This window comes from Mycoplasma elephantis ATCC 51980 (assembly GCF_000687815.1).
GTDB lineage: Bacteria > Bacillota_I > Bacilli_A > Mycoplasmatales > Metamycoplasmataceae > Mycoplasma_H > Mycoplasma_H elephantis.
Map to the genome: position 1 here is coordinate 1 of NZ_JHXU01000005.1, position 57,671 is coordinate 57,671.

Consider the following 57,671-nt stretch of genomic DNA (forward strand, 5'->3'; position numbering starts at 1 on the left):
ATAACTTATTACCTAGCGAAAGAAATATCGCTATGGTCTTTCAATCGTATGCTTTGTATCCACACATGAACGTTTATAACAATATTGCTTTTGGTTTAAAAATAGCTAAAGAACGTAAAGATGTTATTGATAGACGTGTTAAAGATGTAGCTAAAATTTTAAAAATTGAAAACTATTTATATCGTAAACCTCGAGATTTATCTGGGAGGCAAAGACAACGTGTTGCAATAGGTCGTGCTATCGCAAGAAAACCACAAGTATTTTTAATGGATGAACCATTATCAAACCTTGATGCCAAACTTCGTGAAAGTATGCGTCGTGAAATTGTTCATATTCATCGTATGCTAGGAGCTACAAGTATATATGTTACACACGACCAACTTGAAGCAATGACTATGGGGGATCAAATCGTTGTATTTAATGACGGAAATATTCAACAAAACGGAACAGGAAGAGAGTTATACTTTAAGCCAGCTAATGTTTTTGTTGCAAAATTTATCGGTTCCCCAACAATGAACACTTTTGATGCAACATGTCAAGATAGCGTAATTAAAAGTGAGTTTGGTGATATAAATATAAGACTTTCTGAAGAACTAGCAAATAATCTTAAAAATAAGAAGCTTATCGTTGGTTTTAGGAGTGAAGATATTTATATTAAATCATCAAAAACAAACAAATCAACTCCTGGCGCAATTAAAAACATAGAATTAATAGGTAAGGAACAACTTGTTACTGTTAAACTAATGAAAGATGATATTGAATTCATAGTTACTGCAAGCAATTCGGAAACATATTCATTATATTCAAAAGTTAATATAGAATTTAATGAAGAAAGAATTCATATCTTTGATTTTGAAACTGGCAAAAGGATAAATTAATGTTTCAATTATCAGAAAAGTTATCAAAATCAAAAGATAATTATTTAGTTAGAAAAATCCTACTTTTAATTTCTATTATATTAATTTGTATTACAATTGCATCATTGATTTGCTATTTATTCCACTTCTACAATAGAATTGATCAAGAGATAACATTTTTAAAAGATGTTGATCCAGCAAAAATTCATTCAACTAAAGAAAAAATAGAAAGTGATGCACTAATTAACTCTCATTCATATCAATTAAGAAATTTTTTACCATATCTGATTTTATTAAATTTAAGTATCCTTGCAATTGGTCTCTTGTTAAGTATATTTGCTATAACTGTTTTATTTCTAAATAAAAATAATGCTGAAAAATTTTTTATTTATTTAATTTTTATTCAATTATTCTCTTTCTGTATTTTCTTCCTCTCTATCTCAGTTTCAGAATATCAACTAAAAAAAGTGTTTGATTTTGGATATTTAAATGGAAATGAATTTGCTAAATATAAATATCTTCCAAAAATGAACATTTGATATGTATATGTTTCTTTATTTATAGCATTATCAAATATGATAATATTAATAATCGCTAAAACAAAATATGGATATTTAAAAAATGATAAATTACTTCAAAAAAAATTAATTGATACAACAAAATGAGAACAACAAATTATAAAATAAAACATAAAAACTCTGTACATCAGAGTTTTTTTGATATGTCAAGATTTTATTGTTGATTAATACAAATAAAATCTAAAAGAATAAAATAAATATATGAAATTACAAAAACAACTTACCTTTTTAGAAAAAATTAAAAGTAATCATTATCTTAAAAAATTTATTAAAAAACACCCAAATCAAAATTACGTTTCATGAGATGATGCAAAGTATATTATTAAAAATCCACACCTTACATATAAAGACCTTTACAAGAGCGAAAATCGTGTTGATAATTTAAAGATTGAATTATCAAGTAATGTTATGTATCAAGTTCTTGTTTATAATTTTGTTGACGGAAACAAAGACGGTATTGGAGATTTTTATGGACTAATCAATAAAATTGATTATTTTGTTAATTTGGGCATAGATCAAATTTGATTAAGTCCCATCCATCCTTCTTCTGGATATCACGGTTATTCAGTAATTGATTATTGTGATGTTGCGCCGCAATTAGGGGGCATGAAAGCTTTTAAAGAATTTTTAAAATTAGCTCATAAAAAAGGTATAAAAATATACCTTGATTTAGTGTTTAATCATACTTCTTATGAACATCCTTGATTTCAAGAAGCTTTGAAAGGAAATAAGAAATATGAAAATTTTTATAATTTTCACCCTAAGTCCGATGATAAAGATGCAAGAATCGACTTACAAAAAATTAGAAGTATTTATAAAAATATTGATCAAAGCTTTAAAGCAACTAACAAAAAATTTTTAGCAAGATTCTGAGCTGGTATGCCAGATCTAAATTTAAACAATAAAGAAGTAATTGAAGAACTTTGTTCAATTCAAAAATTTTGAACAAAAATCGGTGTTGACGGTTTTCGTTATGACGCTTTTAGTGAATATTTTTCTTCAGAAAGTGAAGAAAAAAATAATTTTACGGAATCGAAAATATTTAACGAATTGCGTATAGCATCAAATGAAATTACTAAAGAAAGCAATCAAAATGATGTTTTTATGATTGGTGAATGGTTAACAGAAGGGTTAAAGGCTTTTGAATATTTTGAGTATAATGGGCAAAAAGCATTAGATACAATTTATGATGGATGAAAACACTTTCGTGATAATGATGATGTAAGGTTATCTTACAATGAGTTAATAAGTATTATTGAAAGATATGAAAATACTAAATTTAAAAATGAATGAGTACCTTTTTTAGATAATCATGATACAACAAGATGACTTGATTATTATCGTTTAAATGTTAAAAAAATTAAAAACTACTCAAAAATAACAACAGATGAAATGGATGCAATCCGTTGCGCCCTTTTTTATTTGTTGTCATTACCGGCAAAACCAATTATATATTATGGTGATGAGCTATCTTATGCGGGAACAAGAGATTATGGAGACCCAGGTTTAAGGGAACCATTAAAATGATCTAATAAAAATGAAATTGCTGCCATTTTTGAAACAAAAGCTGATGCTGTGCAATCGCATTTATTTTTAAATGTTTCAAATTCTTTACTTTATGTTGAAGACATTATTAAAGATGATAAATCGATTTATAAGATGGTTGCACTTATAAATAGCCTAAGAAAAAAATACCCTTTTTTGAGTTCTACTAATTCAAAAACTCTTTATGACCCTTGATTAGTCGTTGATTCGGAAGAATATTCTAACATTATAGTTCGTAAAGATATAAATAATGAGAATGAAATGTTTGTTTTTGTTATTTTTACACATAAAACACAACTTAAACCAATACAAAAAATAAGCAGAAATTTTCACTTTAAAACAATTTATGAATATAATGTAAAAAATGAGCCATGAGGAATTGTGCCATTAGGATATGGTTGCGGTCTTTATAAAATAACAAGAAAATAACAAAATGTTTATTGTATATAATATATATTAATATGATTAATTCACAGGACAAAAAGAAAACACAGGTTATTATTGATTATTTAATTGATTTAATTAAAACACAAAAGGTACCAACTAATAAAATTTTACCTAGTGAGCATGCATTAATGATTCGTTTTAATTGTTCTAGAAGTATAGTTATTAAAGCATATCAAAAACTTGAAACTCTTGGGGCCATTTATTCCATCTCAAAAAGAGGACATTTTGTTGCTGAAAATTTTCATAATTTAATAAAACCAATTAGCTATTTAATAGGAGCAACTTCACAAGAGGGTGTTGAAATTAAAGATAAAAATTTACCCCAATGAATGAATGAAAAACGAATCCTTTTTGTTTATGGGCATCGTTCATTTGATAAAACATATTTTAAAGATAATGAAATTATTGCTAAGTCAAATATTTATTTAAGTTGTAAAAAAGTGGATAAAAATGAAATTATTGATTTTAATAAGTCTCTTACAGACTTATTAACTGAACGAGATGGGCTTAATAATATGGTTTACTCTCTTTCGTATGAAGAAGTTGATTGTTTATTTGATCAAAAAAATATTGTTGTTGTGACATTTTTTGGTTATGATGACGATAGCATTTGTATAGCTGGAAAATATTATATAAATCCTAAATACTTTAAGTTTTACCATCAAGAATTTTCATCAAGAACGTAAATTTTTTAACAAAAGATAAACACTTTTCTTTTGATATATCAAGATTATTGTTAATTTTTGTGAATATATTTAAATAAAATATAGAATGTAATTGTTATGAAATTAAGTGAACAAAATGACGATTTTTTTACTATTTTTGATGAAAAATACTCATATAAAAAAGGCGATTTAGGCGTTTTATTTGTCGATAATGACATTATTATAAAATTGTGACAACCACTAGCTAAAAATGTTGAATTGTTACTTTTTAATGATACTTGTGACAAACATGAATTTTTAAAAATAAGTATGAAAAAAGATGAAAATGTTTGGGTTGCAATTATAAATAATAAATATGAAGGTAAATTTTATCAATTCCTTATTACGCAAGATGATAACAAAAAAACTTTTGCGCTCGATCCATACGCCTATTCGCTTGGCGCTTTTGATTGAGAAGGTAAAGAAAATAAAGTTCCAAAAGGAGCTCTTGTTGATATAAAGAATAATAAGAAATGCGGAGAACTAACATATAAACTTAAAAATGACTTAAATGTTTCTTGTGATCCTTTTATATATGAGTTAAATATAAGGGATTATACAAGTTTAATTCAAGATAAACAAAGCGAAAGAACTGGTACATTTTTATCGGCGCTTAAATACAATATTTTTGATCATTTAAAATCTCTTTCAGTTTCACATGTTCAATTACTTCCCGTACATAACACTTATGCTATAAATGAAATGGATACAAGAATTTTAAACAAAGGTGATGGAAGCGGATGGACTACAAACTATAATTGAGGTTATGACACTATGCACTATTTTAGTGTTAATGGATATTACTCAAGTGACCCTTTTGATCCTTATAAAAGAATTTCTGAGTTTAAAATGTTTGTTAATGAAGCACATAAAAATAACATAGGTGTTATTTTAGATGTTGTTTATAACCATATGATGACCAATACTCTTTTAGATAATATTTTACCCGGTTATTATTACAGAGATAAATCAAAAATAAGACCTGTTGCTTATCCTCCGTTAGCAACACAAAGATATATGGTACGGAAATTAATTTATGAATCATTAAAACATTTTGTTGAGTATTATGGAGTTGATGGATTTAGATTTGATTTGTCTAGTTTTATTGATAAAGAAACATTTGATTATTGTGTTAAAAAATTAAGAGAAATTAAACCTAATTTAATTGTTCATGGTGAAGCATGACAATTTACAGACTTAGAATATAAAGATTCTTATGTTAAAGGTATTACAGATAATAAAATTCATTTTGGCTATTTTAATGATTCGTTAAGATCAATTATGACAAAAGATGAGCATGGCCAAGGACAAGGAATTGTTGATGTTCCAAACAAGGAGAAAATAGCCCAATATAGATCATGTGTTGTGGGAGGTTTAAATAACTATAACTGAAATAATAATATAGTTTATTCTAAACGTGAATATGATTTATTTACAAAATATCCCGGCAATAATTTGTCGTATGTTGCTTGTCATGATGGAGGAACATTATGAGATCGTCTATGTGTAGATGAGTCAAATAAAAAAGCTAAAATAGAAACAATTATTAATAAATATAGAATGGCATTAATGGCTCAAATTACTACACAAGGTAGACAACTTATTTTAGCGGGGACAGAATTAGCACATTCTAAGCCAGCTGATAAAACAGGTCAAGATTATAATAAATGTTTAAAATCAAAAACAAGTGATTTTTTCAATTTACAACCAGATGAAAATAAATATCATTTTAATTCATACAAATCTACAGATTATACAAATGGTATAAAATGAGAAAATTTAAATAACAAATTAATAAAAAAACATGTTTACGAATTTGTTCAAGATTTAATTAAATTTAGACAAAATACTCAATATTTCAGGTTAAATACAAGTGATGAAATTAATAAATATATAAGATTTGATGAAGAAAATAATAAAGAAAACATTGTTGATTATAGCATAAAAGTCGATGACAAAAAAGCTTTAAGAGTTATTCATAATTTTGATAAAAAAGACATTAAAATTATTGATTTTAACAAGTATAATGTGCTTTTTTGTTCAAGAATAGATAATAAAAAAAGTGATGCTATACAAGCGCAGACATCATATATATTATCAGAAAAATAGGAGATTATATGAATACAATAAAATTAGAAGACAAAGTAATTTACCAAATATTTCCTCGTTCATTTTATGATTCAAATAATGATGGTGATGGGGACCTTCTTGGAATTGTTGATAAGCTAGATTATCTACAAAATTTAGGTATTAATGCCATTTGATTATGCCCAATTTACGAAACAAACTTTGTTGATGCGGGTTATGATGTTTTAGATTATAAAAGCGTATGAAAACAATTTGGTACAATTGAAGATTTTAAAAAATTAACCAATGAAGCTCGTAAAAGAAACATTGATATTATTATGGATATTGTTTTAAATCATGTTTCAAATGAACATGAATGATTTAAGAAAGCATGTGAATCAGAAAAAAATACTGAACACAATTATTTTATTTGAAGACAAGAATTGGATGAAAATGAAAAACAAGCCACATCAATTTTTGGTGGTAGTGCATGAGAGTTTGTGCCTAGTGTAAATAAATATTATTTTCATTTATTCGCCAAAGAACAAGTAGATTTGAATTGAAATCATGAAGATACTATAAAAGCTATGTGTGATGTTATCGATTTTTGATATAACTTAGGAGTGCGCGGATTTCGTCTTGATGCCATTAAACATGTTTCCAAAAATTTTAAAGAAACAGTTAAAAATCCATGTTTTGCCTGATGTGAGGGCGCAGACAAAATGCTTTTAAAATTTAATAAATTAGCATTTAGTAATAAACCAGATGCTTATACACTTGGTGAGGCAAGTGGTATTAATTTAGAAGAGCTTTTAAAATATGGAACAGGAAATAAAAAGTTAGCAAATAATTATTATAATTTTGCATGATGATGAATCGGATGAGGAAAACAAACTGGTAGAAACGGATATGACTCAAATTGAGATTATAAAGAATTCGTATATCAACAAGAGCCATTTCAGCATTCAAAAAAAGTCCTCCCAAGCATGATCACTAATTTTTTATCAAATCACGATACATCTCGTAGTATTTCTCGCTGAGGAGATGAAAATATTTTTCATAAAGAAAGTGCTAAAACACATGCTTTAATGTTATTTGTTCTTAAAGGTATACCATGCATTTATTATGGTGAAGAAATAGGACTTTTAAATAATCAATTTAATAATAGAAATGAATTTCGTGATTGTGATATACATAATGGTTTTAAAGAATTAGTTGATGATAAAAAAGTATATAGTGAAGATGAATTTATTAAATACTGCAACATTAATAGTCGTGACTCAGGTAGGGCATTAATGACATGAGATAATACAATAAATTTTGGATTTAATAAAGGAGCTAAAACATGAATTAAAGTTAATTCAAGAAATCATGAAATAAATGTTGTTAACAATTTAAAAAATGAAAATAGTATTTTTAATTTTTATAAACAATTAATTAGTTATAGAAAAGATAAATATCATGATGTTTTAATTTATGGTGATAGTAAAATAAGTTTACAAGAAACTGGTGTTATAGAAATTGAAAGAAAATATAAAAACCAAAAACTAGTAGCTTACCTCAATGTGACAAAAAATGAAAAAAAAGTTAATATAAAAAAGGGGACACAAATTATCTCTAGTTATATAGATAATAAAAATGCGGAAAATATTTTAAGACCATATGAGTCAATTCTAATTAAATTATAAAAGGAGATGTGCATGGAATATATAAAGTATGACACGGTTAATGAAAAAATATCACAAGTTAAATTTGATAAAAATTTAACAGCTAAAACAGAAAGTATTTTTTCATTAGGTAATGGATATTTAGGTATTCGTAGTGTGGATGAAGAAGTTCAAGAATACAATAAAGAAGATTTTTTTGTTAATGGTATCTTTAATAAAACATCAAAGCATGAAGTTCCGGAATTAGCTAATCTTGCCGATTTAATCCAAACACCTATTATCTTTAATGGAAAAGTTTTTGAAGTATATGAAGATGATGAATACATCAAAACATTAGATATTAAAAATGGCTTGTTAGAACGTAAAATAATTGCAAAAAGACCATATGGAACATTTGAATTAAAATTTGAACGTTTTGTTTCTCAAGATATTATCCATATATATGCTCAAAAAATTTCAATTAAAGTATTAGAAGCAAAAGAAGAAATACCATTTATTATAAGACCAGGAATAAACGGTCAAGTAACAAATAATGGCGCACAACATTTCGAAGAAGGATTAAAACAAAGAATGACTAACGAGTCGCTTCGTATGGAACAAAGAACAACTCTATCAAATCGATTTGTTGTTCACCATCTTTATACCCGTTTTTTTAAAAATAATGAGTTAATAAAAGGTGGTCATGATAACTACCAAATTAGAACAGAACGCCGAAAAGTATTTTTTAACATTCAAGAAACAATAAAGCAGGGTGATGAAATTGTTTTAGAAAAACTTATGTCAGTTAATACTAATATTGATGCGGAAAATACAATTTTACCAGAACATGAAGTTGCTGTTAATGCATCACAAAATTTATCTAATCTTCTTAGAAATAATTATGACACATTAAGAACCAACTCAATTAATGCAATGCAAAAGGTTTGACAAAACTTTTTTGTTCAAATTGATGGAGACGAAGATAGTAAATATGATTCGCTTGCATTAAAATTTGCAATTTTTCATCTTAATAATTTTGTACCTAAAAATTCTACAAATCGTAATGTTGGAGCTAAAGGGTTATCTGGAGAAGGATACCAAGGACATACGTATTGAGATACTGAGTTGTTTTTAAATCCTAATTATTTATTTACTGATCCTCATGTAGTTGAACGTCTTTTGACATACCGCTATAAAGGAATAAAGGGAGCTCGTGATAAAGCTTATGAAAAAAAGTTAAGAAACGAAGAAAGTTTTCTTTTAGGAGCTCAATATCCATGAGAAATGGCTTGGCCTACTGATGGTGAAGTTTGTCCTTATTGGGGTCAAACAGATGTTAAGTCAGGAAAACAAATCCCTATTGCTAGTCGTAGACAAGAAATCCACGTATCTGCTGATATTGCGTATGCTGTATATCAATATTATTGTTTTACAAAAAATGAAGAATTCATGAAAAAAATGGGTTATGAAATGATTTTTGACACAGCGTTTTTTTACACAAATCGTGCAGAGCCCGAAATAAATGGTTCATTTTCAATTAAAGATGTTATGGGGCCTAATGAATATAAAGGAAACATTGATAATAATGCTTTTATTAATCAAATGGCTTTATATAATATTAATTTAGCTCTTTCATTTTATGAAAAACTATCGCAAAACGATCCGGGTTTATTAGAAAAAATCCTTAACAAAATACCTTATACTATTGATTTTACAAAAATGTATAAAGTTGCAGAAGCGCTTAAGGTTCAAAAACCAAATAATGATTTAATTATTCCTGAAAATGATTCATTTCTATCACTTCCTCTTTTAGATGTTCGTCCATTTCAAATGTTGGGGGATGCAGGTAAAAAACTTTTTAACACTCATGAAGGACACAAAAGACTTTCTGGACAAATTGTTAAACAAGCAGATGTTGTTCTTTTAACATATTTATTCCCAAAACTATACTCTAAAGAAGTAAGAAATAAAAACTTTAATTATTACGAAGCTATTACTACATATGATTCATCACTTTCGGCTGCCACATACTGTATAGAAGCGGTAAGATTAAATAAAATGGAACAAGCATATAAATTATTTAAATATGGTATAAATATTGATTTTGGTCCTTGAATGCATACTTCTGATGCAGGTATTCATGCTGGATCAATAGCGGCTATTTGACAAATGGTTGTGTTTGGTTTTGGTGGTTTAGGTTGATATGATGATAAACTTCATATTAATCCAAGACTACCTAAACATTGAGATCATTTAAGTTATAAAGTAATATATCAAGGTGTTGGTTTATTAGTTGATATCAAAAAAGATAATTTTAGTATATTAACATTAAACCCTGAAGAAAAACTTAATGTTTTTATTGATGATAATGAAGTAGAAATAAATCATAAAGTCAAAATATTTGAGGTTAAAAATGATTAAAGGCATTTTATTTGATTTGGATGGAGTTATTACAGACACTGCGCAATTACACTATTTGGCTTGGAAACAAATTGTAAAAGAATTCGGAATAGAATATAGTGAAGAAGAAAATGACAAATTAAGGGGTTTACCTAGAAAAGATACTTTATTGGCTATTTTTAAGTTAAAAAATTTTAGAAATGATTTAAGTGATAATGAATTAAATGATTTATGCACAAAGAAAAATAATCTTTATTTAGAATATTTGAATAAATATGTAAATAAAGACTATCTATTACCAGGAATTGAACAATTTTTAAAAGATATAAAAAAAGATAAAATTAAAACAGCAATTGCTTCATCAAGTTATAATGCTCCACTAATTTTAGAAAAATTAGGTGTTAAAGATTATTTTGATGTAATTGTTGATCCAGCTAGAGTTAAAAGGGGTAAGCCCGCGCCTGATATATTTATAATTGCTAAAGATGATTTAAATTTAAATAATGAGCAATGTGTTGGCATTGAAGATGCTGTAGCTGGCATTAATGCGCTTAATGATGCTAATATTAAATCAATAGCAATCACTAATAATAATGATAAATTGTTTAAGGATGCATCTCTTCTTTTGAAGTCAACTAATGAACTTAATTGAAAAACTATTAAAAGTTTTTTTAATAAAAATAAATAAACCATCATGGTTTATTTATTTTATATTTTGCCCCCATTGGATATTTTTTATTTGTTAGAATTTATATAGATTTTTAAATGAGTTCTAATTCTATAAAAAAGAAGCAACTCTCCATATTAACTTTTTTAGAATTAAAACATATGAATTTGAAGAAATATCTACTTCTTTAAGCATATATTTATCAGTAACTTTTTAGCGATTAGAGCATTAGAACTAGTTGTGATAAATAATGCTTTTTCTGTATAAAATTTATTTCTTTTATTATTTTATAAACCTTTTGATAAGCGAAAAGAGAACTAACTAAAATTATTTTTAATTTTTATTAATAGATGTATCCCTATATTGGTTAATAATTTATTATCTTCTTGATTGAAATTTTAACCATCATTATTTGTGTCACCCCCTCATAATTTATCTGTTTTATAAACTAATTTACTAAGGACGCAAACTTGTTAGTATATATTTATTTTTTCAATGTTTTTGACTAAAATTCATTGAAAAATCTTATTTTTTGCATAATTTTTTTAATTCATTTTTACTTAAATTTTTTGTTTTCTCATCAATAATATTATTTTAATTTTTTTGCATGATAAGGTATTAAAAGGTACATTTAAAATTAAAATTAGCTACATACTTAATACCAACACTTTCCATTTTTATCTAATTTATCAAATTCTCACTTAAATAACTAAGTGTATCACTTTTATTTATTTTCAAAAGTTTTCACCACTAGCATTACTAACAGTAAATATTGCTAAGGTAGTGATAAGAATGTTGATCTACTTAAAATTAAAATTTGTTTTTTCATTTTACTTTTATGCGAAAAAAAGCATCAAGTAATTATGTTTTTTATGATTATTCAAAACATAATTTATAGAAAAAGTAATATGTTTATGTTTCATATATAATAAAAAGATATATTAATTAAGGAGAAAAAATGGCTACACCACATATATCTTGTGAACCGGGCGATATTGCAAAAATTGTTTTAATGCCGGGGGATCCTCTTCGTGCTCAATTAATGGCAAAAAAATATTTAAAAGATGTGAAGTTAGTTTCAAGCGTGAGAAACATTTATTTTTATACTGGTTTTTATAATGGTAAAAAAATTACAATTGGCGCAAGTGGGATGGGTCCTACATCTATAGGAATTTATGCATATGAATTATTTAATGTTTATAATGTTGACACTATAGTTAGATTAGGTTCTGCTGGTTCATATAAAGAAAATTTAAAAATAAAAACACCAGTTCTTGTAACAAAAGCTGTTGCCGATGGTTATGGTTTTGTTAAGCTAATGACTGGTAAGGAAGAAATAGAAAATGAACCATCAAAAGATATAGTTCAATTATTAAATAATTCAGCAAAGGATATGAATATTAATTTATCAAAAGTTTGTGTTCATACTACAGATGTTTTTTATTCGATTAGACCACTTGATGAAACAATTAGAATTACAAAAAGTGATTGTGTAGATAATGAATGTTTTGCACTTTTTGCAACAGCGAAAAGATCAAATAAGAAAGCTGGAGCAATTCTTTCTATTTCTGAGAATTTAATAACTCATGAATCTATGACGAGTGATGAAAGACTAAATGAATTTTCTACAATGTTTGAAATAGCTCTTAATGCATTTTGTAAATAAAAAAAACACTAATTAAGTGTTTTTTTATAACAATAATTCATTTTCATCAAATTTTAAAATACCACACATACTTTTTAGAGGTTTTAGTAAATTATCAAAGTCATCAATCATTTTTTGCATCTCAGTTTCTGCTAAATTAATTTTTTCTTTTAATTCATTGTATTTAGGGATAATGTGATTAACAACTAAATCGTTAACTTTATCTCTATCATCTTTGTTTTTTAATATCATAAATTTATTATCTGATTTGTCTCAACCTTTATAATAATCAACCAATTTATTTAAATAATTATTAAATAAGTCTTTATTTTCAATTATTGATGTTCTAATGATATTTAATATTGCATGACTATGATTATGTTGTGATGATATGCCAGAGTGATTGTTTTCATGTTCATGTTCGTGTTCATGATTATGTTCATGTTCTAAAATTTTAAAATGGTCATAATCTTCACTTCTATTGTATAAATACTCTTTTAAAAATGAATAAGCATCTTTTATTTTTGTCTGTAAATCCTTATCTATAACTTCTTCATTTTCTCCAAGTTGTTTAAAATAATTAGCAAGATCATTTAATTTATTGTTAGAGTTTAAATTTTCATTCAGTAATGTTGAAATTTTTTCATTAATTTGACTTTTTGCATCATTTATTACTGTTTCAGAGTTTTCTAACGCCTCCATTCCTTGGCTGTGAGTTTTTTCAGTTGGAAATCAAAAAGCAAATAATTTGTATTCATCAGAGTTTTTATCAATATTTGTTTCAAATTCTCAATTTTTTGTTTGTAAATTTTCTATTTTTTTAAAAATATCACTACTAAAGCTTGCAACTTCATTTATAAATTTGCTTATGTCTTTTTTCTCATTTAAGAACATTTCGCCAAAATTGTTGCCATTATTATTTGCGAATTGTGGAAAGTGAGTTTGTTTATAATTTTTGATGTTTGTTTCTAATTCATTGTAATGTTTTTTTAAGTTGGTAGTTTTTTCAGAAATTTTTTTAGTATTTTGCACATTTCCGCATGAAACCGTAACCATTACTGGAATTACACTTAAAGATAAGATGAATGTTTTTTTTAACATAAAATGTTTTTTTCCTTTCTAAAAACATAATAAAATCACCATATAGAAAAACCCCAATTTTCTATGCAGTTAAGTTTAACAAAATACAACATTTTGGTTATTATGTTTTTTAATATATGAAATAATGTTAAAAAATTTTTTAATTTTAACGTTATTATATATTTTTTGTTTGTATATAAATAGATTCTATTTATATTGATTAATTATCGGCAGCATAAAAATCATATAAATAATCAAAGTAATTATACTAAATTTTCAAAAAATCTAAATCATATTTACTGAACCATGAACATGAAAACATAATATTAATATAGTAAATAAAATACCAACAAATAGCAATAAAATTGTTGTTAATCATGTTCTTTTTCCCATTTTATGGTGATAAAATTCAGGTAAAAATTCAATAAGAGCAGTAAATAACATTATGCTTCCCACTATTGCCATTATGAATGCTTGTAAAAAATTGTTTTTCATTATAAATGACCCACAATAAATCCCAATAAAGACAAATGGAATTAGTAAAGCTATTGCACAAATTGAGTTTAAAACAGCAAAAAATGGTTTTATTTTCATTTCTCTTTGTCTATAGAAAAATACAATTTCTTCAGGAACTGTATGTAATACAAATGATATAAAAAAAGCAATAGAAATAGTAGAATTTGGGTCCCCCATTATTAATCTATATAAACTTAGACCAATTAATAATCCTTCAGGTACTCTATGACCCAATAATAAAACTAGGGCAGTTCATTTATTTTTTATATTTTTATTATTATTTTGTAAATCCACAATGTCATTTTTATTAAAAATAACATCGTCATGTATGTGGGTGTGTTCTTCTTCACCGTTATGATGACCATGTTCATGAACATGGATAAATACTGAATTTTTTATATCCGATTTTCTTTTAATAATTCATCAAATTAACATTTTAATCATAAAAGCAATTGATATACCAAGTGTTGCACCACCAAAAACTATAAGAATATTTCCTAAATAAATTTGATTTTGACTAGAAGCTGCATTATAACCCCTACTTGTTATTTCTATTGCTTCTCTAAGATATCCAAAACTACCCAATATAACAAACATTCCGGTAACAAATGCGTAAATATAAATTGATAGTTGTTTTTTTGGTTTTTTAATAAAGAGAGGCACGAGTATAGAAATAACAATAGGTATACTAATCAAAAACAATGAGATAATTAAACCAAAAATAAAAAATACAATATTCTGGTTTTTAATATTTTCTTGTAATAGGTTATATAACGAATTCATTATTCAACCCCCATTTCTATACTACCTTTATAAAAATAAAGAGGTTCATTTTCATCATTATCAATTATTCTTGAAGATATCATAAAATTAAAGCTTAATTTATTATCTTTAAAAGTAATGAATTCATCATCATTATTTTTAATTACAAAAAATTGAAATGACGTTAAAAATCTATGTTCAGAAAAAATATCATTTGTGGTTTCTTCATGAACGTGATTATAACTACCACCTAAATCCCATCCTTGATGTGGCCTAGTTGCGGTTAAGCTTATATTTAAATATTTTTTTACAAAATTAATAAATTTATTATTGAATTCATTATTATCTTTTATTTTTAGTAAAACATTAATGTTTTCTGTAATAAATTTTTTAATACCAGCCTTGGTTTTGGGTTTTTTATAATTTCAATTAATACTTATTTGTTTTATATTTTTTGATGATACATTTTCAATGTTTTTTTTGTATTTTGGAATCATTTCTTTAATTTCATCAAATGTCCAATCCTTTTGTGGAATTTCGCCAGCTAAAAGTGAACATGATGGAATAAATGGGACAAGCGCAATAGAGTTGAAACAAAAATACTTTAAAAATCTAAGACTCACTTATTCCTTTCATTTGAAATATTTTATTACATTTTCTGGTGTTAAATCTTTATTTTTTTCCTCATCAATTAAATACGATATTGAATTAATGGGATTAACTTGTTCAAGACGTTGCGTATTATCGCATCCTTTGAAACAATTTCATTCAATCACTTTTTCTTGATTTTCTTTAGAAAGCATTGATTTCCCCTCTTTATCTAAAAAATCTATTTTTAATTCTATTGTTCCCGGTTTATCTTTTGAAACTTGTATAAAATCGAATTTTATATCATTTAATAAATCATTTTTATTGTTAGATTTACCTATTAAATACTTAAATATATCTAATCCTAAATATGATTCAAGAATATCTAGTGGTTTTTTGTTTTCATATATTTTGTAAGCTTCATAATCTTTAATTTTTTTCCCGTCAAAAACATCAATATTATCTTTAAATTTAAATACCTGTATTGACATAAGGGGGAGTAGTAAGTTTTCAAAAAATTTATTTGGATCAATATAATTCTTTATTGGTAAATCTGATTCTCAAGAATTATTTTTAGCAAATTTTGCATTTCAATCATATTTTTTTGTTGTTTTTTTAAAATCTAGATCAAGAGTTGTTTTATATCCATTAAAGTCATGATAATGATTATTTATATCAATTGAATATCATTTATAATTACTTTTTTTACCATCAATTGTTGTTACTTGAATGGTTAATTTAATTAATTTTAATGAATTATTTAGATATCTATTATCAATTTTTTTATCAATAATTTTATATTCTTTGTCAATATGTTTTCTAAATTCGGGGACTGGAATATAAAAATTATTTTCTTTATTTTTTAAAAACCATAAAAAACTTTTTGCTGTTGTTCATTCATAGTTATTTCCCGGGCTAACAAAACTTTCATAATAATTATTTTTTTTAAATAAATTGTCTTTAAGTCTTAAAAATGACACATCAGGGTAAAAATTTGTGTTAACATATTCGTTAAAAAGTATTTCATCATCATCAATATTTAAGGTAGAAAAATAATTATTTAGGCTATTGTAATTTTTAAAAATATTTTCATAATTTTTTATATTATATGGAGTATTTTCAAGTAAATAATTACCATCAATACCCCCTAAAATAAATTGCTTTTCTCTGTTTGTTTTGCTAATTAATGAATTTCCCATTTGATCAATAAAGTCAATTGAAATAACTGGAGCATTTTTGTAATTATTTGGATCAATAGATTCGATAAAATTTATGGGGGTTATTTTAATTTTGCTAATTTTGGGTAAATCCCCAAAATCATAGTCATTTATATAAAAAAGCGCCAAATCTTCTCAATATGATATTTGTTCTTTATTTTTTATTCAAGCCTTAGCTCTGATTCATTTTGTTGGAATAAAATATGGTAATGTTTGGTTTCATTTATCGTGTAATCCAATTCTACAAATTTCACTAATAATAGAATTTATTTTCGGATAACATAGGTCGTTATGAAATTTTTCATCATTTTTTTCGAAACAATCTATTTTTTCATCAAATAAAAAATCATATTCAAAATTTTTTGTTTTTCCAGTCTTTGATATTTCAATGAATCTATTGTTATCATCATCTGAATACAAGTTCAATTTATATGGTTCACGAGTCTTATAATCATATATATTATTTTTTACCTTAATAGTATTATTGCCCAGAAAAGTAAAATCATTTTTACTAATGTTAACAAAAAGATTAGTATATTTATTTAATATTTTAAGTTGTTCTTTTGTGTAAATTTTTTTGTAATCATAACTGTAGTTTTGTAGTAATGGTAAATTATTTTGTTCAAAGTTAAAAGTTTTACTATTGCATGCAATAGTAAAAATATGCATAAAGAAAAATAGTAAAATAGTAAAAATCTTTCTTTTCCTCATAATCTTCCTATCTACTTAATATTTTAATATCTTCAAAATAAACAAGATCATCTTCTCTTGTTGGTTTTGAAAAATGCGATTGTATTAATTCATAATTTAATAACAAGTTTAGATTAATATAACGATCAATTCTATATGGTGCAGCATATGAATTTTTTATATCATTGATCAATAGAATTATATGAAAATAAGAATTATCATAATGGTATTTTGACACAAGAGTCTCGATTAAATAGTTAATATTTTTATTTTGGTTTTTCTTTGAAATGGTTTGAAGTATTTCATCTAGTGTTTTAGATTTTAATTCATTTATATCGTCATTATTAAAATTTAATTTTTCAAAAAAATAATTTTTAAATTGGTTCAATTTTTCTAAGCAATTTATGTCTGAATTATAATGAATTAGATTTAATATTAAATTATTTTGTTTTGATAAAAGTAATGAAGTTAAAAAAGAGTTTGTATCAGTATCTTCAAAATTTATAATTTTATAACCCATTTTTTGAATATTTTTAATGTTTTTATCAACTTTAATGTTTATTTTTAGTCTTTTGTCGATTGATTTAAATATTTCATCTAGTGTATCTATAATTTTTTTATCTAAATAATCAAGAAAAGGAATATCAAATTCTATTATTTCCTTATTATTTAAATTATTATCTTCGTAAAATTTATCCAATATTTTTTTAATGCTATTTCTGATTTCATCAAAATAACAGGATTTAAATTGTTTGGTTATATCTTTTATGTTTTCGATTGAATAATAATGCTTAAAATTCTCATCTACAAAGTAATCTTTTGTTACCAATTTGCTTGAAGTATTGTTATATAAAAATAATTTATCTTTTATTACATGAGGAAATGCGGATTTTATATTTGTATAATTTGAGTTTTTATTATTTGATATCTTAGCATACGGGTTGATAAAATTATCATAATATTGAGTTTTATTGTATGTGTATGATAAAGTATATTTATTAATAATTTGTGAAATATTATTTCTAAAAATAAAACCTAAACCGTTATAAAAGTTATTATAATCAATTTTTTTTAAATATTCTTTACCATACATCAAAATTGCGTAATTTTTACTAAATGTAGTATTTTCAAAATTTGGACAATCATCATAAAATAATGGAGGAGATTCATTTTTTGTGTTGTTAATAATGTTTAATTTATAAACACCATTATCGTATAAACTAAGAATATTTGCTTGTTGCGAATCATTAAAAATACTTATGTTTTGAGAAGAAATAAGACCTTGATTAAATGAATTTAAAAGATGGTTCCTATATGAATTTATATCTACACTACCGGCAGCGTTATATTTAATAATTACTTTTTTTATTTGAGTATATTTATTAATAGATATGTAGATCATTTTCTCTAAATCACATTTATTTAACACATATGAACCAGCATATAAAAATTTTGAAATATCAGTGTTTTCCTTTATTTTCTCTTGAAAAATGAATGAAAATGCCTTATTTTTTATTATCTCATTTATAAATAATTCAGTTCTTAATTTTTTATTGTCAATATCAAAATTAATAGTATTATTTTTAAAATTTTCTTCTTTTAAAATTGTGTTAGTAAACCCTAATGCATTTAAATAATTTTTTTCCTGATCTTTAATGCATTTTTTTAATGAATACAACAAATTATGCGCATCAATTTTGTGTTGCGTTTTTTCGCCTAAATAGTTATAAAAAAATAAATTATCTTTCAACACAAATGTTATTTTTTTTGCTATTTTTAATTTGTTTATAAAATTATCTGAGTTAATAGATTTATTGTTTTGGGATTTTTGTTTGTATACAGGATTTAAGAAACCGGCTCCATAGTCTTCTTTTATATTGTTTAGCATTTTGCCATCTGAATCATCATCATCGAAAATAAATTTGTTTTTATCATCAAAAATAATAATTTGTTTTGCTAATCCAAATGATAAGCGCTTTTTAGATGTTTCTTTAAAATAACTATTTAGTGAATCATATACTGATTCTCCCTCATACTTTCATCTTATTAAATAATTTCCAGTTAGGGAATCATGAATTGTTTTTCTTTCACTAAATTCTTGACCATATAATGGTATTTTGTTAAAATAAGGATTACTTTCATTTTTTTCAATTATATAAACATCATTTGACACAAAAGTAGAAGATGAACATGATGTTATGAATGGGGTGATAGTCAGCGGCGTAGATAATGTTATAAATATTTTTAATTTATTCATAAATACCTCTTTTAGGCTCGTATATTTTATTTAATTCTACAGAAATAAATTTAAAACTAAAAGTAAGTGAGGTAGTGATTATTGATGTTGTTATTAAATAATAAGGATTTTTATCAAATAATTGAATACCTTCTTTTATAATTAAGCCAAATGTTAAATTATTTGAATTATCAATTGAGAAAATTGAAATAGCGCTATATGAAACAAGTATTAAAGAAAAGTGTTCAATAATTTGTATTAACTGCGAATTAATAACTGGCATTAATAATGTTTTTCATAGTAAATTATATTTACTAAAACCAATAGCTATATCAGCCATAACATATTCTTCATTTAAAACAGATAATGTTTTATTATATGCGTTACAAAATAATATTAAACTACTAATAATTGTGAAAATTAGTATCGCATTTATAAAAGAATTTTTAAAAATCAAGAATAAAATAACTGAAAGAATTAAGTAAGGCACAATTGTAAATGTGGTAAAAAGATTATTAATAAATTTGCTTAATCTTTTTCTTATATAAAGAGCAATTATTAAAGCGCTGAAAGTTGAAAGTATAAGTGCAAATGTTATTGAAATTAAAGCAATTAATAAAATATTTAATTGTGAATGTATAATTCTTGAAAAAATATCGATACCATATGAATTTGTGCCAAGAATATGAACCAAATTTTTATCATCAATTATTTTGTATGCATTATAAGATACGTTATAAAGATTACTGCCAATTATTTTATTTATAAATACACTATCATTGTATTGATTTGCTAGTTTTTTAAAAAGCTCAAGTTTTGGTCCTGGTAAAATTTGTTCATTCTTAAATGGTGTTATTTCACTAGGTAATTCCTTATTCAGAAAAAGAGCATTATTTATTGGTTTATTAGGTTCTTCATTATAAAAAATGTAAGAAAGTATTAGGAAAATAAAGACAATTAAAAAAATAGTTAATGAAACAATTAATGTTTTATTTTTTAATATTCTTAAAAAATATCTTTTTTTCTGACTAATAGGAATTACTAATTCGTTATAAATATTTTTTTTAGTAACAAATTTTAGTAGTTCTATCTCCTTATCTTTTTTCATAAAACCTTTCAATTTATTATATTGTTTTTAAAATTTTGTGGCATAGCTAGAAAAACAATAAAGTCACAAATGCCCTTAATTAAAGAAATAAATACTATATTTAATAGAATTGAATATATTAGTAAATTGAAATAATTGGGATTATCTAAATATTGAAATAAAAATGATTGCCCAGAAATATAAAAAAAACGCTCAACAATCATTGTGTAACTAATTAAGTAAATATATATGAAAATTACTTTCTCAAGATAAGCAATAATTCAATTTTTTAAAACAATTTTATTAAAAAGTTTAAATTTATTAAAGCCATTAGCTTTTAACATAAGATAATAATCGCTTTGAATTATATTATTTAGTATTTGATAATTAATACTGATGCAAATAGGTAAAATAGTAATGACTAATATTATTATAGGAAATATTAATGAAATAAATGCATTGAATAAACTCCCATAATAAGGTTGAATATAAGTTGTTGGCAAATTAATGTTTGAAGCAGTTATTATGCCAAGTGGGCATAAAATAAAGATTGGTAATGAACCAAAAATGAATGCGAAAAATTTAAAAAATGAAGAGCTAATATTTTTTTTATTTATGCATAATGAATAACTAATAAAAAATGAAATAAAAAAACTAATAAAAAATGAAATATTTATTAAAAAAAAAGAAAATTTAAAATACGAAAAATATATTTTTTCAACAGAAATACTTGTATTTATATTGATGTCACCATAATTTAGTCTAAATAAATTAATGATATATTGAAGTGAATTTGCTACATTAATATTTTTTAATACAAATCCACTTAAAAGTAAATGTAAGCAAAAAATAGCAATTAAAATTATTGCTAAGTACATTAAAATTTGCTTTATTAAATAACTAAAATATGAACTAATGTTGGCAAGCATTATATCCAATCTACATTTCTATTATATCAAATATATGTAAACACTCTTTAATAACCATTTATTAAAAAATTTAAGCCAATTAATGCGGAATCATCATCTAATTCTTCAATTTTAAAGGTTACGTTTTTAAGCATAAACTCACCTAAATATAATTTTGTTTTTTCAATAGCTTTATTAATAAATCATTTGTTTTTTCTAGAGATTGAACCACCAAAAACAAATAGGTTTGGATTAATTAAAACAATACTAGAACATATAGCTTTCGATAACGCCTCTATGGCATCGTCTATAATTTGTTTTATTTCTAAATTTGTGTCATATTTTTTGAATATATCTTGTGGTTCCAAGTTTATATTAAGTTCTTGGCATCTCTTTTTGATGCCGTTGCCAGAACATACCTTGTACATTTCTTGTTTATTATAAACACTAGATCAAGGAGAATTGTATACTATTTGAGCTTTATTGTTTGCGCCATAAAATATTTTATTATTAATTATTAAACCTGCTCCAAAACCTGTGCTAATAGTAAAAAATTGGGTTATATCATTTTTATTTTGTTTAAAATAAAAATGATTTGCTATAGCCATTGCACTACTATCTCTTGCGCACAATACTTTTTTTATTTTTGAATTATTTAAAATGTAATTTTTTAATGAAACATTTTGTCATTTTGGTAAATTGGTAGATTTTAAAATTATTCCATTTTCATAATCCGCAATACCAGGAAAACACATAGCAATTTTACTTATTTTATTTTTTTCGCAAAAGGAAATAATTAGATATTTTTCTTTTAATTTAATTTGATTATCTTGAAACATTGCGATACGTAAATTTGTCCCCCCAATATCTATGCATGCACATTTCATTATTTTATTTCCTTTACAAATTTAATTTTTCTATCTCTCTTTATAACTTTCAAAAGTTCAATATAATCTGGTTGTATATTTGCAATTAAATTTATTTTAGGGTCGGCGCAAAAGTCATCATTTGTTATTTGAATTTCTCCAGTATACCTTCCATAATTTATATTATCAATAGTAATAGATCCTAATTTTCTTTCTTTATTATTGTTAAAAGGAGCTACATCTTTTCCTTTTCTTGAAAAAACCCTACTTTCAGCAATTCTAAATAGATTTTTGGGCGAATCATGTCTAATTGTGAACGTTTTATTAATTATCTCTTCATCCTTTATGTTAATTAAAGGCAAGATTATAACCTTATTTTCATCATATTCGTTAATAAGTTCTACTTGGGTCTTGCTTATTATTCCATCACCAACAAAAATATTAGTAATTCCACATAATTCATTTAATAAAACATATGAAACATAAGGCTTTAAATATCTTTGATTTTCAAGTGTTGGCAAACCTTGAAAAATAGGTCCTCTTTTTTCTAAGTCTGTGCTTATAAATGTAAGTATATCTACATTATATTTTCTTAAATTATTATTAATTTCATTAAAAAACTCAATATCTAAACCAGTTTCTGGTCTTGGATAATAATTATGCATTGCAATTATTTTAATATTATTTCTTTTATAAATTTCTAAATCATTAATAGTTATTCCAGTAGCATTAACACAAAGAGGAACTAACTTAGAAATTTCAATTAATTGTTTTATATCAAAGCCATAATCTACTCTAAATCAATCTACAAGCTTATTCTTGCTCAAGTATTCAAAAAAATCGTTTCCAAAAAACTCTAAATTCTTAATTGAAACATCACTTATTATTTTGTAACCTTTTTGCTTTATTTTTTTGCATAAATTAAATATATCATTTCTAGTTATTTTCCCCATTTCTTCTTCTATATGAAAAGAAGTAAAAATTTTAATATTTTTACCTTTTACATTTGGTAAATTATCATAATACCTATCAATATTGCTTAAAAAAATTGAGTAATTTATTGGCATAAAATCCTTTTGTCGTTTTAATAATTATATTATTTATAATTAAAAATCTATGTTTTTTATATTTTAAGAATTTTTTTCAATATATATATATATATAATTATTTAGTATTTATAAAAAAAGAAGGTGGGGTATAAATGAATACAAATTATAAGTCATCAAAAGATATATCGTTAGCGGCTATTATTATAAGTTTTTTAGGGATTTTATTACCTATATTATTTTCTATAATTTTGGTATATTTTATCCAGATTGTAAAATCATCACCGACGAATACACAAGATGAAAAAGAATTAACTGTTATTTTAGGGGCGGCACTTCTTATTTTTTATCAATTATTCTTTGGTTTAGGGGTTGCTGGTTTTGTTCTTTATATAATGACATTAGTAAATTCTTTCGCAGAACTCAAGGAAAAACGAACCGGTTCTATTTTAATGTTGGTAGGATTTTTTGTTCCTATCGTTGGTTGGATTGGGCTATTTAAAGTATATTTTGCATATAAAAAGAAATGTGATAATAAAAATGAATAATTAAAAACACAAATGCTAATTTGTGTTTTTAATTATTTGTAGTAGCATTATAAATATATGTAAAACTACGTTTATTCATTAACAAAATCGGGTATTAAATTAACAAAATTTAAATCTTTTATAATTTGATATTTGTTAAAGAATTTTTCAATATTTTTTCTATTTGTTTTGTATAAATTTGTATTCATATTAGCGTCTTTTTCAGTAAATGAACTTACTGAAAAAGTTTTTGGAATTGGAAAATTTTCCGGCTTTACAACTTTAAGAATCGAATTGGTGTTGAAGTTGGATTCTTGGTAAACAAACATCATTGTTGTTTGTAAAACAGTTGAAAGTGGTATAACACCAAAAATTTCAAAATCATTAAATAAATCATCTTTGTTTTTAAATAATAAATTCTCTTCATTTGGATTATTTTTAAATCTTATTAATTCATTTGACATAATATTTTCTCATGAAAGTTTTGAATTAATTATATTTAAATTTTCTTCTTTTATAACATTGTCAGAAACAAGTTTTACATATTCTATATTGTATTCTTCATCAAATCTTGGATGCATTTTAAAAACAATATTATATTTTTGTGGGTCATATTTTTTTATAAAAGATTTAAAAATAGAACGAATTTCTTCAAAATAATTGGCATTTTTAATAATCTGGTGTGTTTTTTACCGTCGGGATAATTATCATTTTTCATTTCTCTAAAAAATGAATCCCCCCATAAAAATTGCGGTTTTTTTATTTGGATCAAAATTACTTGATTTTTTACTAAAAAGTTCAACACCATCTTGATATTTAATGCATTCCTCAATAATTGGTTTTGCTTCATTATTTCATGTTCCATATTTTCCTAAAAATACTGGTTGAAACGAATTATAAGGAGGTTTTAAATTATTTAATTTAAAATGTTGATTATCCAAATAACTAACATCATAATTTATCAATGATATAAATGGAGTATTATTAACCATTTTATCCATATATATTCATTGTGATGGACATTCATTTTTAAATTTTGTTAAGTTGATGCCGTAATTATTTCTATTTCTTTTATATTCTTCATATTTGTTTGTAATTTCAAAGTTGCTTTTTATTTTATTTAAATCGTTTTTGAATTTATCAAATGCTTCAGTAAATAATGAAGATTGCGCAGTACCATCAGAAATAATAATTATTTTTCTAGCATTTAACAAAATATCATAAAAAATATCGGCATGTTGTGGCTCTAATAAAAATTTATATCATTCCAAAAATGTTAATGAAAAATCTACTTTATCAGGATTATTCTTCATAAAATTGGCTATTTTTTTATACTGTTCATATTTTGGGATACTATCTTCTTTAACGATATATATTTGATTTTTACTAGTTGAAGATAATACATTATCAAAATTTATAAACTTATAATATTTTGCAAGAGCTTTTTGATTATAACCTTTAATATTTTCATATTTATTGGGTTGATCTATGAAATTATTTGCTCAAAACATTATTTGTTTATTTTTATTGTTGCTTTCTTTATCCAAATAAATAATAGAATTAATTTGATGGCTTATTGGATACCCGCCATGTTGCATAAAGTGGATTGTATAATTGGCATTGTCCGCTGATTCCTTATAAAGTTTTTTAATATTGGAATTTTTTCATTCATAAACATTATTATTGTTTTGTTTGAACGCCCCCCTCTGTTCACAACTTAATGTAAAAACACAAGATAGTGAAGCGATAATTGTCCCAATAATATAAAATTTTAATTTTCTTTTCATTTTTTCCTTTCTAAACTTTAAAATCTATTCATAAATATGTTTAAAAATTATGAATTAAATTTTTTTGTCCTTTCCTTTTTGGTGTTAACAAATTTCATATTAATATTTTTTTGTGCATAAAATGAAATTGGAATATTGAGAAAAATAAAAATAGGGTAAAAAAATAATGATTTTATTTTATTTCAAAAGCTTATTTGTTTCATTTTTTTAGATTGTCTTATTATTACAGCTAGCCCCATAAAAAAACTAGTTAGGTAATAAAATAAAAACATACTAAATATGGATAAAAACCCTAAAAGGTAATAAGTATTGTGCAAATTAAAACCAAAATAAATTAAACCATTAGTTATGGAAGAGGCTATATTTATTATTAAAAGTAAAATAAATCAAAAAGAAGCCGGGAAAAGCATTGCGATAAAATCTAAGTAATTTAATTTCTTTTGTGGCCATTCAATCTTGAAAAATAGATTTTTAAAAATTGATCATTTAATAGATTTATTTAATTTGTAATTACCAACAGTTCATCTTGTTCTTTGTTTTCATGATATATTTCAATTAGTTGGTTGTAAATCATAAAAATGTGCTTCATCAACATATATGCCTTTATAATTATTTAATAATGCATAATACGAAAACTCTGTATCGTGAACCATTGATGTATATTTTCCTCAATAATTATTTTTTTCAAGCAATGATCATCTAACCATAAAACCTGTACCGCCAACCATATGTGGGTTTTTGAAAAAACTTCTAGCAGTTGCTATTTGAGAAACAAGTCTATAAAATTCAATTGAATAACTTGATGAGATTCAATTATCTTCAAAATTTTGCGTATCTCTAAAAGATGTAAAATAATCATATTTTTTAGGGTGATTAAATGCATCATTCATTTTACTTAGTCAATTTTTATCTACTATATTATCAGCATCAAATCAAGAAAAAGAATCAAAAATGTTGCCAAATTCTTCTTTTATTTTTAAAAGTGTTTCATGGACAGCAAAGTTTGGTCCGATAAGTTCTTTATTAAACCTTTCGTAAACCTTATCTGCCCCCCCTGTCTAGCCACTTCAGCGGTATTATCTGTGCAGTTATCAGCAACAACAAAAACCTTAAATTTATCTTTAGGATAATTCATAGATTTTAATGAGGTAATTAAGTCAGAAATGATATGAGCTTCATTATGTGCGGGTATTATAATACAATGATTATTGTATTTATTAGTATGTTCGAACTTTTTATTTTTAATAAAAAGCGGTAAAAATGTATAAACAATTTGTAAAAAGAAAATCAAGAAAAACAAAATACATATACCTAAAGATATTCAATTAATAATATTGCTTGATAAAATCAAATTTTCTAACATTTCTTCCTTAATAATATTTTTTTAGCTATTTCTAAACTATTTTTTATTGCTTGATCCATATTTATGTATTTATATTCAGCAAGTCTCCCTAAATTATATAGGTTTTTTATATTATTACAATGACCTATATAATTTTTATAGGAATTTCTGGCGGCTTCATTTGGGATAGGGTAATATCTTTCGGTAAAATCAATACTATTTTGATTATATTCACCAGGATATTCTTTTGAAATAATTGTGGAATAGTCATTTGTTTTAATTTCTTTATAAAAATTCTTGTATTCTGTAATTCTCGTCATATTTGGATGTTCCGGATAATTTACGACTGCGGTTTTTTGAAAGTGATTAACTTTTAAAGATTCAAATTTTATATTTAATGATCTATATGGTAATTGACCAAATTTATTGTTAAATAATTCATCTAATGGAGCACAATTAATTACGGGAACATTAATTTCCTCATTATTAATAAAAATTTTATTATTTTTAAAATTAATTATATTTTTAATATTTTGGTTAAGTATCAAATCAATATTTTTTGTATTTAGCATTTTTTCAACCATTTTTGTATATCCACCTATTGGCATACCTTCATATTTATCTGTAAAGTATGTGTTAGTTTCATTTAAATATATAGGCACTCTAGCAAAAACTGAAACATCTAGTTCTTCAACTTTTTTATTTCACATTTTCATTGTATAACTTGCAAAAACACGTTTATAAATTGTTTCATATACATATGAATATTTATCTATTTTAGATAATTCTAAAATAGTTATTTTATCCCTATTAGGAAACATATTTCTTAAATAATTTAAAAAATCGTTAGATTCATTTGGGAATAAGAGTTTTATTGAATTTATATTTATTGGTAATGGTATGAGTTTTTCATCAATTTTAGCTTCCACAATATTTCTGTAATCATTTAATTTTGTATATTTATTTATAAAATTAAATACTTCATAATCATTTGTATGAAAAATGTGTGGGCCATATTTGTGCACTAAAATGTTATTTTCTAAATAATCATAAATATTTCCACCAATATGATTTCGTTTTTCAATTATTAAGATTTTTTTGTCGGTAGGAATTTGAGTACAAACAGTTGCGGTTGATAATCCGCACCCAATAAAAATATAATCATAAACTTTTAAGTCTTTTGGTAAATTAATCAATTTATTCATTTTAACCTTATTAACCTTATTTTAAATGTGCCTTTCTAAATTCAATTTCACTTAATACTATTTCATATATAGTTGTTTTTACTTGGTAATTAAATTCCTTACAAATTTTTCTGTTTGAAGCTATTAAAATATCTGGATCACCCGCTCTTCTTGGACCAAAAGAATAATTTAGCTTCCTATTTAGATTTTTTTCAAAAGATTTTAATATTTGTAAATTAGAAAAACCATTAGAACTTCCTATATTAAAATAAAAATTCTTATTTTCTTTAATCATTTTTTCTGCGGTTATAACATGTAATTCAGCTAATTCATAAACATGAACATAGTCTCTAATACAAGTTCCGTCAAAAGTTTTATAGTCATTACCAAAAATTTTAAAATCAGGACTTAACCCAAAAGCGAAATAGCTAATTGCCGGAATAATATGAGTTGGTTTTGCGCCATTTTTTGTTAAATATCCTATTCTTTTACTTTTTGATGCCCCGGCAACATTAAAATATCTTAGAAAACTATATCTAAAGGAATTGTTTGCAATAGCATAATCCTTAATAATTTCTTCACCAAAAAATTTTGTTCTTCCATAAGGACTGCATGGGTCTTTTTTGTCTTCTTCAAAAAAGTATCCATCATGAATTGAGTTATTCCCATATATTGCTGCAGATGAAGAAAATACAAAATTATTAACATTGTATTTTTGCATAGTTTTTAAAACATTTATTAATCCATGAATGTTTGTTTCGTAATAATCAAGTGGTTTCTGAACGCTTTCCCCAACTTTAATAAGACCAGCTAAATATATAACAACATCTATTTTATTTTTCTTAAAAGTATAATCTAAATCATCTATATTTAAAATATCGCCTTGGATAAAAATGCTTTCTTTTTCAACAAATTCAATAAAACCTGTAGAAAGATTATCGAATACAATTACTTTGTCTTTATGGTTTTTATTAATTACCTCAGCAACATGGCTTCCAATATATCCGGCTCCACCGATGAGTAAATATGTCATTTATTCCTCTTTTATTTATTTAATTTTATTTTATTTAATATTATAGTCCTTCGCAAAAAAAAAAAAAAAACATAAAAAATTTATGTTTTTAGTTAAGTTCGCCACCTAATTCTAATATTTGATCACGGCAAATCATTGCGGTTTCATAATCTCTGTTTTTTGCAGCCAAATTCATGCGTTCTCTTAATTCGTTTATTGCATTTTCTATAACTAATTTGTTATCATTTTTTAATTTTACATTACCAGCTAATTTTATAGCTTCCGATATATCAAAAGAAACTAAAGACTCTGGGATGGGTTTAATAATTGATTGTGGTGTAATGTTGTGGTCTATATTATACTTAATTTGAATTTTTCTTTTTCTTTCATTATCTTCAATACATTGTTTTATATTTGATGTAATTTTGTCCGCAAACATAATGACTCTTCCATTTTTATTTCTTGCGGCTCTACCTATAATTTGTATTAAGCTTGTTGTACTCCTTGTAAAAGAGGTTGCATCAGCATCCAAAATAATAATTAAGCTAACTTCTGGAACATCAATTCCTTCTTTTAAAAGATTTATTCCAACAACTGTATCAATTTTTCCTAATCTTAGTTTTCTTAATATTTCATGACGCTCAATAGCGTCATGTTCACCATGTATAAATTCTACTTTTAAGCCTTTGTTTCTTAAATAACTTGTTAATTCTTCTGTAGCTTTAATAGTTGTTGTTACAATGAATGTTCTTTCATTATTTTTTTCCTGTTTTTTAAGTTCATCATAAATAATTTCAATTTGGTTATTTGTTTTCATCAAGATAATTTTAGGATCTAATAATCCGGTAGGTCTTATTATCATTTCTGTCATTACGCCTAAAGACTTGTTAATTTCATATTCTTGAGGTGTTGCTGACACATAAATACGATTAAAATCATAATTATTGAATTCATCAAATTTTAAGGGGCGGTTATCTAATGCGCTAGGTAGTCTATAACCATAATCTACTAAATTTTGTTTTCTTGTATGGTCCCCCCCATACATACCATTTAATTGACCTACAGAAATGTGAGACTCATCAATAAAAAGCAACGAATTCTTTGGAAAATAGTCTAATAATGTAAATGGCTTTTCACCTGGTTTTCTATTGTCAAAATAACGAGAATAATTTTCCATACCCTTACAAAAACCCGTTTCAGCCATATCTTCCATATCTTTTCTAGTTCGCTCATCAATTCTTTGGGCTTTGATTAATTCATTTTTATCCATAAATTTTTGATATGTATCTAATAATTCTTTTTCAATAAGTTTTAAAGCATCATTGATTTTAGGTTTTTGAACAGTATATGAAGAGGCCGGAAATATTCTATAATTATCGTAAATTTTTATAGTTTTTTTTGTTGTTATATCAATTTTTTTAATTGATTCAATAACATCTCCGAACATACTAATTCTAATTAATGATTCATTGTCAAAACTGGTAACTATTTCAATAATATCGCCTTTGATAATAAAACTTCCAAATGATTGTTCGTTTTTATTTCTTGTAAAGCCGATAGATACTAATTTTGAAGCAATGTTTTTAATTTTTATATCTTGTCCAACACTAAGCATAAAAACATTATTGCTATACTCGTTAGGATCAAGTGTACCATAAATACATGCAACACTAGCTATAACAATAGTATCATTACGAGTTAAGAGTGAACTTATTGTTGATATTCTCATAGCATCAAGTTGTTCATTAACGCTAGATGATTTATCGTTATATGTTTGTGTTTTTGGATTATATGCTTCAGGAATATAGAATTCAAAATTAGATACAAAATATTCAACTTTGTTTTCTGGAAAAAAATTTTTAATATCATTATAAAGTTGTGAGGCAAGAGTCTTATTATGAGACATTATAAGAGCAGGTTTGTTTTGAGAGGCAATGATGTTTGCAATTGTGAAAGTTTTACCACTTCCTGTTACACCTTTTAATACTTGATCTTTTGTGTTTGTTTTAATATTATTTAAAATAGCGTTAATCGCATTTTGTTGATCATCGCTAGGTTTGTATTTTGAAGCAAGTTTAAATTTATTAATTTTATTCATTTATATATCAATTATATTGCTAATATATATTGTTTTTTACAATAAATTCAAAAGGGTCATCTGATGTAATCATATCATTTAAAAGTTTTTCCTCTTCTTTTGTTAATTCTTCATTTTTTATTGAATTTTCTTCATTATTTTCAGAAAAGTGTTTTTGAATTAGAATGCTTTTTTTAGACATATATAAATTATATATACTTAGTCATTTCTCCATTTTATAATAGTTTCCCAATTCATTAAAAGGATGAGATGTACAAATTTTTTCAAAAATAGGATCCTCTTTATAAGGGTTTTGTATTTCATTTGCTAGGTTTGTATTAAACAATGAAATTACTGAATCATATGCAATTTCTTTAATTAAATCCTCAAACATTTGAGTACCTTTTTCAGTGTATATTTGATAAGGATTTTTTTGAGCATATTGTTCTAGATTAATGTTTCTACGTAATTTATCCATAGCATTTATATGGTCTTGCCATCTATTATCAAGTATTTTTATTATGGTTGTTTTTTCTGTGTTAAAAAGAAAAGTGGCATTAAAGTTTGCGATTATTTTATTTGCTATTTCTTCATATGCATTTAGCATATGTTCGCAAATATAATCAGATAAATCATTATGATGGTAACGAAGTGTTTTTTGTAAATTTAATTTATTATCAGTATTTTTTAAAAAATTTTCATTTATAAAATCTACAAATCCTGGATAGTTAAAAGATCCATTTTGAACAAGAAATTTTGTGCCTTTTATTAAGTTTGAAAATGTATTAATTATCATTCGTTTAACAACGGGTTTTTTATCATAATCCTTATCATTTGAAATTATAATATCTCTTTGATTATAAATTAAATCTCTTTGTTGACGTATAACATCATCATAATTTAGAACAGTTTTTCTATTATCATAATTAAAACCTTCTATTTTTTTCTGAGCCATATTGAATAACAATTTAGCGGTTTTATCTGTTATTTCATTATCTCCATAAACATCAAAACCTTTTTTTCAAGCTTCTGCTTGTGCAAAACGTTTTATTAAGTTATCTTCAAGTGAAAGGTAAAATCTTGATATACCAGGATCTCCTTGTCTACCGCTACGTCCTCTTAATTGGTTATCGATTCTTCTTGCTTCCGCTTTATCTGTCCCCAAAACATAAAGGCCACCCAATTCTACGGCTGCTTCACCTAATTTTATATCAGTACCTCTTCCCGCCATATTTGTAGCGATTGTAATAGCACCTACTTGACCTGCTTTAGCAATAATTTCTGCTTCATGTTGGTTTTGTTTTGCGTTTAATACTGTGTGAGGAATATTTTCTCTTTGAAGCATTTTATGTAAACGTTCTGAGTCTTCAATTTGTGCAGTACCTACAAGTGTTGGTTGTTTTTTTTCATATAATCTTTTAATTTCCGCAACAATTGCTTTTCATTTTGCATTAGAATTAGCAAAAATTATATCGCTAGCATCTTCACGAATAACTGGTTTATTTGTTGGTACACAATTTACTCTCATATTATAAATATCTATAAATTCTTGTTCTTCAGTTTTGGCTGTACCAGTCATTCCACAAAGTTTTGTAAACATACGGAAAAAATTTTGATAAGTAATAGTTGCTAATGTTTTGGTTTCAGGTTCAATTTCTAACATTTCTTTGGCTTGTAATGCTTGTTGAAGACCTTCTGAGTAAGCTCTTCCCTCCATTATTCTTCCGGTAAAAGCATCAATTAATTCTATTTTATTTTCAGGACTTACAATGTATTCTACATTATTAAACATTACTTTATGTGCCCTTAATGCGTTTTGAACGCGATGAAAAATTTCTGAATTTTCAATATCAAACAAGTTTTTTATTCTATAAAACTTGTTTGCTTTTGCCATTCCTTGGTGTGTTAAAGCAACAGCTTTTGATTCATCATCTATTTCATAATCTTCTTCAGTAAGAAGTCTTACAAATTGATCTGCCGCTAAATAAGTATCAGAACTAATACCTTCTCCACCCGAAATTATTAAAGGGGTTTTTGCTTCATCTATTAAAATAGAATCGACCTCATCAATTAAACAGTAATTTAACCCCCTTTGAACTTTATCATTTATATTTAAAACCATGTTATCTCTGAGATAATCAAAACCCAATTCCGAATGGATGCTATAAGTAATATCTTTTGAATATGCTTCTCTTTTAAGATTTTCGGGCATTTGGGCCTTGTTTATTCCGACACTTAAACCTAATCAGTTAAAGACCTCCCCCATTTCATTGGCATCACGTTCAGCAAGATATTCATTAACTGTCGATACAATTACACCTTTACCTTCAAGTGCGTTTAAATAAATTGGCGCGATTGATGTAATTGTTTTACCTTCACCAGTTTTCATTTCGGCAACACTTCCTAAATCTAATAAAACTCCACCTATCATTTGTACATCAAATGGAGTTTTACCTAAAACTCTTTTAGTAGCTTCTCTACATACCGCAAAAGCTTCTGGACGAATACTTTCTAGTGATTCGCCTTTTTTTATACGTTCACTAAATTCATTAGTTTTATTTTTTAGTTCCTCATCATTTAATGATTTAATTTTTTCTCATTGGTAGTTTATTTTATCAAGTGTTCTTTCAGCAATTCTAATTTCATTAGATTTGAATTTAAATAAGTTCTTTAGATTCATAATATATTTATTTTATAGTAATATTAAAATAATTGTTTTATATTAATCAATAAGGAGATAAAAATGAATAGTAAAAAGAAAGTTTTTAATATTGGATTTATTTTATCAATTATTATTATTTTAATTGTTTCAATTACTATAATGGTTTATGGAATAGAAATTGATAACTTAAGTATTTTAAATCCAAACCTAAAAATCCTAGGATTTACAACTGGATTTTCACTCATAGCATTATATTTTAAAAAAGATACAAAACCAATGGATTTTATAGAAATAACTCCAGACGGTGAATTAAAAACGAAAATACAGATTGGTTTTGCAATGCAAATAATCTTAATAATTGCAACTCTATTAGCAATAATATTTGGTATTTTAGTAATTATTAGAATTTTTTTAGAAAAGAAAGGTTTATCATTTATTCTTTCAATAATTGGTTTGTCACTTTTTGTACAAACGATTGTATTATTAAATATTTATCCTTTTAAAATCGTTGATCAAAACGTTGAACAAAACGAACACATGTTATACGGAGTATTTTCTGTAATATTTACTCTAGCGTCAATATCTTGTATGTCATTATCTAGTATAAAAAAAACTCGGTAAGAGTTTTTTTATACAACTTTAACAAGTTTTTCTTTTTCGTTATTATTTCCTTCAGCTGTTTTTCTGTTAACGTGATAAATACTAATAGTATCATTTCCTCTTGTATGAAGGTTTTGTTTTTGTTCGCGTTTAAAACGTTTAATTTGTTTTTCTATATCTTCAATGCTGTGGGCTTCAGCAATTATTTCTTGATTTGAATTTAACACTGCTTTGTATTGGTACATTTTTTCTCCTTGATAATAATGTCTACTTTTAAATTATATATAAAAGTAATATAATAAGGCATATGAATAATAAAAAAAATAATTCGTTTTCAAATAAGTGATTATATTTGTTTTTAATTCCTCTTATATCTTTGCTAATACTTATTGTTTGATTAATTACTAGTTTCGGAATAAATAATAAAAGCAACACAAACTCTTGAACAATGGAAAAATATTATAATAAATCAGAAGTACCTACAAAAACAAGCAAGAGACGAAATAATGAGATTTTTTGAGATGAAGAAACAGAAATTTCATTTATAAGTTATGAAAAATCCAATAATAAATTGTGATTCAATAAAAAGGAACTCTCTACATTCGTTGATGAGTTTAAAAAAGTAATTACGTACGGCCCCGAAATAAATTTGTTAAACGCTGTTGTTTTTGATGATCCAGATATAACCGATCCGGGCGCATATGGTCTTTATGTATCATTACCTAGAGAAATTCATGTTAATACTAGTCGTTTTAATCAATTTAACTTAACACTAAAGGAAAAAATTGATTTAGTTATGCCAACATTATTTCATGAATATATGCACCATTGAGCGAATATTTACGTTAATAATGGATTAATTTCAAAAATAGATAAAAATTCAAACGAAGACATTTTATATACATATAATGATTCCACTTCTAAACAATTATGAGATGGCAAATATGTTAACAATTTTATTAAATTGTTAAATTATGATAAAGATTGAATACCCCCAAAAAAATATTTAAATAAAAAAGGACATGCAACAAGATATTTTAATATCAAAAATATTTTTGATTACTCAAACTATAATGAGGATCTTTATTTCGGATATAAAACGTTAAAAGAAAATTCATTTTCAAAATTACCTAAAATTAGTGACGATACTGAAGTAATTTTTGACGATAAATTTGATTTATGATTACAAAATAAAACTTCATATGATTTAAAATCATTAAAATATTATTATTCAATGACAGAATTATTGCCGAGAGAATGATTAAAAGTGGCGTATCAATTGCCTTTTGATAATATTACAAAAAACGGGAATGAATATTCAGATAATATTGATTTTAAACGTATGGAAGGTTATAAAAATGTTTGATATAAATCTGGCATGTTAGGATTAATTATTCAACAAAGAAACTATAATAAATTTAATCCATTCCATTTTGGACTCAAAGATAATGCACATGTAGGATGTTATCCAAAACCCAAAACATATCAGTTACAAGATGTCAAATATTTTTCATTCATGAATACATTTATTGACGATTGAACTAGAACAACAAATTTAAATATAAATTATTTAAATGGTAATATTGCTTTTACTGATTCGTTTTATCCAAATAATCTTTTTGATAATGATTATAATAACCCCCCCTTTGATGTCAAAATAGAAGGCAATACAGAAGATTTTTTAAAAATACAATTAGAAGCGATGTCATATGGTAAAAATATAGCTCAAATTTTTAGTCGTTTAGATAAATATAAGTGAACATCATCTAAAAAAGGTGACACAATATCATATGATTCAAATTTTTTAAATGAATTTAAAATAATGGGATATTTAGAAAATAAAAAAGTGAAAAATATTGTTTATTACAATTCAAAAAATGATGAAGTAAGGGTTCCTCTTAGATACACAAATAATACATTTAAGTCTAAAAAAGTTATTATTCAAACAAAAGATGAAAGAAAATCTTTTTGGTATCCAAATGATATTTTTGGCAAAACATATTTTCCATACATTACAGATTCATATATAGATATTAATAATGTAAAATCTGAATTGTTTTTTTGAGATGATATTAATAATGACAATATAATTCAAGATAGAGAAAAAATTAGCGGGTTCACAATTCCGGATTATAAAATTGCCTCAACATTTAATTCATCTATATATGATAGTTATTCTAACACTTTAAATTATGAAGAAAAACTAAAAATAATAAGTAATTCTATTATTTTGTACAAAGATGAAAATGATAACAAGAAAGTAAAAGTGAAAAAATTATGAGCGATAAGTTAAGTGTTGGTGATTATATAAATGTACAAGCATATAAACATAATGGTGTTTTGTATCGTCAGTGAAATAATTTAAGAGTCCTTGATATAAATGAGAATTTCATTTCTCTTTTGTTAAAAAAAACAAAAGTAGTAGAAAAAACAGGTAAAAAATGAGTTTTTAATGATACTGGTTTATGGTTGTTTTCTAAAAAAGGTTTATATAATTGTCTTATTACAATTAAACCAAATGGTTGATATAACTATATAAATATTGCATCAAAATTTATATATGAGGACAAAACAATAAAATATGTTGACTATGATTTGGATATTAAAGTTTATCCAGAAGAATCGTTACGTATAGTGGATCGTAACGAATTTACAGCTAATAGAAAAAAATATAAATATCCTGATAGTTTAGTAAAAAACTTATATAAACAATTAGAATCATTAATTAATTCTTATTATAATAGTCAAGGTATTTTTAATGAGGATTTAATTAATGAAATAATTAATAAAGCAAGAGATGAGAAATTATTGGTAAATGTACTTTATTTTAAAAAGAAAAATTAAAAAAGAGAAAAAAAATAGTCAATGACTATTTTTTTTCTCTTTCTAAATAAATTGATGCATATTTACGATTTCTTTTAATTTCGTATTTTACATATCCATCGATTAGTGCAAATAAAGTATCATCACCACCACGAGCTACATTGAGTCCTGGAAATATTTTTGTTCCACGTTGTCTATAAATAATTGAACCTGCAGTTGCAAATTCTCCATCTGCAAGTTTTGCTCCTAGACGACGGCCAGCGCTATCACGGCCGTTGCTGGTACTACCACCGGCTTTTGTGTGTGCCATTAAATATCACCTATCCTTTTATTTCTGTAATCTTTACACGTGTATAAGGTTGACGATGTCCAAGTTTGCGCTTGTGGGTTGATTTAGCATTATGACGATAAACAATAATTTTCTTTTGTTTTCCTTGTTTTTCTATAATGCCCGATACTTTTGCTGATTTAATGTAAGGAGCTCCAATTTTACCATCTGCCATTAATATTTTGTCAAATGTTACTTTGTCTCCAACATTACCACTAATTTTTTCGATGTAAATGACAGCATCTTTTTCGACAAGCAATTGCTTGCCGCCTGTTTCGATAATAGCTTTCATTTTTTTCCTTTATGTGGCTCATCCGTGAGGTGACTATGCTTTAAACCTTTTTGGAATGGTTACTAAAGAGTAACCAATACATTATATTATAAAAACATAAAAATAGTCTTTACATTTTGTTTTTTTGTTTCATTAAATCAAAAGGTAATGATATTGATCAAACTAGTGTATATATAATAAACGCACTACACAAAGTGGTGGGTATATATAAAATTGTAACAATTCAAGGTTTCAAATCTTTAATGTATGGAATATTGCTAAACATAGGTGATGGCCTTCTGTGTGAAATATTAAATAAATTAGGATAAAAATTGATATTATCTTTAATATGGTATAAAACTTCGTTTCCAATGCATATTAAAATATACTCAATAATAAATATAATTGCTGCCCAAATAAAGGTTGATATATGAAATTTAACAATTCTATTAAAACATGTTCAAATACCTAGAGCCATTAAAATTCCATGGTATATCATTGTATGATTTGAAATAAAAATATTCGAAATAAAAACATCACCTGGATAAAGCATAACAAATAAGCCGCATCATAAATTAAAAATACTTAAGTATGACAAAATTGCATTTGATGCTTTTTCATATTTTAAAGGAATTAATAAAAAGATAGGAATAATATAAAGTGGCATAGAACATAAAACAAGCGGAAAAAATTCGGGATTATTTTTAAAACTTGTAAAATCTTTCCCTAACGAGTATATTTGTTTTAATAATTCTATAGTGAATAATATTATGTAAAAGAATAAAAAAACAAATTTTACAGTTATCTTTTTAGGTTTTCTTAAAATAATGATAAGTAAAATAGAAATTATTAGAAAAGCAAAAAGATAGATAAGGTGAAATAAACCAAATGATGTAGGTGCGCCCGTATTAAATTGTTTATTTAATAAAGAAAATAATTTATTTTTGTCAAATAAAAAAATAACATTTGAAGTTGTCATGTTTTGTACCTTTCATTAATTATATAATTAATTAAAAAGACCTATAATAAAGGTCTTTTTAATTAATATTATTTATACTAAAATTATTTTTCTAATTTAACGAAGTATGTTAATGTTCTAATAAATTGAGCAACATATGAGATTTCGTTATCATATCAACCAATTATTTTGTATAATCTTTCACCATTAACTTCAATTACATTTGTTAAAAGTGAGTCGAATGTACCACCATATGTTGAACCAATAATATCGCTTGAAACAATAGGTTCGTCACAGTATCTTAATGATGGTGATGAAGCTTTTTTAAATGCTGCATTAATTTCTTCAACTGATGGTTGTTTTTCTAATTTAAGAGTTAAGTCAACACATGATCCTGTAATTGTAGGAACACGAAGCGCAAAACCATCTAATTTTCCAGCTGCTTCAGGAACAACAAGACCAATTGCTGATGCTGCACCTGTTGTTGTAGGAACAATGTTTTGTGATGCTGCTCTAGCTCTTCTTAAATCACGGTGTGGAGCATCTTGTAAGTTTTGATCTGCTGTGAATGCGTGAACTGTTGTCATATATCCTGATTGGATACCAAAGTTCTTTTGTAACACATTAACAATAGGTGCTAAACAGTTTGTTGTACATGATGCACCTGAAATAATTTCATCATCTTTGTTAAGAATTTTTTCATTAACACTGTAAACAACAGTTTTAACATCTTTGCTTGATGGAGCCGAAACTATAACTTTTTTTGCTCCTGCTTCTATATGGAAGTGAGCTTGATCTCTTTTTCTGAAAACACCTGATGATTCAACAACAACATCAATGTTTAATTCGCCTCATGGTAAGTTTTTAGGATCTTTTTCACTAAATACTTTAATTTCTTTTCTTGTTTTACCATCTGTTATTATGAATGAGTCGCCTTCAACTTGAACATCAAATTGTAAAGGTCCGAATGCTGTGTCATATTTTAATAAGTGTGCTAATGTTTTTGCATTTGTTAAGTCATTAACAGCAACTACTTCTACATCTTTGTTTTTTGTGTCTAATAAGTGTCTTAGTACAAGTCTTCCGATTCTACCAAAACCATTAATAGCAATTCTTTTTGCTTCTTTAGCCATTTTTTCTCCTTGTTTTTTAATTTTATATACATTTATATTTTATTACAAAACTAATTATAAAAATATTTATTATGGTTCTCTAATGTGTAATTAATACCAATAATTAGGTGCATTGATTTTTTTAATATAATATATAATTTTAAAGTTAATTGAAAGGAGATGGATGAGTATTGCATTGATAGTAATTTTAATGTTAATAAGTATCATAATAATTTTTGTCTCACTTATTATGTCGCCAGATTCAAATGGTTTTAGTGGTGCATTAGTAGGTAGTGGTGATTTGGAACTTTTTAAATTTTCTAAAGAAAGAGGATTTAAAAAGTTTATTAAATACTTTATGTTTTCGCTCGGTATTTTGCTTTTAATTCTTACTTTAATAATGAGGACAATTGTTTAATTCAAATTCTCTTACGCGTGAAAAAATAAGAGATTTTTTACAAAAAAATGGCCATTCAAGTTTTGTTAAAATAGCGCGTAAATTTCAAATACCGGTAAACAAAAATTATCTATTAACTCAATTTTTAAACAATTTAATAACTAATAATTTTATATTTTATGACAGGGTAAAAAACGAATTTTTTTATCAAAAATATATAAAAACTATCCAAGGGAAAATCCAAATAAATAAGGCAAATTATGGTTTTGTAAGTGATGAAATTTCCCCAAATGATTCTTATTACATATCTAGAGAAAATTTTAACAAAGCCTATGATGGCGATGTTGTTAAGGCCAATATATATGAATATGATGGAAAGTATAATGCAATTGTTATAGAAATTTTAGGTCATTCTAAAAAAACAATGGTTGCCAAAGTAATAAGAACAAAAGAAGGGTTAAAATTATTTGGTTATTATGATAAACATAAATATCTTAATTTTAAAATAAATAACATAGATTCATTTGAAATAAAGGAAAATTATTTAGTAAATATAGAAATATTACGTTATCATAAAACATATTTGACGGTAAACATTTTAAAAAATATATGTCCATTAAATAGTGAATTAGTTAATGTGAATGCGAGACTTAATTCTTTTGAAGTAAATCAAGAGTTTTCTAAGGAAGTACTTGATTTGTCAAGTAAGTTACCCGAAGATGTTTCTAATAATGAAATAAAAAACAGATGTGATTTTAGAGATGAACTAATTTTTACAATTGATGGTGATGATACTAGAGATTATGATGATGCTATTAGTGTAAAACGAATTGGCGATAATTTTGAACTTGGTGTTCATATAGCTGATGTCTCATATTATGTTAAAGAAGATGATGTGATAGATAATGAGGCATTAAAAAGAGGGACTTCAATTTATCTTGCAGATCGTGTAATTCCTATGTTGCCAACAAAATTGTCAAATGGTATTTGTTCCCTTAACCCTAATGTGGACCGTATGACAATTTCGGCTATTATGACAATTGATAAAAATGGTAATAATTTAGATACAAAAATTGTTGAATCAGTTATAAATTCAAAATATAGATTGACTTATTCAAAGGTAAATGAATATTTTAAAGATAAAAATAACTCATTATTTGATAACGGATTAAAAAAAGCACTTGATGACGCATATGAGTTATCAAAAATAATAAAAAAATATAAAGAGTCAGAAGGTTATATAGGTTTTGAAATTGATGAACCTAAAATAATTTTAGAAAATAATAATGTTATTGATATTGTTGTTAAAAAAAGTGGAATAAGCGAAGAAATGATTGAGGATTTTATGGTGAGAGCAAATGAGCAAGTTGCTTATACTTTGCAAATTAAAAAAATTCCATTCATGTATAGAATTCATGAAAAACCAGAACTTGAAAAAATTCAAAGCACAAATAATGCTCTTCAAACTCTTGGTATAAAAACAAAGTTTCCATACCCAATTACCTCATTAGAATTTGCTAAAACAGTTAGAAAAATAGAACTTGAAAATAATGACCAATTTCTTAAAATTTTCTTTTTAAGAACTATGCCCAAAGCAATTTATTCCACAAATAATATTGGTCATTTCGGTTTAGCATCAAAAAATTATTGTCATTTTACAAGCCCAATTCGTAGATATCCTGATCTAACAGTTCATAGAATGATTAGAAATTATTATTTAACAAATAAGGAAATACATAATTCTAATTTTTTAAAATCACAAATTGAATCATTTGCAATCAAAAATTCTGAATCAGAACAAGATGGTATTAATATTGAAAGATCAACTAATGATATTTTCTATACCAAATTTTATAATAAGAAAATAGGAACAAAATTTCAGGGGAAAATCTCAACAATTTTAAGATTTGGAATGTTTATAGAACTTGAGTCACATGTTTCTGTATTATGTCCTATATCAAATATGTTTGATGGTAAATATGTATTTGATGAAGAGGATAATAAATTAAAGGCGCCAGGCGCGAAGACATATAAAATAGGAGATGAAGTCTCTGTAATAATATGTTCCACAAATTTAAAAGAAGGCAAAATTGATTGTGTTCTTAGTCATAATTACGATGAATTTTTAGAAACAAAAAATAATAATGAATCAATAAAAAACAAGAATAAATATAGAAAAAAATAATTTATTGTCATCAAAAAACATCACAAAAAATAATTTTGTGATGTTTTTTAATTCGTTATTTATTAATTGATTAATTTAAATTTTTAACAAAAAATACCTAATTTATAATTTTGGTATATAATGAATGTGTAATTGATTTATTTCAAATGATTAGACAAATATATTTTAAAACATTACTTGACCTTTTAAAGCTATAGTAACACGTTAAAATATATGATAAAAAAAGTTGATAAATCTACATCTATAAATGAACTTAAATTAATTACAAAAACTATATATTTTTAATTTTAGAAAAAATTAATTATTTTTAAGTATTTACTAAGAGGAAATATGAGTTGAATTAAAATTGATTTGCATGTTCATTCTGAAGATTCATCCTATACAGGAAGCAATATTTCTAAAGAATCTGATATTGATAAATTGCTTATTTTACAAAAGAATAGAGTAATAATTTCTTGTTTTGCAGATCATGATAAATTTTATTTAGATAGTTATTTAAAAAGATTAGAAATAATAAATAAAGAGATGATTAATTTAACAATTTGACCCGGGATTGAGGTTAATTTGAAAAAATATAATGGACAAAAAGGGCAAGCTATATTTATATTTAATCCAAATTCTGATTTGAAAAAATTACAAACATTAACAGAAAATGAATTTAGATTTTATAAGAAATTATATTCGTATAAAGAAGCTATTCATCTTTTTGAACAAGAAGGTTTCAATTTTATGGTTTTTCCTCATGCCGGTAAAGCGCAAGATAATATGAGTTATGAAGACATAAAAGATTGTAAGGTAACAGGATTAGATGTTACTGATTATAATAATAGAAACAAAAAAGATATAGTTAGACAAATGCCTAATGTGCCAATTTTGTATTTTAGTGATACTCATACATGAAAAAAATATCCTCAATATGGAAAGTATTGTTCATATGTAGAAGTTGAAAATAAAAATAATCTTACATTTCAAGAAATTAAAAATAATATAGAGAACAACAAAGTGTCAAGTGAAACACTTTAGAAAGGAAGAAAATGATAAAAAACATTAAATTTAAAAACAACAACAAAAGTTTTTTACTTAACTTAGATAATCCGGTTAACATTATTGTTGGAGCAAAAGGTATGGGGAAAAGTACTCTATTGCTTTTGTTAGCAGAAGCAATTAATAATAAGAAAATTTTTAAAGATGAATATAAATGATTAATTGAAAAAGCGGGATTCAATGTTGAATCTATAAATATAGATAATTCTGATATCAATTCTCAAGATTTTGGTTATATTTATGAAACAGAAAACAAAAGCAATACAAAAGATAACGGGGTTGAATTTATACAACAAAAAATACCCGGATTTATTAGTCAAAATGATAGAAGAAAAGATTCTCTTGATTCATCAGAATATGTTACTAAGCAAGTTGAAAATTTAAAAAAAGGATTTTGTGAACAAATAGCATTTAATGAAGAAAATAAAAGAGAATTATTACCATTTATTGAATTGTTTGACGATTCTCAAAAATATATAAAATTACAAGAAAAACCACTTGCATTTGGAACTATTTTTGATGATGATTTCTTTCTATCTTCGAATAATATAACAAGTAAAATTATGACTATTGATTATAGTAATAGCAATGAAATTAAGAAAATTAAAGAGTTAAAATCTAAGTTTCTTGATATTGCGGACACAATAAAGAAACTAAATTTGCGCCTTAATGACGTTGAAAATAATATGTCAAAAAATAATGATATATATAATATTCCTGAAGATGAATTACTAGAAATTAAAAAATATATTGAGAAACACAAGGAAACAAATAAAGAACTATGAGAAACTTTATTAAAAAGTTGAAAAATAGTTAAAAAAAACATGGACATAATTTCATGTTTTGAGTCAGAGCTTGAATTTGCTAAAGGTAAATATATTAGAGAACTAAGTAAAAAAAATAAATTTGAAGTTGATAAAAAAGATTTACTATTATATTTTATGAATATGGGTTCAATAATAAAGGAAGCAAAAAATAAGTATCGTTCAATTATTGAAAAAGATATGGAAATAAAATGAAATATATCTGAAAAAGATAAAAAAAATTCATCAATTTCATATAGATTAAATCCTTTTATTTTAACTGAGGAAGATAAATACATGATTTTAAATATTATGTTAGGATGTTCTAATAAAACTAATACTATTTCAGATATATTTTTAGGAAGGTTAAAAACTGATTACAATTTAAAAAGCATTATAGAGAAAATTATTAATGGGAGAATTAAAATTTACGCAGGGGATGAAGAATATAAAAATTTATCAACTGGCCAAAGAACACTTTTTGGTATTACGCATACTTTAAAATCATTGAATAATACAAAAAATGAACAATATTTATTATTAGATCAAATAGAAGACAATTTAGATAACAAAACAATTTATGATGTTATAGTTCCATTGATTCAAGAACATGCCAAAAAGGGCAAACAAATTTTTATAGTAACTCATAACCCTAATATAGGTACATTGATACAAGGAAATACGATAACTGCAGATATTTTTAATGAAGAATTAGATAAAAAATTTATTTTAAACAAAAAAATAAGTGATAAAGATACACCTCAATCACTTTATTTAGAAGGAAGTATGGAAGCATTTAATCAAAGATCAAAAATATATGATGAAAAAATTAAAGGAGAAAAATAATGATTACAATTGATTTTATAATAACAAAAGATGAAAGTAAATATATTTCTATAATTAATGGGGTGGATTCAAAAAATAAGAATAATATAAAAATTTCTATAGATAATCCAACTGATTGAAATAAACAAAATATTAATGCATTTTTAATACGTTTAGCAGCAATTTCGGGGGATAATATTGAGGAACCAATATTAACTGATGCGGCGCAAAAAGCTATTGATAATGAAAAATGTGGTAAAACAATAAAATTCATCCATGAATTATTTGCTGGTTTTGTTAAAAGGTACAATGAATCAAAATAAAAAAAAGCATCAATAAATGATGCTTTTTTATATAGTGGTTAATTCTTTTGTTTTATTATCTGTTAATTTAGCTATTTTATCATTATATTTATCAACGTGTTTTTGCAATTCATCAATATATCTTTTTTCAATATCTTCTGCTAAATTATCGTTTTTTATTTGTTTTATCGTGTTATGTCTACCATTTCTAACACTGACTCTAGCTTGTTCGGTAAATTTTGTTAATTGTTTAACTAATTCTCTTCTTCTGTCACCGGTAAGTGATGGAAAAGAAATTCTTATTTGATTTCCTTCATTAACACAATTTAGACCTAAACTACTATTTGTTAAAGAATTCATTAGTTCTTTAACACAATTTATATCATAAGGTTTTATTAATAGTTGCTGTGGTTCTGGGATTGAAATTGATGCAAGTTCTTCAATTGGAGTTAGTGTATCATAGTAATTTACTTTTATATTTTTTATTATTTGGGGATTAGCGCGACCTGCAGAAATACGTGATAAGTTATATTCATAATGTTCAATCGCTGAATCAGCTTCTTCTAAAAAAAGCAATAAATAGTCTTCGAATTCATTCATTATTTTGTTACCTCTGTTATTTTTATATCTTTATTAATCGCTTTTACAATTGAATCTTCTTTTGTTATATCAAAAACTATTAATTTTATATCATTATCTCTAGCCATAGATGTAGCCGTTAAATCCATAACTTGAAGTTTTTGTTCGATTATTTGATCATATGAGATATGTGGGAAATGTTTTGCTTTTGGGTTTGTTTTTGGGTCTGAATCAAAAACACCATCTACTTTATTTTTACCCATTAATATTAAATCAGCATTTATTTCAGTTGCAAAAAGTGTAGAAGCGGTATCGGTTGTAAAAAATGGTCTTCCAGTGCCAGCTACGAATATGACAACATTTTTATTACTTAGGTAATTATTAGCTTTTTCTGTAGTATATGTTTCACAAACTTTGGGGTCCATAATTAATGATGATAGAACTTTTGTACTCAAGCCATTTTTTTCAAAAATATCTTGTAATGCTTTACCATTCATTATTGTTGCCAACATTCCTATGTAATCAGCTCTTGTCCTTGTCATACCGTTTTTGTTTGCATATGCTCCTCTAAATAAATTACCTCCACCAACTACGATTGCGATTTCAAGATTGTGAGTTTTTTTCAATTCTACTAATTGTTTTGCAATTTTACTTACCTTTGCATAATCGATCAAAAGGTCTTTTTCCTTATTGGCTAAACCCTCTCCCGAGAGTTTTAATAATATTCTTTTCGTGTTCAAAATAACTCCTTTTTTAAAATTATATATATATTTTGCCTCTTACAACTAGTAAAAAACTTGACTTTTTCATTATTTAAATTTTTTTATGAGTTTTTTCGCAAAAACAATACATATATAAGCGAGGTGCTATATATGAATAAAAATGATAATTACTATATTTTTGAATTTGATATAAATAACAAATTATTAAATTATGCTATTAAATTTTATGAAAGTATATCGGATATAAAATATGAGGATTTAGATAATGATAATAAGTTATTATTTCTAGAGAATGCGATACATAGAATTACAATTGATTTCTTTTTCAATTTTAATCAGCTTCCGGATAATAATTTTTATATTTATATTCCGACATATTACTACGAAATAAAAAATTTAACATTAGAAGGAGGAATATTAAAATTATGATATTTTAGAGAAATTAAAACAACTGATAATTTTGATTATTCTATAAAAAATGTTGATTTTAATTGAGAAAATAAAAAAAATTGCACAGAAGCTTTAGTGGAGATAAATAAGGATATTTCAAGATTTTTAGGTAGTGGAAATTATTATATTCGAAACACAAATATGATTGGTGATTTTAAACTTGAACATTTTAGTGATATTGATGTTAGCTGGTTAGATTATGAAGGAATTATCGATTTAGAAAATTATCCATTTTTTAAATTGATAGATTGATCAAAAATAAAACGTAATCACAAACGTTTCGTGTTTCAATTTAACGTTCCCGAAACGCATGAATTTAAACAAATTAGAAACTGTAATTTAAAGTTAATTTTAACCATAAAATCTCAATTTGAAACAAAAGGGAAAATACAAGATTATCAAATTGTTGAAGATTTAAAAATTCATGATTTTAAAACTATCAATGAATTAATTTATTTCAAAAAAGATGTTTTAGAATTCAAGGAATTAAATAAATTCTCATTTGAAAAAGTAATAATTTTCATAAAAGAATTTAATAATAGAAATAAAATTAATTTACCAAATGATTTTATAGATTATGTTAAGAAAGGCTTTAAAAAACATGCTAATTTTTTAAAATCAAACATACTAACAAATAATTTAAAGGATTTAATTGTTGGAGAATATTTAGAAAACGATTTTTATTTTTTTGCAAATGATGAAAACGCATTTAATTATGCATTAATTAATTATTTTTATCATCAAAATAAATCATTTTTTCCAGAATCATCTAATTTTTTCGATAAAGGTTTGTTGCTTTTTCAATACATAAAAAATGTAGATTTGTTAGATGATAAAACTAATTCTATTACCTTATGAAAGCATGATTGGTATTCGAAATTGTTTGAAATTTTTAATTTCTTTGTTTATGAAAATAATGATGAAATATATAAAAAATGATTTTATAATGGAAATATATTTAAAATCTAGTTTTTTACAAATTTTAAAAATTTTAAATTAATTACTCTTTTTATATAGTAAAATATAATTCGATTTATTTTTATTATATTATATATATTATATAAACGTATTTTACTATAGGAGATTAAATGGCATCAACAAAAAAAATTAAAGAATATCGCGAAATTCAATATAGCAAAAACACAGTTAGAAGAGATTATTCAGTTACTAAAAAAAGATTACCGATTACAAGTTTTCTTGACATTCAGAAAAAATCATTTGAGAAATTTAAAACTGAAGGAATTGAAAAAATCTTCCTTGATCACTATCCTATAACAGCTAGTGGCAAAAAAGTTACGATTGAATATATTCCTCATTCTGCTGAGTTGGAATTACCTGGCGAAGAATCAATGAAAATAAGGGAAGCAAAACAAAAAGGCACAACATATGCCGCAAAACTTTATGCTCGCCTTAGAAAACTTTGTGACGAAACTGGGGAAACTAAAGATGAAAAAGTTTTATTTGGTGAAATACCATTGATGACTAAAGGAGCTTCATTTATTATTAATGGTTCTGAAAAAATAATTATGAGTCAACTTATTAGATCAAGCGGGGTATATTTCGGTGTAAATGTTCGTAACAAGCAATCGGATGACCTTTTTAACAAAGTTGAACTACTACCACAATTAGGTTCATGACTAGAGTTTTCACACCGTGTTACAAGTAGTACGAGTGATGTTGTAAAAGTTAAGATTGATAAAAACAAAAATATAACTTTATCAACATTCTTGGGTAGTTTTGGAATGAATGTAAATACAATGCGTCAATTATTTGGAAAATCGGATGTTTTAGAAGAAACGATTAAAAAAGATAAATTGAACAATGATTATAGTTTAAAACAAGACCCTGAACAAGTACGTAATGAGTGTTTAGAATCTATTTACAGAGTTATTCGTAAAGGTGATCGTATAAGTGAGGACGGGGTTAAAAGTTTAATTGCAAGCATGTTTTTTAACAAAAAACGTTATTCACTTTCAAAAACAGGAAGATACATGCTTAATAGAAAACTTAATTTTGTAGATCGTATCACTGATACATTTTTAGGTCAAGATATTTGAACATACAACAATGATGGTTCTAAAGATCAAAAAATGTTTGAAAAAGGAATGTACATTAAGAAAAGTACTGCTTTAAAAATTCAAAAATTATATGATTCGGGCATGATTCCTCTTCAACAAATTCCGGATATAGATGATTCTGTTTATTACAAATTTGTTAAAGAAGATGTAAATTTAAGTACTAGAACTAAAATGGGAACAATATTAGTTTATCCAAGTAAAAAGTGAATGTCACTACAAAAAGAACCAGTTTTAGTTATCTCTAACGACCCAACAAGTGATGAAAATCACTTAATTATTAGTGATATTATCGCTGCGGTTGGTTACTATTTTAATCTTTTAGATGGTGTTGGAAACGATGACGATCCTGACTCACTTATGAACAAGAGAATAGTTAGTGTAGGAGAACTTTTACAAAATGAACTTAATGTTGGTTTTGCAAAAATGGAAAAAAATACTCGTGAACGTTTAAGTGCTAAAGAAATCGAAAAAATTACACCAAAAAATGTAACAAACAACAAATTGGTTTATAACCAAATTAAACAATTTTTTAATACTTCGAAATTATCGCAATTCATGGATCAAATTAATCCCCTTGCTGAATTATCAAGTAAACGTCGTTTAACTTCTTTAGGGCCTGGTGGTCTTAATCGTGACACGGCTCAATTCGAAGTTCGGGATGTACACCCAACTCATTATGGAAGAATTTGTCCAATCGAAACACCAGAAGGACCAAACATAGGTTTAATTCTTAATCTTGCTTCTCATGCCCGTGTTAATGAACTTGGATTTTTAGAAACACCATATTTTAGAGTTAATGAAGGTGTTGTTGATTATGATGATGTATGTTATCTTTCAGCCGCTGAAGAAACAGGTCATGTATTTATTCAATCATCGACAAGAGTAAATGATAAAAATGAAATTGTTGATGATTATGTTGTGGCTCGTTATAATGGTGATTATGTACAAACACATAAATCAGAAGTTGAATTTATTGATGTTGATTCTAAACAAATGACATCATTAGCCGCTAGTGCAATCCCTTTCTTAGAAAATGATGATGCCAACCGTGCTCTTATGGGTTCAAACATGCAACGTCAAGCAGTTCCTCTTCTTGTTTCGGAAGCCCCTCTTGTAGCAACGGGAATAGAAGCAGATATTGCTAAATTTTCATTTTCAAATATTGTTTGTGAACATGCTGGTGAAGTTGTTTATGTAGATGCAAATAGAATTGAAATCAAGACTGAAGAAGATTCTAGAAATAAAAAAGGTCATGTTGACAAATATTACTTACGTGTTTTTGAACGTTCAAATCAGGCTTCATTAATACATCAAAGACCAGTTGTAAAATTAGGTGAATATGTTGAAACGGGACAAATAATTGCTGATGGTAGTTCATGTTGTGATGGTGAGCTTTCATTAGGTAAGAATGTAATTGTTGCTTTCAGTACGCTTAATGGATATAACTATGAAGATGCTGTTATATTAAGTGAACGTTTAGTTAAGGATGATGTATACACATCTATACATATAGAAGAACAAACCATTCAATTTAGAAATTCTAAAGCTGGAAATGATATATTAACAACTGAAATTCCAAACACATCAACCGCTTCAAAACGTCATTTAGATGTTAATGGTATTGTTACTATAGGATCGGAAGTGCAACCAGGAGATATTTTGGTAGGACGTGTTTCCCCAAAAGCAGATGACAATCCAACTCCAGAAGAAAAATTATTATCAGCGCTATTTAGTAAAAAACAAGCAAATGTCCGCGATACTTCTATTAAGGTTAAAAATGGTCATTCAGGAACAATAATTGATACCGAAGTTCTTTCTCGTGAAAACGGTGATATTCTTGAAGATGGTGTTGAAAAAATTGTCAAAGTTTGAATTGCTCAAAAACGTAAAATAAAAGTTGGGGACAAAATGGCTGGCCGTCATGGTAATAAAGGTGTTATATCTGTAGTATTACCGATAGAAGATATGCCATATATGGCTGATGGGACTCCAGTTGATATCGTATTAAACCCACAAGGGGTTCCTTCTCGTATGAATATAGGACAGGTTCTTGAGTTGCATTTAGGTTTGGCCGCTAAGAAATTAGGTGTTAAATTTGCTACACCAGTTTTTGACGGGATTAACAAAGAACAAATTTTTGAAGCGTTTAAAGAAGCAGGACTACCGGAAAATGGAAAAATGGTTCTTTATGATGGTGTAACGGGCGAACCATTTGATAAAGAAATTTCTGTTGGTATCATGTATATGCTTAAACTAAGCCACATGGTGGATGATAAAATGCATGCTCGTAGTATAGGGCCATATTCATTAATTACTCAACAACCTCTTGGTGGTAAATCTCAAAACGGTGGTCAAAGATTTGGAGAAATGGAAACTTGAGCTATCGAATCTTATGGAGCAACAAATGTATTGCAAGAGTTGCTTACATATAAATCTGATAATATTTTAGGTAGAAACGCTCTTTATTCTGCGCTTGCTACGGGAAAAGAAATGCCAAAACCTGGTATTCCAGAATCATTCAATGTTTTAGCATATGAATTAAGAGGATTAGGAATAAAACTTGAAGTGCATCGTGATAATGTTCAAGAAGAAGAATATACAACGCAATCAAATAAAGAAATAAATCGTGATGATACAAGAAAAAATGGGGGTAGATAATGAAAAAGATTTGAAGAAAATATGGTTCATTAGATGAATCAGAAATTAAAAGAATTTCATTATCACTTGCGACAAAAAGTGATGTTGAAGAATGATCTCATGGGGAAGTTACTAAACCTGAAACTATTAACTATAAATCATATAAACCTGAGAAAAAAGGGTTGTTTGATGAGTTAATTTTTGGACCAACAACTGATTATAAATGTGCTATTTGTTCAAAAAAATATAAACAATCAAATGAAAATATGTTTTGTACTGCAACACCAATTTGTCAAGCTGAAAAACCTGAAATTTTACCAAAAATATCACGCCGTTCAAGAATGGGGCATATCGCTCTTAATGTTCCAGTTGTTCATTTTTGATTCTTTAAAATTGACCACTCATCTATATATAAGTTATTAGGTTTAACTGTAGAAGGTACCAAAACACAAGTTTCAAAAACAGCTATTGAAAATATAATTTATTACAAAAGTCATATTGTTCTTGAATCTGGTGGTTTAAAGAACTTACCTAAAAACACAATTATTGAAATTAATGATGCAGCAATTATTTATAAAAATGCTTTATTAGAATTGCGTGATCGTTTTGAAGAAGGTTCAGAAGAATATGAAGATATCACAGAACAATTAAATGAACTTGTTAATATTGCGGATTCAAAAATAGGTCATGATTATGGTATTGATTTTTACGAATTAAATGATATTATCGAAATGTATTCGGATGCAAAAATCGGTACAGGTTCTAAAGCAATTGAATATTTACTTGAAAATGTCGATCTTGAAAAAGAAAGAGATATAGTTAAAGCAAGAATTGATGATTTAACTAATAAAATAAATATAGATAATAAAGAAAACAAAACAAGAATTCAGGAACGTGATCGTTTATATAAACGTTTATTTGTTATTAATTCATTTATTAATTCAGGCCAAAAACCAACAAGTATGCTTATTTATAACTTACCAGTTATTCCAGCGGACCTTCGTCCTCTTGTTCAACTTGATGGTGGTAGACACTCAACAAGTGATATAAATGAATTATATCGCCGTATTATTATAAGAAATAATCGTCTTAAAAAATGAAATGAGCTAGATTCTCCTAGATTAATAGTTCAAAACGAATTGCGTATGATTCAAGAAGCGGTTGATGCTGTTATTGATAATAGTCGTAAAACACCAAACCCAGTTATGTCAAAAGACAATCGTCCTTTAAAATCTATTTCAGATGCTTTAGCTGCTAAAAAAGGTCGTTTTAGACAAAATTTACTTGGTAAACGTGTGGATTATTCTGGACGTAGCGTTATTGTTATTGGACCAAGTTTAAAAATGCATCAATGTGGTGTTCCGCGTGAAATGGCGTCAAAATTATTTGAGCCATGAATAATTAGAGAATTAATTGATAAAGAGATAGCGAGTTCAATAAAAACGGCTCGCAGACTCATTGAAAATTTAAATCCTATAATTTGACCTCATGTCGAAAATGTAATTAAAGATAAATTAGTTCTTTTAAATAGAGCCCCTACACTTCACCGTTTAAGTATTCAAGCTTTTGAACCAGTATTAATACGTGGTAAAGCTATTAAATTGCATCCTCTTGTAACTCCAGCCTTTAATGCTGACTTCGATGGGGACCAAATGGCTATCCATGTTCCTGTATCAGAAGTTGCTATGCGTGAAGCTCGCGAGTTGATGTTGGCATCTAAAAATATATTAGGACCAAAAGATGGGGAACCAATTATTAACCCATCTCAAGATATGTTGCTTGGAATTTATTATTTAACCCAAGAAAGAAAAGGTGCTCTTGGTGAAGGTCGTTACTTTGTATCGTATGATGATATGATTCGTGCATATGAATTCAAAAAAATTGAATTACATGCCCGTGTAGCTCTCCCAATTGAAGAAGTTAAACCTAAAAATCATATTTTTAGCAAAAAAGATGGCGGTTATATAGTTACAAGTGTTGGTAAATTTATATTTAATAAACTTTTCCCTGATAGTTTTGATTTTGTGTTTGATAATTCTTTAGAAACTCTTTATGAAAATGAAAAAGTGTTTGAAAAACACTATATTCCATTTGGAACAAATATTAGTGAATTTGTTAATAATATTCCTGAATATAACCCGTTATCTAAAAAAGATGTTGCAAGAGTTATACGTTCTGTTTTTGATAACTATGATGCCGCTATTACCAAAGAAGACGTTGCTAGCGTTGTTAATAAAATTGGTATTGACGATTACTTTGAAAAAGATAAAATTGATTCATATTATTCAGAATTGATTGATTTTAGAGGTAATAAATTAGATAGAAAACATGTTGAAATACTAAAATCATTTACATATGACATATTCAAGAAAATAGATGAACGTAAAAAACATAATAATGAACCATCAACTTTATTTGTTGATGATTATGTTGAAATATTAGAAGATATATGATTTAAATATACAAATATTGTAGCTAATGTTCTTGATGGTATTAAAGCATATGGATTTAAATATTCGACAAAATCAGGAACCACTATTTCCATAAGCGATATTATTACATTACCAAGTAAACAAGAACATATTAAAAAAGGTGAAGAATATATCAGTAAATTGCAAGAAGCATTCAAAAAAGGTCTTTGTACAGATGATGAAAGATATAAATTAACAATTCTTAAATGATCACAAGTTAAAGATGATATTCAAAAAGATCTTAATGAAGTTACTAAAGAATACCCAGATAATCCATTATTTATAATGATGAGATCAGGGGCTCGTGGTAATATATCAAACTTCGTACAGTTAGCTGGAATGCGTGGTTTAATGGCAAACAACTCAAAAACTCTTAAAGCCGATGCACAAAATGAACGTGTTGTTCGTTCAACTGTTGAAGTTCCAGTTAAATCTTCATTCCTTGATGGTTTAAGTGCTTATGAATTTTATTCATCAACTCATGGTGCTCGTAAAGGACTAACGGATACAGCACTTAATACATCTCGTTCAGGATATTTAACTCGTCGTTTAGTTGATGTTGCTCAATCAATAGTTGTTCGCGAGGATGATTGTGGTAGTGATTTTGGATTTGTTATAAAAGACATTGTTGATACAAAAACTAATTCAATTATTGTTCCATTTAAAGAAAGAATTGAAGGAAGATTCACAAACAAACCAGTTTATGATAATAATGGTAATTTAATTATTGGAGCCAATGAATTTATAACTTCAGAGAAAGCTGATTTAATTGATAAAAGTTTAACTGATAAACGTATTGAAATAAGAAGTATTTTATCTTGCCACACCCCTAATGGTGTATGTAAAATATGTTATGGTAAAGATTTAGCAACTAACAAAATTGTAAGTATTGGTGAAGCAGTAGGTATTATAGCTGCTCAATCAATTGGTGAACCTGGTACACAGCTTACAATGCGTACATTCCATACTGGGGGTGTTGCTGGTGTAGAGGATATTACTGGTGGGTTTGGCCGTTTAATTGAATTAATTGACGCCTATGAAAAACCATGGGGTAGACCTGCAGAAATTGCTAAATATCATGGTTATGTAGTAAGTATTAATGAACTAAATTCAAATAAAAGCAAGGGCAATGAATCACTTATTACGATTATGTATGATATAAATGGTGAAGAAGTTGAAGAAAAGATCCACTTTAGAACCAATAGAATTCTACGTGTTAAAGAAGGTGATCGTTTAATACCTGGTCAAAAAATAATTGAAGGTCCTATTGAACTAAAACACTTACTTAATATTACAGATTCAAGAACTGTACAAAATTATCTTCTTAAAGAAATACAAAGACTTTATCGTATGCAAGGTATTAGTATTAGTGATAAATATATTGAAATAATTATTCGTCAAATGCTTTCTAAAATTCAAATACAAGATGCCGGAGATTCAAAATTCTTTGTTGGTAATTTTGTTGACTTATATGATTATCAAATAGAGGCTGGCAAACTCATTTCTGAAGGTAAAAAACCTCCATACGGTGTATGTGTAATAAAAGGTGCAAAACAAACACCATTACTTTCTAACTCATTCCTTGCTGCTGCCTCATATCAAGAAACAGCTAAAATTTTAGTAAATGCAGCAATTAGTAATCAAGTAGATAATTTAGAAGGTTTAAAGGAAAATATTATTTTAGGGCATAAAATTCCAGCCGGAACGAATTCTAATTATGAGAAAAAATCAAAATACGATATCAGAGATCCTAAAGAATATTTCCCCGACAAATATGTTAAAACAATATTGGAATCTAGCGTTCAAAGGGATGAAATTTCGAATGAAATTGATAAAATCCTAGATGAAGAGCAAGAGAATAATATAACAAATATCGATGAAGATAGTGATATAGATTATTTTAATGAATAGATGCATTACATGCATCTATTTTTTTGTTTATTCAAAACACTTTATGTATTTCAATTGCGTATTTTATGTTAACAAATATAGTTATAGAAAATGAAATAAGCAATAAAAATACACTAAAAGCTATACTTGTTCAATAAATTGTAATATGGGAATTAAAAAATAAATAATATGCAAAAAGAGCATTACCGGTTGCACTAATTGATGAAGGGAATGTTAGGGCTCCTCATGAATGTGAATATTGATGCAACATCATAGATTTAACAAAAATTGCAAAGAATAAACAAACGCTTAGTGCTGCTCAACAATACATAATGATTACAAAAATATCATAAAATACTTGATTATTCAATAAATTTTGGGTCATATTTGTATTTTTTGTTCTAAAAGGATCGAACGCAGATAAAAAACCGATACTTAACATATTTGCTGGCGATGAATATATTGCCATAGATGGTATATTTTTTGGATGAGAGTGTGGTTTAAATAAAAATTTATATAAAACTAATGGATACATAATAATAAATGTGCCAAACCCAATAAATCATTCTAATTGTCAAAATAATAATGGCAATATATCACCTAAGTTATTTACATATCCAGGAGTAATTGATACACCAATTAGAGGAACAAATCACGAACTATATATTTCTCCAAGTCAACTTTCTTTTTTAGATCATATTTTCTTTATAAAAAATATAAAATAAGCAATTTGTAACGCTATAACAAAAAAGATATATACATTTACCGAAAGTAAAAATCATCATTTTAATTCATTTTTTAAAAAGGTCGAATAAATTCATCCAAATGAATTTGCTAATGTACAAAAATCTAAAAGTGTAACTGCGACAGGCCCAACAATTTCAGGATTTAATAATTCTAATTTAATTTGTTTAATTCCTAGAGAATAATATCTAAAACATAACATTATTAAGTAAAAAATACAAATTAAAATACAAAAAATTTGAATAGCAAGTATAGTGTATAAACCTGATAATGGTAAGTTTGCATTATTCTTATTTTTATATATATTTG

46 protein-coding genes (1 of these 46 running past the window's edge) are annotated in these 57,671 nt (G+C 25.7%); 21 read left to right on the forward strand and 25 right to left on the reverse strand.

The features are described 5' to 3' along the window. The 9 genes from T380_RS0101585 to T380_RS0101625 all read left to right on the forward strand — a co-directional run. Window positions 1-878 (forward strand): ABC transporter ATP-binding protein (locus tag T380_RS0101585; RefSeq protein ID WP_027334183.1); only part of this gene is annotated, 878 nt, incomplete at its 5' end. Beyond that, window positions 878-1,543, forward strand: coding sequence for a hypothetical protein (locus tag T380_RS0101590; RefSeq protein WP_027334184.1), 666 nt, complete (start codon window positions 878-880; stop codon window positions 1,541-1,543). The genes T380_RS0101585 and T380_RS0101590, both read left to right, overlap by 1 nt. Window positions 1,544-1,636: 93 nt before the next feature. Then, complete coding sequence (locus T380_RS0101595; RefSeq protein ID WP_051599953.1) at window positions 1,637-3,409, forward strand: alpha-amylase family glycosyl hydrolase; 1,773 nt, start codon at window positions 1,637-1,639, stop codon at window positions 3,407-3,409. 32 nt (window positions 3,410-3,441) lie between these two features. Continuing rightward, window positions 3,442-4,113 carry a winged helix-turn-helix domain-containing protein gene (locus tag T380_RS0101600; protein WP_245594771.1) on the forward strand — a complete coding sequence of 224 codons (672 nt, stop codon included), beginning with the start codon at window positions 3,442-3,444 and terminating at the stop codon, window positions 4,111-4,113. 96 nt (window positions 4,114-4,209) lie between these two features. After that, window positions 4,210-6,240, forward strand: coding sequence for an alpha-amylase family glycosyl hydrolase (locus T380_RS0101605; protein WP_027334187.1), 2,031 nt, complete (start codon window positions 4,210-4,212; stop codon window positions 6,238-6,240). A gap of 8 nt (window positions 6,241-6,248) precedes the next feature. After that, entirely contained in the window at window positions 6,249-7,886 is a 1,638-nt protein-coding gene (locus T380_RS0101610; RefSeq protein ID WP_027334188.1) for an alpha-amylase family glycosyl hydrolase, read from the forward strand. A 12-nt stretch (window positions 7,887-7,898) separates the two neighbouring features. Continuing rightward, window positions 7,899-10,265: a glycosyl hydrolase family 65 domain-containing protein gene (locus tag T380_RS0101615; RefSeq protein ID WP_027334189.1), complete on the forward strand. Its 2,367-nt coding sequence runs from the start codon at window positions 7,899-7,901 to the stop codon at window positions 10,263-10,265. Continuing rightward, complete coding sequence (gene pgmB / locus T380_RS0101620) at window positions 10,258-10,932, forward strand: beta-phosphoglucomutase (RefSeq protein ID WP_027334190.1); 675 nt, start codon at window positions 10,258-10,260, stop codon at window positions 10,930-10,932. Before T380_RS0101615 ends, pgmB begins: the two co-directional genes overlap by 8 nt. 937 nt (window positions 10,933-11,869) lie before the next feature. Next, window positions 11,870-12,577: a purine-nucleoside phosphorylase gene (locus T380_RS0101625; RefSeq protein WP_027334191.1), complete on the forward strand. Its 708-nt coding sequence runs from the start codon at window positions 11,870-11,872 to the stop codon at window positions 12,575-12,577. Between the two features lie 24 nt (window positions 12,578-12,601). Here the strand turns inward: T380_RS0101625 and T380_RS0101630 are convergent, their stop codons facing one another. The 9 genes from T380_RS0101630 to T380_RS0101670 form a co-directional block, all read right to left on the reverse strand. After that, window positions 12,602-13,657, reverse strand: a complete 1,056-nt coding sequence (locus T380_RS0101630) for an MAG5150 family histidine triad lipoprotein (RefSeq protein WP_027334192.1) — start codon at window positions 13,655-13,657, stop codon at window positions 12,602-12,604. Window positions 13,658-13,921: 264 nt separating this feature from the next. Further along, window positions 13,922-14,935, reverse strand: coding sequence for a ZIP family metal transporter (locus tag T380_RS0101635; protein WP_027334193.1), 1,014 nt, complete (start codon window positions 14,933-14,935; stop codon window positions 13,922-13,924). Beyond that, window positions 14,935-15,537, reverse strand: coding sequence for a hypothetical protein (locus T380_RS0101640; protein WP_027334194.1), 603 nt, complete (start codon window positions 15,535-15,537; stop codon window positions 14,935-14,937). The genes T380_RS0101635 and T380_RS0101640 overlap by 1 nt, the downstream gene beginning before the upstream one ends. Further along, window positions 15,538-17,430, reverse strand: a complete 1,893-nt coding sequence (locus tag T380_RS0101645; RefSeq protein WP_036436803.1) for an MAG3240 family lipoprotein — start codon at window positions 17,428-17,430, stop codon at window positions 15,538-15,540. Between the two features lie 7 nt (window positions 17,431-17,437). Next, window positions 17,438-19,666 (reverse strand): OppA family ABC transporter substrate-binding lipoprotein, encoded by a 2,229-nt coding sequence (locus T380_RS0101650; RefSeq protein WP_027334196.1) that lies wholly within the window; start codon window positions 19,664-19,666, stop codon window positions 17,438-17,440. Further along, complete coding sequence (locus T380_RS0101655) at window positions 19,659-20,753, reverse strand: ABC transporter permease subunit (protein WP_027334197.1); 1,095 nt, start codon at window positions 20,751-20,753, stop codon at window positions 19,659-19,661. Before T380_RS0101655 ends, T380_RS0101650 begins: the two co-directional genes overlap by 8 nt. Continuing rightward, entirely contained in the window at window positions 20,732-21,661 is a 930-nt protein-coding gene (locus tag T380_RS0101660) for an ABC transporter permease subunit (RefSeq protein WP_156930194.1), read from the reverse strand. The genes T380_RS0101655 and T380_RS0101660 overlap by 22 nt, the downstream gene beginning before the upstream one ends. 47 nt (window positions 21,662-21,708) lie before the next feature. Next, window positions 21,709-22,527 (reverse strand): ROK family protein, encoded by an 819-nt coding sequence (locus T380_RS0101665; RefSeq protein ID WP_036436807.1) that lies wholly within the window; start codon window positions 22,525-22,527, stop codon window positions 21,709-21,711. Further along, a complete protein-coding gene (locus T380_RS0101670; protein ID WP_027334200.1) occupies window positions 22,527-23,573 on the reverse strand; it encodes a MupG family TIM beta-alpha barrel fold protein in 1,047 nt (348 codons plus the stop codon). The genes T380_RS0101665 and T380_RS0101670 overlap by 1 nt, the downstream gene beginning before the upstream one ends. Before the next feature lie 134 nt (window positions 23,574-23,707). Here T380_RS0101670 and T380_RS0101675 point away from each other — a divergent pair, with 134 nt between their 5' ends. Beyond that, window positions 23,708-24,100 carry a hypothetical protein gene (locus tag T380_RS0101675; protein WP_027334201.1) on the forward strand — a complete coding sequence of 131 codons (393 nt, stop codon included), beginning with the start codon at window positions 23,708-23,710 and terminating at the stop codon, window positions 24,098-24,100. Window positions 24,101-24,171: 71 nt separating this feature from the next. Here the strand turns inward: T380_RS0101675 and T380_RS0101680 are convergent, their stop codons facing one another. From T380_RS0101680 to secA, 8 genes are all read right to left on the reverse strand, one after another. Continuing rightward, window positions 24,172-24,660 (reverse strand): hypothetical protein, encoded by a 489-nt coding sequence (locus T380_RS0101680; protein WP_027334202.1) that lies wholly within the window; start codon window positions 24,658-24,660, stop codon window positions 24,172-24,174. 141 nt (window positions 24,661-24,801) lie between these two features. After that, the gene (locus T380_RS0101685; protein WP_027334203.1) at window positions 24,802-25,866 is read right to left on the reverse strand and encodes a hypothetical protein; all 1,065 of its coding nucleotides are present in this window, start codon (window positions 25,864-25,866) and stop codon (window positions 24,802-24,804) included. A 47-nt stretch (window positions 25,867-25,913) separates the two neighbouring features. Then, on the reverse strand, window positions 25,914-26,756 hold the full coding sequence (locus T380_RS0101690) for a glycosyltransferase family 2 protein (protein WP_027334204.1): 843 nt from the start codon (window positions 26,754-26,756) through the stop codon (window positions 25,914-25,916). Window positions 26,757-26,842: 86 nt separating this feature from the next. Beyond that, entirely contained in the window at window positions 26,843-27,229 is a 387-nt protein-coding gene (locus T380_RS0101695; RefSeq protein WP_027334205.1) for a glycosyltransferase family 2 protein, read from the reverse strand. Further along, entirely contained in the window at window positions 27,223-28,413 is a 1,191-nt protein-coding gene (glf, locus tag T380_RS0101700) for a UDP-galactopyranose mutase (RefSeq protein WP_027334206.1), read from the reverse strand. Before glf ends, T380_RS0101695 begins: the two co-directional genes overlap by 7 nt. A 16-nt stretch (window positions 28,414-28,429) precedes the next feature. Further along, the gene (gene galE, locus T380_RS0101705) at window positions 28,430-29,425 is read right to left on the reverse strand and encodes a UDP-glucose 4-epimerase GalE (protein ID WP_027334207.1); all 996 of its coding nucleotides are present in this window, start codon (window positions 29,423-29,425) and stop codon (window positions 28,430-28,432) included. A gap of 88 nt (window positions 29,426-29,513) precedes the next feature. Then, window positions 29,514-31,502, reverse strand: a complete 1,989-nt coding sequence (uvrB, locus tag T380_RS0101710) for an excinuclease ABC subunit UvrB (RefSeq protein WP_036436830.1) — start codon at window positions 31,500-31,502, stop codon at window positions 29,514-29,516. Window positions 31,503-31,521: 19 nt separating this feature from the next. Beyond that, complete coding sequence (gene secA / locus T380_RS03880) at window positions 31,522-34,161, reverse strand: preprotein translocase subunit SecA (protein ID WP_084259822.1); 2,640 nt, start codon at window positions 34,159-34,161, stop codon at window positions 31,522-31,524. A gap of 63 nt (window positions 34,162-34,224) precedes the next feature. On the opposite strand from secA, the gene T380_RS0101720 reads away from it, so the two are divergent. After that, window positions 34,225-34,764 carry a hypothetical protein gene (locus tag T380_RS0101720; protein ID WP_027334209.1) on the forward strand — a complete coding sequence of 180 codons (540 nt, stop codon included), beginning with the start codon at window positions 34,225-34,227 and terminating at the stop codon, window positions 34,762-34,764. Window positions 34,765-34,772: 8 nt separating this feature from the next. Here T380_RS0101720 and T380_RS0101725 read toward each other — a convergent pair whose 3' ends face one another. Beyond that, on the reverse strand, window positions 34,773-34,988 hold the full coding sequence (locus T380_RS0101725; protein WP_027334210.1) for an MAG6790 family protein: 216 nt from the start codon (window positions 34,986-34,988) through the stop codon (window positions 34,773-34,775). A 62-nt stretch (window positions 34,989-35,050) separates the two neighbouring features. On the opposite strand from T380_RS0101725, the gene T380_RS0101730 reads away from it, so the two are divergent. Then, the gene (locus T380_RS0101730; protein WP_027334211.1) at window positions 35,051-37,036 is read left to right on the forward strand and encodes an MYPU_1760 family metalloprotease; all 1,986 of its coding nucleotides are present in this window, start codon (window positions 35,051-35,053) and stop codon (window positions 37,034-37,036) included. After that, complete coding sequence (locus T380_RS03885) at window positions 37,021-37,587, forward strand: DUF402 domain-containing protein (protein ID WP_051599955.1); 567 nt, start codon at window positions 37,021-37,023, stop codon at window positions 37,585-37,587. Before T380_RS0101730 ends, T380_RS03885 begins: the two co-directional genes overlap by 16 nt. A gap of 25 nt (window positions 37,588-37,612) precedes the next feature. Here the strand turns inward: T380_RS03885 and rpmA are convergent, their stop codons facing one another. The 4 genes from rpmA to gap form a co-directional block, all read right to left on the reverse strand. Further along, window positions 37,613-37,876, reverse strand: coding sequence for a 50S ribosomal protein L27 (rpmA, locus tag T380_RS0101740; protein ID WP_027334212.1), 264 nt, complete (start codon window positions 37,874-37,876; stop codon window positions 37,613-37,615). A 10-nt stretch (window positions 37,877-37,886) separates the two neighbouring features. Then, window positions 37,887-38,186, reverse strand: coding sequence for a 50S ribosomal protein L21 (gene rplU / locus T380_RS0101745; protein WP_027334213.1), 300 nt, complete (start codon window positions 38,184-38,186; stop codon window positions 37,887-37,889). A 109-nt stretch (window positions 38,187-38,295) separates the two neighbouring features. Next, window positions 38,296-39,144: a TMEM164 family acyltransferase gene (locus tag T380_RS0101750; protein ID WP_027334214.1), complete on the reverse strand. Its 849-nt coding sequence runs from the start codon at window positions 39,142-39,144 to the stop codon at window positions 38,296-38,298. Between the two features lie 83 nt (window positions 39,145-39,227). Continuing rightward, window positions 39,228-40,256: a type I glyceraldehyde-3-phosphate dehydrogenase gene (gene gap / locus T380_RS0101755; RefSeq protein ID WP_027334215.1), complete on the reverse strand. Its 1,029-nt coding sequence runs from the start codon at window positions 40,254-40,256 to the stop codon at window positions 39,228-39,230. Between the two features lie 163 nt (window positions 40,257-40,419). Between gap and secG the strand changes: the two genes are divergently transcribed. The 5 genes from secG to T380_RS0101780 all read left to right on the forward strand — a co-directional run bounded on the left by secG (window position 40,420) and on the right by T380_RS0101780 (window position 45,812). Further along, window positions 40,420-40,653, forward strand: coding sequence for a preprotein translocase subunit SecG (gene secG, locus T380_RS0101760; RefSeq protein WP_027334216.1), 234 nt, complete (start codon window positions 40,420-40,422; stop codon window positions 40,651-40,653). Further along, window positions 40,646-42,817: a ribonuclease R gene (gene rnr / locus T380_RS0101765; protein ID WP_027334217.1), complete on the forward strand. Its 2,172-nt coding sequence runs from the start codon at window positions 40,646-40,648 to the stop codon at window positions 42,815-42,817. The genes secG and rnr overlap by 8 nt, the downstream gene beginning before the upstream one ends. A 330-nt stretch (window positions 42,818-43,147) precedes the next feature. Then, window positions 43,148-43,840 (forward strand): hypothetical protein, encoded by a 693-nt coding sequence (locus T380_RS0101770; RefSeq protein ID WP_027334218.1) that lies wholly within the window; start codon window positions 43,148-43,150, stop codon window positions 43,838-43,840. An 11-nt stretch (window positions 43,841-43,851) separates the two neighbouring features. After that, window positions 43,852-45,510: a hypothetical protein gene (locus T380_RS0101775; RefSeq protein WP_027334219.1), complete on the forward strand. Its 1,659-nt coding sequence runs from the start codon at window positions 43,852-43,854 to the stop codon at window positions 45,508-45,510. Then, on the forward strand, window positions 45,510-45,812 hold the full coding sequence (locus T380_RS0101780) for a hypothetical protein (protein WP_027334220.1): 303 nt from the start codon (window positions 45,510-45,512) through the stop codon (window positions 45,810-45,812). Before T380_RS0101775 ends, T380_RS0101780 begins: the two co-directional genes overlap by 1 nt. A gap of 27 nt (window positions 45,813-45,839) precedes the next feature. Here the strand turns inward: T380_RS0101780 and frr are convergent, their stop codons facing one another. Next, window positions 45,840-46,391: a ribosome recycling factor gene (gene frr / locus T380_RS0101785; RefSeq protein ID WP_027334221.1), complete on the reverse strand. Its 552-nt coding sequence runs from the start codon at window positions 46,389-46,391 to the stop codon at window positions 45,840-45,842. Continuing rightward, window positions 46,391-47,110: a UMP kinase gene (gene pyrH / locus T380_RS0101790; RefSeq protein ID WP_027334222.1), complete on the reverse strand. Its 720-nt coding sequence runs from the start codon at window positions 47,108-47,110 to the stop codon at window positions 46,391-46,393. The genes frr and pyrH overlap by 1 nt, the downstream gene beginning before the upstream one ends. Before the next feature lie 132 nt (window positions 47,111-47,242). On the opposite strand from pyrH, the gene T380_RS0101795 reads away from it, so the two are divergent. From T380_RS0101795 to T380_RS0101805, 3 genes are all read left to right on the forward strand, one after another. Beyond that, window positions 47,243-48,511, forward strand: a complete 1,269-nt coding sequence (locus tag T380_RS0101795; protein ID WP_027334223.1) for a hypothetical protein — start codon at window positions 47,243-47,245, stop codon at window positions 48,509-48,511. 119 nt (window positions 48,512-48,630) lie between these two features. Next, window positions 48,631-52,278 carry a DNA-directed RNA polymerase subunit beta gene (rpoB, locus tag T380_RS0101800; protein ID WP_027334224.1) on the forward strand — a complete coding sequence of 1,216 codons (3,648 nt, stop codon included), beginning with the start codon at window positions 48,631-48,633 and terminating at the stop codon, window positions 52,276-52,278. Next, on the forward strand, window positions 52,278-56,639 hold the full coding sequence (locus T380_RS0101805; protein WP_036436833.1) for a DNA-directed RNA polymerase subunit beta': 4,362 nt from the start codon (window positions 52,278-52,280) through the stop codon (window positions 56,637-56,639). The genes rpoB and T380_RS0101805 overlap by 1 nt, the downstream gene beginning before the upstream one ends. Here the strand turns inward: T380_RS0101805 and T380_RS0101810 are convergent. Further along, window positions 56,629-57,671, reverse strand: the 3' portion of a protein-coding gene (locus T380_RS0101810; protein ID WP_027334226.1) for an SLAC1 family transporter. The gene runs 100 nt beyond the window's last position; 1,043 of the gene's 1,143 nt are visible here — the last part of the coding sequence; its start codon lies beyond the right edge, outside the window; it ends in the stop codon at window positions 56,629-56,631. The two genes, T380_RS0101805 and T380_RS0101810, sit on opposite strands and share 11 nt — an antisense overlap.